Below are 57,369 nucleotides of genomic sequence, written 5' to 3' on the forward strand. Positions count from 1 at the left end.
TTATGTAGTTATGCTACAAAGAAAAATTCCAACGCGGTTAGCACGATATTTAGCCCGCTAGAATGATTAGCTATTTAAGTGAATTGGTATTATCTACACTCAAGGTAGAGTATAGAAGTAGGGGCGAGTTATGACGCACAATTCTTCGCCACAACATCAAGGTGAGCGCAGGGGGGAAAATAATGGCTATCAGGGCGCCAAGATAAGAGCCCAGGGGGCGCGTTATGGTGCGCAAACCTTGCTGATCAGCGCTGGTGTATTACTTGTGCTGGTGGCGGTGATCAAGTTTCGCCCCGGAGAGGTCTTGCTGGCGGAGATCTTTATTCTCAGCGCCTCCTTAGTCGGCGTGCTGGTGGGCTTTTTGAAATTACGTGAGCCCTTTTACAGCATTTATCTCGATAAGGATAAGCTCAGTTATAACCATAAATACGGTTGCTGGCAGTTGGCTGTGAGTAATCTGGCCCGGGTCGGGGTGGTACAGGTACACCGCCAGGGCGAGGTGTTAGATCTTAATGTGATAGGCATTTGCCTGCGTGATGAAGACAAATTCTTACAGCGATTGTCGCCGCGCCTGGCCGGGCGTTTGCTGGTAGAGCAGCGCCACTTTTTGATGCAGGCGATCAAGGCTTATTGCCAGGATGGCAAGGAATGTCCACCGCACTGGCTGGTGGAAGACACCGACTATGTGAGCGAGGCTGGCTGCAAATATACTGGGTTATTGGCCATGTTTGCGAATAGGATGAACAACCTAAAGCTATTGACCGGATACCATCTCCTGCTGCCAGCGGCGGCATTAGACCGGGATATCTGGACCTTCAGTTATATGTTACACCGTTGGCAACAAGACCCGGAGCTTACCGTGTCCCGGTTGCGGCAGGAGCTGTCTGCAGCCAGTGGTAGTGACTAGAAGGGGAGCTGGTTGTTAACGGTGAGGCCCATGCCAACATCAGGATACCTCAGCAACCTCTCCTGGTAATACATGCTTACACTTTTATGTTGCACAATTCTTGTTCAATATCGCTAAGTTAGATAGCCTAAGGCCATCAACTAGATAGGGATTGGGCGATGAGTGTACGTAAATACCTTTGGCTATGGGCCTTGCCGCTGGCACTGATTTGTTATGCCATAGGCGCCGAAAAAGGAGTGTTGGCCTTATTGATCGTCGGCGCATTTTTAGAAGGCGCATTTTGGTTAGGCCTGTTTAAACGCACCAAGAAAAAGCAAAACAAGTCTTAATGCACACTGTTTGGGGTAAAGTCGTCTAACTTGGCCTGAATCGTTCTTTGTAGCTCGGGGACCAGCGGGTCGAGCCGGCGATTAACCACATGATTAAGGCGAAACCGCCGCAACGGCAAAATATTAAAGTCATTCGCGTATTGCTGGCCATCACCAAACACAGTAGAAAATATCGCATATTCAAATTCATAGCGTTTTAACAATTCGGGCGTACGCCTGAGCTTTTCGTTAAACATCAGCTTGGCCTTGATATCAAAGTTGGTCAGGGACTCTAAGGCTCCCCGAGTCACCAGTATTTTGTTGCTCGGCTTACTCAAGGCCGCCAAATTACAAGGGACCGCCTTGTCACACAACAAAATGTGCTCTCCAAGTGCCAGCGTGGGCTCAACCACACGCACATTCTTAAACCTGGCCATGTTGGCCGCTACTCGCACTACATCAAGATCACTCAGTCCGGCATTGAGCAGTACCAAACCACGGCGAGCCGGAACCGCCTCCAGTTTTAAACTGATGCCAAGCTCGGCGTAGATCTGTTCAATAAAATGGATAAAGGGCTCAACGCCTGGGGTATTGATATAGGTGCCAACCAGATGAGTTGGCCGGGTAAAGGCGGTATTGCTATGCAGGTGACGCTGGAGCAGGTCATCCAAGAAGTCCTTGCGAGCGCGATTGGTGTCGTTTTGTTTAAGTGCCAACACCAGGGGGATATCGGCAAACTGGGTGACCATTTTGAGTTTTTTTGCCCGTTTGCTTGGCGAGAAGTGACCTACAACTTCCGGGCTTGCCAGGATTAAATCGACGCTGCCCCTGTTGAGCATATTCACCAATTCCCGCTCCGAGCTGGCGTAGTGCAGGGTTTCTCCGTAGGCGTCGAGTACATTTTGTATGTTGGTGGGATACACATAGCTGGCAACTACCCCCACCTTATATTGCTCAAACAGGTGGATAAGGTTGCGATAATCCAGGTCGTTGTCGCTTTTACCGAGTATGCCAAGGTGAGAAAAGCCAAGCGGTGCAGAAGCGATAAAACCGCTGCGTACCTCAGAGGGCCAGGCCGGGAAATAGCCGACGTATTCGCCTGCAGCCGCCCTTAGCTGGGCCTGCTCCCAGGGCAGATAATCAACTTCGATGGCAATATCATGAGGCGCCAGCAGGTCGCGCAGTGAGGCAATGGCATCGCCGCCATTGTCCATATGCTCGCTGGCATAGGGAGGCCATTCCAGCGAGGCAATCTTCCAGGTTGATGTGGCGGTAAATCCAGTTAGAGGCAGGGCGACAAGAAGTGCGACTCAAGCCCAGTGTAAGACACGTTTTAACATAGCTGCCACTCCTTCCAAAAGCGTGAAGATGATTGGCCATGGCGGTGCTGACAATACCCAATGTAAGGGTCGTGTCCACACCCTTATTATCTATTGCATTAAGTATAACAGTTGTGCCGGAAGTCACCGTTTTTCTATCCAGGTTAGTGAGTTTCCCTTGAGCAACCTTGTTTAAATCAATATACAGTATTTTATACAGTATTTTGTGGCCTTATAATTTCATATCTGCGAAGATAGGCAAAACAATCTTCTTCTCTTATGGTCATGAAGAAATTTATCCATATCGATATGGATTGCTTTTATGCTGCAGTGGAAATGCGCGATAACCCTAAGCTTGCCACAGTGCCTTTGGCTATTGGTGGCAAGAGTCGTCGTGGGGTGCTGTCCACCGCCAATTATATCGCCCGCCAATACGGGGTGCGTTCGGCCATGTCCAACTATCATGCCAAGCAGCTTTGCCCTGAGCTGGTAATAGTGCCCGGGCGCATGCAGGTGTACAAAGAGGTGTCGCAGCAGATTCGCACGATTTTTCGCCGTTATACCGAGCTGATTGAGCCCCTGTCGTTGGACGAGGCTTATCTCGATGTCACCGACGCTCAGGCTTGCCAGGGCAGTGCCACCTTGATTGCCGAACGAATCAGGCGGGAAATTCAGGCCGAAACCGGGCTGACGGCATCTGCGGGCATAGCACCCATCAAGTTTATTGCCAAAATTGCCAGCGACGAAAACAAACCCAATGGCCAATGTGTGATCACCCCGGATCAGGTGCCGGCGTTTTTAGCGGCGCTAGACCTTAAAAAAATCCCCGGAGTGGGCAAGGTCACCATAGAAAAACTGCACGCCCAGGGGTTGTTTAAAGGTCAGGATGTGCTGGATAAGGGCATGACCTGGATGCAGCAACACCTGGGGAATTTCGGTGCTTCCTTATATCAAAAATGCGCCGGTCAGGTCATCGGCGCAGTGAGCACCGAGCGGGTGCGTAAATCCCTCAGCGTGGAACACACTTACGAATACAACAAAACAACCTTGGCCCAGTGCCAGCAAGCCCTGCCTGCCTTGCTCGAAGAACTCATCATGCGATTGGACAGGCAGCAGCTACACCAGCGCATCAATAAACTTTCGGTTAAGGTGAAGTTCGCCGACTTTCATGTCACCACGGCGGATCAGAGCGGTCGCAGCCTGAGTCTCGAGGTATTCAATGCCTTGCTGGCCAAGGCCTATGAAAGGGGCGTAACGCCAGAGGTGAGGCTGCTGGGATTAGGCGTGGGCATAGACAGCGAGCAAGCCGATGTGCAGCAGCTGAGCATCTTAGACTAAAGCACCAGTGAATTTTTACACTATGCTGATAAGGTGAATCTGGGCTTTTGCGTAAACGCGCTCGTGCGTTGCAATACTTAATGACTACAAAAACAAAGAGAGAAGACTATGCAATCGGTTGTTATTGTCTTGCTTGGCATCGTCGGCATGTTATTTGGCTGGCTGGTGTATTCCAAGTTTATCGCTGAAAAAATATTTCGCATGGATGACAGGTTTGTAACGCCAGCTCACGAGCTAGAGGACGGTGTAGATTATGTGCCCACCAACAAGGTGGTGCTTTGGGGGCACCATTTTACCTCGGTAGCCGGGGCGGCGCCCATAGTGGGTCCGGCCATCGCCGTGTACTGGGGTTGGGTGCCGGCGGTGCTCTGGGTGGTATTTGGTACCATCTTCTTCGCCGGGGTACATGATATGGGCGCCCTGTGGGCCAGTGCCCGCCATAAGGGTAAGTCCATGGGCGCGCTGTCGGAGTCGGTGATCGGTAAGCGTACCCGCTCATTATTTATGATAGTGGTGTTCCTGGTGCTGCTGATGGTGAATGCGGTATTTGGAGTGGTGATCGCCAACTCTTTTGTGGCACAACCTAACGCTGTGTTCCCGGCCTGGTCGGCCATAGTTGTGGCGCTGATCATAGGTCAGCTGCTGCACCGTAAGGTGCCGCTTATTCCCCTGTGCGCCATAGGTGTGGGGGTGCTTTATGCCACCATCTATATGGGCAGCTCTATGCCACTGGCGCTGCCTACGGAAATGTTTGGTCTGGCCGATAAGGCCAACTGGATCATCATTCTCTTTATCTATGCCGCCATTGCTTCTTTGCTGCCGGTGTGGGTGTTGCTGCAACCGCGCGACTTTATCAACGGCATGCAATTGCTGGTAGGTCTGGTGCTGCTTTACGGTGCGGTGTTTGTTTCCATGCCGGATATCACGGCGCCGGCCTTTAACACCCAAACCGCGGTCGATACCCCGAGTATTATTCCGTTGTTATTTGTAACCATAGCCTGTGGTGCCGTGTCTGGCTTCCACGGCATCGTCTCCTCGGGAACCAGCTCTAAACAACTGGATAAGGAAACCGATGGTCGCTTTGTTGGTTATCTCGGCGCCGTGGGCGAGGGCTGTTTGGCGCTGATCACCTTAGTTGCGGTCAGTGGCGTAGCCTTGGCGGTGTCGCCCGAGGAATGGCATGAGATCTACAGTCACCTCGGGGCTGGCAGCGTGAACGCCTTTATTACCGGCGGTGCCAATCTAATCGAAAGCGGCTGGGGTATCTCCACCGAGGTGGCCTCGACCCTGTTGGCTGTGATGGTGGTGCTCTTTGCCGGTACCACCATGGACTCTGGGGTGCGTCTGCAACGCTACATTATTCAGGAGTGGGGCGAAATTTATAACCTTGGTCTGCTGAAAAACGGCATTATTGCCACCTTGGTCGCCGTGGCTTGCTGTTTGCTGCTGGCCTTTGGCGCCGGTGGTTCATCGGGCAGCGGTGGCATGATCATCTGGCCCTTGTTTGGTTCAACCAACCAGATCCTTGCCAGCCTTACTCTGTTGGTGATTTCTGTGATGCTGATCAAGGCGGGACGCCCAGCCATTTATACCCTGATCCCCATGGTCTTCGTACTCACCATGGCCTTCTTTGCCGGCTTGATTAAACTGGTCGAATACTATGAGCAGGGCAACTGGCTGCTGGTCAGCCTGGATGCCATAGTGCTGGTGGTCAGTGTGCTGGTTATGCTTGAAGCCTGGTCGGTCATAGTCACCCACAGGCGCGATGAACGGGCAAATAAAGCCTCGTCGTAAGCTAAGCTTGCCAAGCTCCTTTACAGGCCGAGCTGCTAAGCCTTGCACTCGGTAGTAAAGGGGCGCTAAATCACCGATAATAAAGGTCCTTTGTTTAAATTTAGGACCTTTTTTTATGTCTTATGCCCACGCTATCGCCTGCGCCGGTCTTGATGCCGCAAACGCCCAAGGCCAGTTCGATGCGCTTATCATTATCAGTGCCAATCTGGACTCAGTACCTCAGCCTTACCTTGACCAAGTGCGTCAAAGTAGTGCCGTAGACAGCCGCATTGGTAAGCAATGTACGCTTTTGGTATCTGAAGCGGCACCGGGCCAGCGTCTTATTATTGCTCCGACCGGGCCTTTGACTCGTGACTATGATGATGTTCGCCGCGTATTTGCCGCCGCCAAGGCCGGTATTGAGCTGGCGAAGCAGGCCGGTGCCGCAAAGCCTGCCTTGTATGTGTCTGGTATCAGCGAGCTAGCTGGGTATGAGTTTGCCAGCGAAGTGGCCTTTTTGGGTGCTAATCAGGCGCTATGGCAGCCTCTTGAAGCGCGTGAGTATCACGGCGAAGCCATCTCTCCAATTCAAGCCATAGGCGTTGTTGGCGCCGATGACGAGCAGCTGAAGCAGATGAATGCCATTGCCGCCGGTCAGTATGCTGCTCGTGACCTGTGCGGTACCGAGCCTGAGCGCATGGCACCACCACGTTTTGCCGATTACTGTGTGGAGCTATTTAAAAATACTAAGGTAACCACCGAGGTGATCAGCGATATCGCCACTATAGACAAGGATTACCCGCTGCTGAGCACGGTAGCCCGCGCCTCTTACGCGGTCGAGCGCCATCATCCGCGCGTGGTGAAACTGGCCTATGTGCCCGAGGGCGACGTTGAACGTACCCTTATCTTCGTGGGTAAAGGCCTGGTGTATGACACAGGTGGTGCCGATCTGAAGGTGGGCGGTTTTATGGCCGGCATGAGCCGTGATAAGGGCGGTGCCGCATCGGTAGCCGGTTTTATGAAGGCGGTGGCCGAAGCGCAGCCTAAAGGCGTTAAGGTTATAGCTTACCTAGCCGTGGTGCGTAACTCCATCGGCTCTGATTGTTTCGTTCCCGATGAGATCATCACCGGCCGTGAAGGCGTACGTGTACGCATAGGTAACACGGATGCCGAAGGGCGTCTGGCCATGGGTGATCTGTTAAGCGAAGCCAAAGACCTGGCGAAAAACGAAGTGAATCCGGAGATTTTCACCGTGGCTACGCTAACCGGTCATGCCGCCCGTGCGGTAGGTCCTTACAGCGCCTATGTTGAAAATGGTCCGGCACGCGCCGCCAAGGTATCGCAGCAGCTGGTTGAGCATGGCGATTTATGGGCCGATTGTGCCGAGGTGTCTCGTTCGCGTCGTGAAGACTATGACTTTGTGCAGCCGCGCACTCAGGCCGACGATCTGCTTTCCAGCAACAATGCACCGTCGGCGGTTACCGCTCGTGGTCACCAGTTCCCTATGGCTTTCCTCGCCATAGTGTCGGGCTTGGATAAGCACGGCCTGGATAGCGATCAGCCATTGCCTTATGTGCATATGGATATTGCTGGCAGTGGCGTTGAAGGCGGCGACTGGCAGCATGGTAAGCCGACGGCACCGACCGTGGCAGCCCTGTTCGCACGTTATTGCCGTTAATAGCGGTTAAAAACTACTTGGCTCACAATTGCGGTGTTAAAAATTGCCTCAAAGTCCTCATTTACCAGATGTAAACTGCGGCTTTTCGGCAATTTTTGCCTAGCACTTGTTTCGCCCGTGACGTTTTTAAGATGAGGTTGTGAGTCGGTGCTGTGGGCGAGGCTTTAGCCTTGCAAGCTTGTAGGTCGGTGCTCTGCGCCGACAAAGAAAGAATGACGCTCTATTGTCGGGGTTCACTCCGACCTACAGACATAAAAAAGGCTGGGAATTCCCAGCCTTTTTACGTTTAAACTCGATTATTTTTCTTCCATGTCGAAGTGACGGTTGAAGAAGTCGGTAATGGTTTGATGCAGGTGAGTTTGCACCTTTTTACCGCGCAAGCTGTGTTTTGAGCCCGGGTAGGTCATCATTTCAAACGGCAGGGCCTTATCCTGCAACTGTTTAAACAGCTTGGTGGCATGAGTGAACAACACGTTGTCATCGGCCATACCGTGATAAATCATCAGCGGGCCTTTGAGATCATCCACATAAGGGAACACCGCGCTTTGCTCATAACCCTTGGCATTGGTTTTCGGGTGGCTCAGGTAGCGCTCCGTGTAGTGAGTGTCGTACAGGGCCCAGTCGGTCACAGGTGCACCGGAAACACCGGCCTTGAAGTAGTCACCGGCTTTAAACATGGTCATCAGCGCCATATAGCCGCCGTAGCTATGGCCATAAATACCGATACGTTCCGGGTCGACGTAATCCAGGGTACGTAAGAATTCGACGCCCTTGATCTGGTCACGCACTTCGGCCTCACCCAGGTGTTTGTAGATCACATCTTCAAAGCGTTTGCCGCGGTTATACGAGCCACGGTTATCAAGCTGGAAGACCACATAACCCTGTTGCACCATGTATTGGAAATACAGGTTCTTGCTGCGCCAGCTGTTGGTCACGCGCTGGGCATGTGGGCCGCCGTAAACATTCACCATCACAGGGTGCTTTTGCTTTTTGTTCAACTTGCGTGGCTTGAACAGACGATAGTGCATAATTTGCCCATCTTCCGCCTCAATGGTGCCGTATTCCGGCTCCACCAGGTCGCTCAGATAAGGCGTAAGCGGGTGCGTCTTGTTTAGCTCGTTTTGCTCCAGCCAGGTAATAAAGTCGCCATTGGCTTTGCGCAGCGCCACATAAGGAGGGCGATTCACCGCAGAAGCGCTGTCGATAAAGGTTTGCTGATCGTCTGCCATCACCACATTGTGGTATTCACCGCTTTCGGTGATCCGGCTGATCTCGCCTTGCTCAAACAGCGGCGTGCTGTAGAGGTGGCTTTCAAGTGGGGTGTCTTTGCGACCGGCAAAGTAAATCAGGCCCTTTTTCTCGTCGATGCCTTTAATGGCTTCAACAATCCACTCACCCGAAGTGATCTGGCGTACCAAGGTGCCATCGTTTTTGTACAGATACAGGTGCTTAAAGCCGTCGCGCTCCGAGGCCCAGACAAAGTGTTGCTTGTCTTTTAAGAACTTAAGGTCGAAGTGCAGGTTGATCCAGGTCTCGCTGGTTTCTTTTAGCGCTACTTTTTGTGTTTTCGTTTCGCTGTTATAAAAACGCAGTTCCAGGTTGTGCTGAGCACGGTCTTGCCACTGATAGGCCAGGGTCTTGCTGTCTTTTAACCAGTCGGCACGGGCAATATAGATGTCTTTTTCTTCACCCAGGTCAACCCAGTCGATTTGCTGGTCGTTAAGGCTGACAACACCCAGCTCAATTTCAACATTGTCGGTGCCGGTAAAGGGGTAGCGCTGATTGAACAGCTTTACTTCTTCGGCATAGATTTCGTTGCGGATCGCCTCGGCAACTGGCGTTTCATCGATGCGGGTAAAGGCAATCTTGCTTTCATCACCGGCCCACCAGTAGCCTGTCATGCGGCTCATTTCTTCCTGCGCCACAAACTCGGCCATGCCGTTTTTGATTACGCCGCCGCCGTCCTTGGTTAGCTGGACTTCTTTGCCACTGTCCAGTGCCAGAGCATATAGGTTTTGCTCACGAATAAAGGACACATAATTGCCCTTGGGTGAGAAGCGGGCATCGGTTTCAAAGGCTTCGGTATCGGTCAGCTTACGGCTTTTGCCTGTGGCCAACTGGTAGTAGTAAAGATCGCCATTGAGCGGGAATAACAGCGCCTGGCCGTCTTTCGACCAGGTGTATTCTAAAATACCGCGGCCAAAAATACGCTGGCGCTCACGGCGCGCCTTTTCTTCATCGGACAGGGTTTCCGGGCCGGAGAACAGCGCCTGGGAATCAACTAACAGGCGATTGCTGTTGTCTTTGAGGTTGTATTCCCATAAATCGTAGCGGTTGTAGTCGTCTTTTTTGCCCTGCAAATAGGTCACGCGGCTGCCATCGGGAGAAAACTTTAATTGCACTGGCGCCGTGCCGGCAAGGTTAGGGTCGTCGAAGATACGCTCCAGGCTAAGCTCTTTGGCGCTGGCGGCACTGCACGCCAAGCCACTGGCTAGCGCCAGAGATAAGTATTTGGTTGTTTTAGACACGGGTAAACCTTATTGTTGTAATCCTATGCCCGATGGTACTCATGCACCCTGGGCAGCGCAACTTATTGCCACCAAACGCAGCCGATGGCTATATCAAGAGGAGTAGATATGTTTTCTTTGGCGCCCGAATTACAAAAAGACTGTATTGAACTGGCCGACTGGCCTTTGTGTAAGCTGTTGCTGATGAATGACAGTCAGTATCCCTGGTTTATCCTGGTGCCGCGCAAAGAAGGGGTGACGGAGATCATCGACCTAACGGAGCAGGAGCAGCTTATGCTGATGCAGGAGTCGGCGCGGTTGAGTCAGTTGCTAAAGTCGGTGTTTAACCCGGACAAACTCAATATAGCGGCGCTGGGCAACATGGTGCCACAGTTGCATATTCATCATATTGCCCGTTATCGCGGTGATATCGCCTGGCCTAAGCCGGTGTGGGGACTGCATCCGAGTCAGCCATACAGCGAACAGCAAATTGCCGAGCTAAAGCAGGCCTTGCAACTGCCTTAAAACGAAAAACGGCATCCAATGGATGCCGTATCAAGGGATAGAGTTACTTCACGTCGCCGAGCTTCTCGGCCTGCTCCTTACAGCGGTTATACATTTCCTGGCACTGTGCCACACAAACCTGATTGGTCATGCTTTCATCTATGCTGCTGTTATTACAGCTGTTCTCACATTGGAAGTTTTGTTGCGCACATTGATTGAGCTCAGGGTTGTTAACACCGTTTTGACAGCCACCCAGTACCAGCATTAGTGCGCCCGCAAAAGCCGCAGAAGTTATCGCTTTGTTCATCCTATCACCTTGTTTATTCTTCTATTCTACTTGCAGTCTAGCGGCAAATTGTCGATAAGTCTTACTTTACCAACAAAAGCGGCGGCTAAAATAACCAGCTCACCGTCCTGCTGCTCGGCGCGACGCAAGGTATTGCGCTCGGCAATATTGAAGTAATCAACAACCAGGCCTGTGCCAGCGATACGCTCCTTGGCGCGCTGCTCCAGATCGGCAAAGTCTTTAATGCCGTCCTCGATCTGCTCCTTGACCCAGTTCAGGGTTGAAAACAGTACTGTAGCCTGCTGCTTTTGCTCGTCGCTCAGATAACCATTACGCGAGCTTAGGGCCAGGCCGCTGACGTCACGCTTGGTTGGTACACCCACCACTTCCACGGGCATGGAAAGGTCGCGCACCATGGTTTTGATCACTTGCAACTGTTGAAAGTCTTTCTCGCCAAAACAGGCAAAATCCGGTTGTACCAGGTTAAACAACTTGGTCACCACTGTGGCTACACCGCGGAAGTGGCCTGGGCGCGAACCGCCACAGTAACCCATGGATACTTCGGGGACATCGACATAGCTTTGGCTGCCCAAGCCATTGGGGTAGATGGTCTCTACCGTGGGCGTAAACAGATAGTCGGCACCGCGCTCGCTAAGGCCCTGTTGGTCTTGCTGTAGGGTACGCGGATAGGCATCCAGGTCTTCATTGGCACCAAATTGCATGGGGTTAACAAAGATGCTGACCACCACCTTGTCGGCCAGGGTCTTGGCTTTATCGACCAAGGAAAAATGGCCTTCATGAAGGTTGCCCATGGTCGGTACAAAGGCGACGCTTAGCCCCGCCTGGCGCCAGGCCTTTACCTGACTACGAAGAGAACGGATTTCGCTGGTTGTTTGCATGCACTAATTTCGCTTAATTGAACTCGTGGTCAGGCCCTGGGAAGGCGCCACTTTTTACATCGTCACAATACTTCTTCACCGCCGCCGGCATATTGCCGGTTTCCGCCAGGAAGTTTTTTGAGAACTTGGGGATATAACCGGCAGAAATACCCACAAGATCATGCATTACTAAAATCTGACCATCCGTGTCTTTACCTGCACCTATGCCGATAGTCGGAATGCTGACCGCTTCGGTAATGGCTTTGGCAAGTACGCTGGGAATACACTCAAGTACCAGCAGCTGAGCGCCTGCGGCTTCGAGAGCCCGGGCGTCGGCAATCATTTTATCGGCCTGCTCTTTATCGCGCCCCTGAATTTTAAAGCCGCCAAAAACATGCACTGACTGCGGCGTTAAGCCGAGGTGACCACAAACAGGCACACCTTGTTGAGTCAGGGCGCGAATGCTGTCGTGCAGCCACTGACCGCCTTCGAGTTTTACCATGTTGGCACCGGCACGCATTAGCGCGGCAGCGTTGGCACAGCTCTGCTCGACATTGTTGTAGGTCATAAAGGGCATGTCGGCAATAACGAAAAGCTCTCGGCTGCCGGCGCGCACGCACTTGGTGTGATAGGCAATATCATCAATGCTGACCGCCAGAGTGTCATCGCCGCCTTGCAGTACCATGCCCAGAGAGTCGCCTACCAGCACGGCATCAACGCCATTGTCGGCAAACAGCTTGGCAAAACTGGCGTCATAGGCGGTTAAAGAAGTGATTTTTTCACCGGCTTGCTTCTTTTTGAGCAAGGTGGATACAGAGATCTTCGCCATTAGCTTTCCTTATTGGAGTTGTTCTAGGCCATTGCGAGGCACTTGTGTTGTCAGGCTGCGTACCGAGCTGCCATCGGGCAACTCGAGTTCCGGCGCCAGTTCACACAGGGGGTAGAGTACAAATTCACGTACCTTCATGCCGTAATGGGGCACGGTTAAACGTTCATCGTCTATGCTTTGGTCGCCGAACAGCAGTATATCTATGTCCAGGGTGCGTGGCCCCCAGCGCTCGGCCTTACGAACGCGGCCGAGGTTTAATTCAATGGCCTGAGTGGCGTCGAGCAGTTCATGCGGGGCGAGCTCACATTGCAGCTCCATCACCGCATTCACATAATCGGGCTGGTCTTGCGGGCCCATGGGCTTGCTGGCATAAAATGCCGAGCAGCGGTGCGCCCGGGTGCCGGGCAGCTGCGTTAAGGCATCGACCGCCTGTTGCAACTGCGTGATGGGATCGTTGAGATTGGCTCCCAGCCCCAGGTACACGGTGTGATAACTCATGATGACTCGCCCGCGGCCTTATCGCCTTTGCGCTTTGAGCCGCCACTGCGACGTCGACGGGGGCGACCGCTGCCTCGGGTGGTGCCACCGAGTGACTTGACCATCATCTTCTGGCCGTTCACGTCGGCGTTCAGGTAGGCGGTCCACCAGTCACAGAGTTCTTTTAAGTCGTCCTGACCGCTGTCGACCAACAAGAGCATAAAGTCATAGGCGGCCTTAAAGCGCGGCTGCTGGCTTAAGCGATAGGCACGTTGGCCGCCACGCTTATCAAAGCGATGTTGAATATGCCAGATATCGCGGGCACCCAGGGTAAAGCGTTTTGGCACCGCAACCTGTTGGGCGCTTTCGCTTAATACCTGATTCATGGCCGCCGCCAAGGCATCGAAATGAGGCAGTTGTTCACGCTGCATCAGTTCCTGACAACGTTGCAGCAGCGGGAACCATAACAGGGCGGCAAAGATAAACGCCGGGGTGACCTTCTTATCATTATTGATGCGCGCATCGGTATTGATAAACATCTGGGTAATAAAGCGTTCTTGCATCGAGTCCGGATTGGCATCAAGGATCTTATCCAAAGCCGGGAACAGATGTTTAAACAAACCAAATTCACGCAGGGCCTTAAAGTTGGCCTCGGCCTTGCCGCTCAAAAACAGCTTTAAGCATTCTTCGAACAAACGTGCCGGCGGAATATTGGAAAGCAAGTCCGCCAGTTCCTTGATTGGCTTGGCCGTGGCTGGGGAAATAGACATATCCAGCTTGGTCGCAAAGCGGATGGCGCGCAGCATACGCACTGGGTCTTCGCGGTAGCGGGTTTCCGGATCACCAATTAGCTCAATGCGACGATTTTTAATGGCTTTAACGCCATTGGCATAATCGTAAATGCAAAAATCTTTAATCGAGTAATAGAGCGCATTAATGGTGAAGTCGCGGCGTTCTGCGTCTTCATCTATGGTGCCATAAACATTGTCGCGCAATAACTGACCATGTTCCGAGGCGTGGCTGATATTGTTTTTACCGCCGCCGTCCCCACCGTGGTGGCCACGCATGGTGGCTACTTCGATAACTTCGCGACCAAAAACGATATGAGCCAGACGAAAACGACGGCCGATTAAGCGACAGTTGCGGAACAGTTTTTTGACCTGCTCCGGAGTGGCATTAGTGACCACGTCGAAGTCTTTCGGTTGTAGGCCTAACAGGAGATCGCGCACACAGCCACCAACCAGATACGCCTCATAACCGCCGTCTTTTAGGCGGTACAACACCTTCAGGGCGTTGGGGCTAAACTGGCTACGGGAAATTCCGTGCTCACTTCGAGGAATGATCACCGGCTCGTTTAAGGTGGTGATTTGCCCATGCTCGGCATCACTTGCGTCTTTAGCTGACAACACCTGCCGGCATAGCTGAAACAGTTTAGAAATGATAATCGCTCTCCTAGGCTACAGTTATGGCGATTGTGAAAGTGGCTTATAATATACCAGCACGGCAGAAAAATTAAGCGAGCGCGGATAAAAATCGCAGCGCCAAGCCCATGGCACTGGTTATAGCTGCTGAATTAGGGTCTTGCCGTTGGCATCTTCGCTGACTTGGACTTCCAGAGCGCGGCGCAAGGCCTGGCGTTGATATGCTTGATGCGCCCAATCAAGAATATCGGCAACCGGGTAGCTGAGCAATTCCGGTGGCGGCGCAAAGCCAAGAAAGTGCAGCGCATCTACCAAGGCGGGTTGCGGGTTCTGCTTGTCTATGGCCGGGGCGTAGTTTTGTTTTGACAGTTTAAAGCCCGGGCTGGCCACCGCCAGTGGCAGATGCAGATACTCTGGCGCTTTGTGCCCTAACTGCTGAAACAAGCCGATTTGTCGGGCCGTGGGAATAAGCAGGTCGGCGCCGCGCACCACATGGGTTATGCCCTGGTCGATATCATCGATGACCACCACGAGTTGATAGGCGAACAAGCCATCGCGGCGTTTAATTATGTAGTCTTCTTCGGCCTCAGCGGCGGCAATATCAACCCGACCTTGCAGTGCATCCAGATAATGATACATGGGCTGCTCTTGCTTGAGGCGCAGCGCCAGGTGCTCACCACTTAATGCTAAGTTGCGGCAATGGCCGTTATAGATGCCACCCAAGGCTTTAATTTCTTTGCGAGTGCATTGGCACGCATAGACCAGGCCTTGTTGTGTCAGCTGCTCGCTTACCTCGGCATAACGTTTTAATCGTTGGCTTTGCCAGATCACTTCGCCATGCCAGTGCAGGCCATAGGCTTCTAAGGTGTGGAGAATATCGCTGTCGGCGCCGGGGCGCACACGGGGGGTGTCTATATCTTCAATACGAACCAGCCACTGTCCTTGATGCGCGTGTGCGTCAAGGTAGCTGCCGAGGGCGGCAACCAATGAACCAAAATGCAGTGGGCCTGAAGGGGAAGGGGCAAAGCGGCCGACATAGGCTGTGGCGCCCTGATCCCCATCCAAATGGGTCATGGTGTATTAACCGCGACCCGATTGTTTCTCTTTGATTTCCGCCAATGCTTTACAGTCAACACACAGGTCGGCCGTAGGGCGTGCTTCAAGACGGCGGATACCGATTTCGATACCGCACGATTCACAATAACCAAAATCGTCTTCGTCGATCAGGTTTAGGGTTTTTTCGATTTTCTTAATCAGTTTACGCTCGCGGTCACGAGTACGCAGCTCTAATGAGAACTCTTCTTCTTGGGCTGCACGGTCGACCGGATCAGGGAAGTTCGCAGCTTCATCTTGCATGTGCGTTTTAGTGCGATCAACTTCATTTCTTAGATCGTTACGCCACGTTTCCAGAATTTTGCGAAAGTGAGCACGTTGCTTTTCATTCATGTACTCTTCGCCTGGCTGTTCCTGATACGGCTCTAAACCCGCCTGAGCGATCAAACCTAATTTACGCTGCTCTGGCATAACTATCTCCTAAATCCTTAATACCAAGTCCCCGGTAAATACCGGCGGCTATAAATAGCAAAATACCACCCCCTTAGCAAACACTTTTTATTTTAGTACCTTGCCTTGGCTGCGGCTCTTGCCTTCAGGCGAGCCTTCAGCCGGGTGCTGATTTTTTAATTCGCCTTGATATTGGGCCATCTGAGTTTATTTCAAGGGTGTGTTGATGTAAAAAAAAACGTTTAGGGGAGAGGTAAAACCAGCGTTTAAATGCCCGTTGCAGCGCACTTTGCTCGGAAAACCCCAGTTTATTAGTTACCTCAAGGGCGCTGTAGCCGGACTCGAACAGTTGTAAGGCCAGGTGCTGGCGGCACTCATCAAGCAATTTGGCGTAGCTGGTATCTTGCCGGGCCAATTGTCGTTGCAGGGAGCGTGCCGGTAGGCCAAAAAGGGCGGCCAGTTGCTCTATGCGCATGATCTCCGGCAGGTGGGCATTGATATGCAATTTAACCGCATCGCTCAAACTGTAATGACTATTTAGCTGTTGTTGCGCCTGATGCAGTAAGACTTGCTCCAAGGTTTTATCCGGCTGTTTGAGTGGTCGGTTAATCAGCTCCCTGGGTATGCTGAGTGTGTTGCTGGGTGCCTCAAACTGCAGCGGACAGCGAAAGAGATTGTCGTAGATACGGCGCTCTTTGAGATCCTGAGGAGCGGCACGCATTAGCTGAATTTGCAACGGCGCCAGGGTTTCGGCATCGACCATATAGGTGCGGGCAAAACTAAGCCAGCTGGCAAAGAGTTCATCAATTACATAGTAGCAGCCGTCTTGAGTTGGTCCGAGGTCTAAAGTCAGAGTCTTGGGCTGCTGATGTAGGGTGAGACTTTGGGTGTGCCGAACCAGGGGATGAAAGCGGCGGCCATAGTCGATAACGCGGCGTAAATCCGGACTCACGCTGGCTAAATGACCCAGCACGCCCCAGCGATCGAGATCGAATTGGGCGCCAAAAGACAAGCCTATGTAGGGGCAATTTAATTGTTTATGGGCCCAGCGCATCAGCCGCTGATAGTGGTTGAGGCTAAAGGCGCTGTTGTGCGCGTGTAGTTCCTGTTCGCTACACCCAAGCTGAGTGAGACAGGCAGTACGACTTAAGCCCTTACTCTCAAGGAATAACACCAATGAGCGAAGCAATTGATAACTCACATAGGAAGCGCGCATAGGAACCCAATTTATTATTTTTTTATACTTTTAAAACTGGAGCAGGTGGCGCCCAAAGTCAATATTTGGCGTTAAACGTCAAGATTTAGTAGGGCACTTAGGGCAAGGTGGATAAGTGAGCGATGTTGAATAGAAAGTTAAGAATAACAAAAAGGACGCTTTATGAAGATGCAACTTAACCCCGTACTGGTGGCCTTGCTGACGGCGCTGACCCTCAGTGCCTGCGGCTCAGACGATAACGACGATGCACAAGTTGTCACCACCCCCGAGCCCGTACAACCCAGCCCCCAGCCCAAACCCTTGGTGTTGTTTGATGACGATGGTGTACTGGAAGCGGATATTCGTTGGACCACGTACGGGGTGCCGCATATAAAAGCGGACAATATCGAAAGTTTGGCCTTTGGCAGCGGCTATGCGTATGCCAAGGACAATGCCTGCATCATGATGGATCAAATCGTTAAGGTGCGAGGTCATCGCAGTCTTTACTTTGGTCCGGATAAGGTGCCTGGCAGTGGTGATAGCGAACATCTTATTTCCGACTTTGGATACAAGGCCCTGGGCGTCAATGACTATGCGCAGGCCCATTATATGGAACTGGACGAACAAAGCCGTGCGCATTACCAAGGGTTCGTGGCCGGTTTCAATAAATATGTGGCCGATACCGGTGTCGCCAATTTGGCGCCGGAGTGCGCAGGTCAGCCCTGGGCCGTGACTATAACTAAAGAAGACATGCTGGCCTATGCCATGGCCACGGTGCAACTGGCCAGCTCTGCTAACTTTCTCGATCTGGCCTTTTTCGCCAATCCCGGCGATGGCGACGAATATCTGCCGGTAATGACCCAGGCGGGTGTCCAGGCTCAGGCCTTTGCCAAGGAGCTCAATAGCAAAACCAGTACCTTGCAGCTGCAGAAAAAGTATGAACATTTAGGTTCTAATGGCTGGGGTCTGGGTAAGGATAAAATGGAAAACGGTAAGGGCGGCCTGCTAGCTAACCCGCACTTCCCGCACCAGGGGAACTTACGCTTTTGGCAATCACACCTCACCATTCCCGAGTCACTGAATGTCATGGGCGGCAGTTTGCAGGGCATGCCCGGGGTGATCAATATCGGCTTTAACGAGAATGTGGCCTGGACCCATACCTTCTCCACCGCGCGCCACTTTATTATTTATCAGTTGGCGCTAAGCGAGGGCGATCGCCTGACCTACACCCTGGACGGCGAACCCATGCCTATAACCAGCAAAAGCATCAGTGTCGATGTGGCGGTAGGGCCGGGCCAGTTTATCACCCTGAATAAAGAGTATTACTACTCGCATCAGGGCCTGATGATAGAGACGCCGGCGGCCTTTGGTCTGGGCTGGAGCGACAGCAATGCCTTTACCATCAAGGATGCCAACGAATTCAATATGGACGTGGTTGGCTTTTGGTCGCGCATGAACGCGGCTCATTCCCTCGATGATATGAAAAAGGCATTTCAAGAATTCGATGGTGTTTCCTTCAATAACACCATGGCCTCGGATAAAGAAGGCAATGTGTTTTATATCGATGACTCTACCGTGTTGCAGGTCGGGGATACCGCCAATCTGGCCATGCGTTTAGAACCACAACTGGTGGCGCTGCGTCAACAAACCGGTTTTGATCTGGTTCCGGGCGACACCTCCTTGTTTGAATCGAGCGGCGTGGTTGCATACGAAGATGCGCCCAAACTAGAGCGCACCGACTATGTGCAAAACTCCAACGACAGCTTTTGGCTTACCAACCCGGCCGAGCCTTTGCTGGGCTATGCGGCGCAATACGGCGAGGTACAGTACCCTCAGTCTCTGCGCACTCGTATGGGCTTAAAGTTATTGCGCGAAGGCGGTGGCGCCGATGGCAAATTCTCTCTTGCAGAGCTGGAGCAGGCGCTGCTCGGTAATGATATTTATCTTTATGATCTTGTGCTCCCGGCGCTGGTTAAGCAATGCCAGGCACAAGGCAGCGCGCCCGTCTCGGTTGGTGGTCGCGATGTTGACCTCAGTGCGGCCTGCGCCCTGTTGGCTGATTTCGATGGCAAGATGAACCTCGATACCAAGGGCGCGGCGCTTATCCGAGAATTTGCGCACCTGTTTGACCCGCAAGTACACCTGTTTGATAACTTTTCTGTGACCGATGCGGCCAATACACCTAACACCTTGAAGCTCGACGGTTCGGCATTGCAGGCTTTGGCCCATGCGGTCTTGAACGTGACCGACAATGGCTTTGCTCTGGATGCGACTTTGGGCGAACTGCAATTTGTCGAGAAAACCCTGGCCGGTGGTATGGGCTCGGGTGAAAAGCTGCCTTGGGCTGGGCCTATGCATGTGGAAGGGGGCTTTAATGTCTTCCGTTTTGACCGCCGGGCGCTGTCGAACTCGACGGTCATTCCCTATAAGATCTTTGACCGCTTGCCGGATGCCATTACCGGACAGCCCTTGGCTTCGGGTTTAAGTGCCGATGGTTACCCGGTTAACTATGGTTCGAGCTGGATGTTTGTGATGAACTTTACCGACAATGGTCCGGTAGCCAAGGGGTTGTTGACCATGTCGCAAAGCTCGCACTCGGACTCGGATCACTTCGACGACCAAAGTCGTTATTACTCACAGAGTGCGGCATTACGGCCGCTGTATTTCAGTGAAGGGGATATTACCAACAACCTGATAGCCGAAATGTCGCTGAGTTACGCCAAGCCCAGCGAGTAATTAAAGCAACATCAGAGGGAACCGGTACGTGCGTCGGTTCCCGCTTTCCCAACTAAAACGGTCTACCTGAGGTAAGCCGTTTTTTTAATTTCAAATAGGCCAGGGGCCTCAGGCAAAAGGCAGGGCTTGGGTTAAAACCACTTTCTCGGCGCTGATCTCCGCCTTATACGCCAGCACTTCCACACCGGCCGTCACCGCTTCTTCAAGCAATTGTGCATACTTAGGGTCGATATGTGCCGCTGCGCTCACGCCTTGGATGCCAGTGTGCAACACGGCAAACAAGAGTACCGCTCTATGGCCTTGTGCCTTCATCGCCATCAGCTCGCGTAGGTGTTTTTGCCCGCGCAGGGTTTGCGCATCGGGGAAGTAACCCTGGCCGTTTTCTTCCAGTAAGGTCACCGACTTCACTTCGATATAGCAATCGGCTTTGTTGGCATCGCGCAGCAAAATATCGATACGGCTGCTTTCATCGCCGTATTTCACTTCGCTCAGCAGCTCATCGTATCCTTGCAGCTCTGTAATCACGCCTTGTTCAATGGCTTCGATGGCCACCTTGTTGGCCACGGCGGTGTTTACGCAGATCAAGTCGCCGGCTTGATTGCTGGAGAGCTCCAAGGAATGCGCATATTTGCGTTTGGCGTTATCGCTGGTGGAGTAGTAGGCGGTTACACCGGGTTCGGCGCAGCCGGTCATCTTGCCGGTATTGGCGCAGTGCACGGTAAATTCATGGCCGTTGGGATGATGTAAATCCACTAAAAAACGCTTGTAGCGTTTTAACAGGGTGGCGGTTTGAAGAGGCGGTTGAAATAACATTAATCGTACTTCGCTTTAGAACTGCATGGCCCTAGTGTAAACTGCTGGTAATTGTAATCCCAGTCCAAGAGGACCCCTATGAGTCAACAATTTTTAGTACAACTAAGCGAGCAGGCTGCCCCAGGTCATTGGGGTGAGGCGGCAAACCTGTCTTTCAATGAGCAAGGTGCAATCGTGCACCTAAGCGAAACCGATACCCTGGTTAATGTGCAAAAGGCCGGTCGCGCCATTGCCAACCAAGGCGTAAAAGCGGTCACCTTAACCGGTGATGCCTGGTGCACAGAGAGCCAGTGGGCTTTCTATCAAGGTTTTGTGAGCCCTAAAGTACTAGATGGCGTTGAATTCGTTGATAATGAGCAAAGTGATTTAAAAGAGCTGGCGGCGCTTAAGCAGTCGGCTATTTGGATGCGTCAGATGATCAACGGCACCGCCGAAGATATCTACCCGGAAAGCCTGGCCGAGAAAGCCGGTGAGTTTATCCAGTCTTTGGCTCCTGAGCACGTAAGCTACCAGATCATCAAGGGCGAAGCGTTAAAAGAGCAACAGTGGATTGGTATCTACGAGGTAGGTCGTGGCAGTGAGCGCCCACCTGTTTTGCTTGAGCTCGACTTTAACCCAACTGGCGATGATAACGCCCCTGTGGCCTCGGCGCTTGTGGGTAAGGGTATCACCTTCGATTCCGGCGGCTATTCAATCAAGCCAAGTGAAGGCATGCTGACCATGAAGTGCGACATGGGCGGTGCAGCTACTGTGACAGCGGGTCTGGCACTGGCGATTAATCGCGGTCTGGACAAGCGTGTAAAGCTGTTCCTATGCTGCGCCGAGAACCTGATCTCGGGCCATGCCTACAAGCTGGGCGACATTCTTACCTACAAAAATGGCACCACGGTTGAAATCGTTAATACCGATGCCGAAGGTCGTTTGGTATTGGCCGACGGCCTGATGGCTGCTAGCGAAACGGGCGCCGCTACTATTATCAACGCGGCAACCCTAACCGGTGCAGCCTTGGTTGCGGTAGGTCAGGAATACAATGCGTTATTCGGTCTGGATAAAGACATGGTGCGTGACGTTGAAGGCTTTGCCAGCGAAGAATTTGAAGGCGCGTGGCCACTGCCGTTGGAGAAATTCCACCAGAACAACTGCCCGTCACCTTATGCCGACACAGCAAACAGTCGTCCGCAAAAAGGCGGTGGCTTTGGTGGCGCCTCTAACGCGGCTGGTTTCTTATCACGCTTTGTTCGTGACGAAGGTAAGGGATGGGTGCATATGGATCTGGCTGCGGCCTTCCAAAACAGCCCAACCAGCCTATGGTCTGCCGGTGCAACCACCTTGGGTATGCGTACCGTAGCTCGCACACTACAAGAAAAGTCGTAATCGACCCAGAGGTAGCGGCTCAGTGAGTCGTTACCTCACTTAAATTTACTCTCCTTGCCCTCATTGCGCATCAACAAGATGGTCAGATAGATCTTAGTCGGCAAAGACATGATCAAGCCCACCGCAATACAGACAGCGCCAATCATAAAGCTGTAAATGCCAAAATAATCACGAAACGAGTCCGTCACCAGCAAGGTATGACCGCCGATGATCAGCAGTACGCCAAAAACAATAATGACCTTGAGTAGGGTTAAGGTGGAAAGCCTGGGCATGAGTTTCTCCCTAGTCTGCTCCTACAGTTAGTTAACCAAAAAACCGGCTTTATGGGTTTGATCCAGCGCAGTAGTCGCGCCGATTGCAAAAATGTGTGTGGCCGAGCTCAGGTGCTTGCGATGGTGCAAGCAGCGCCATACACTGAGGAAAAATCCAAAACGAGATAAAAATATGGCAACCAAACCCGGAAAAATCACCTGTATAGGCCGTAACTATGTCGAGCATATCAAGGAGCTGGATAATGCCATGCCCGATGCCATGGTGATCTTCAACAAGCCGCCCTCGGTGCTTGCCGATGTGTTGCTGTCGCAGCATCAAAATGAGGCTCTGCATTATGAAGGGGAGCTGTGTTTTGTCATCAAAAACAATCGTCCGGTTGCCGTGGCCTTTGCTTTGGATCTCACCAAGCGGGCGCTGCAAGGTGAATTAAAAGCCAAGGGGTTGCCCTGGGAGCGAGCAAAAAGTTTCGATGGTGCCGTGCTGGCAAGTGACTTTGCTGCCATCGATGAGGCGGACATCGCCAGGCTGTCGTTGCGTTTGTATATCGACGGCGAACTTGTGCAGCAGGGCCAGACCAGGCAGATGTTGTATCCGGTGCAAACGGCCATTGATGAGTTGGCCAATTGGCAGCGCTTGCAAGATGGTGATTGGTTGTTAACGGGGACACCTAAAGGAGTGGGGCAGGTGCGCACGGGGCAGGTATTCGAGGGACAGGTGTTACTCGACGAGCAGGTCCTGATTACAAAACAATGGCAAGCGCTTTAGGGTCTTAGAATTCAAAAGTTTACTGTATAAATAAACAGTGTTAATCTCACGGTTAGTTTTACCTAACTGTGTGCTTGCATGGAAAAGAAAGTCCTACCGCCACGCTATTACCTGGCGCATTTTAAAGAGTTTCTCAATTATCATCAGCAACATGCCTGGCATCTGTGCGCGGATGCCGAGCGCGGCTATATCAATGAATTTCTGAGCCTGCCCGAGCATGCTCAGTGTGTGCTGGTGCGCATGTACAATCGCAAGTCCGACTTCGTTGAGCAAAGCAGCCTACATTACGAGGAAATCGACCATGTGCCGCTGGCGTTGGCGCTGCTTAAGCGTCGGCAATGGGTGCGCCATGTGCAGGAGCATGAATTTGCCGCCTGGCTTGAATCTCTCACTAAGCTGGAGCTGATCAACCTGTGCAAGGAGCTTGAGCTGCCCGGCATTGCCCTCTCCGCGAAAAAGCCGATGTGGCTGGCTTATTGCCAGCAAACCCTGTGCTTTGGTCATGTGCGTCACAGCCAGCTTTTTTTAAGCTATTTAGTGCACAGTTATAATTCGGTGCTGCACTACCTCTTGTTTGTTTTCTTTGGTCGTATCAATAGCTCGATGACACAGTTTTCATTGCGCGATCTGGGTATTCGCCGCACCAACAAGGGGGAGATTGGGGCTCGCTTTAACGAGCTCGACGAGGCTAAAAGTGCGGTTTTTTTACGGTGAGGTGCGCGCTCAGGCGAAAACCCTGGAGGAAGAACCCCAGTTGCTGGTCTTGGCGTCTGGCTTAACCCAGGCGCCGCTGGCACAGGGAGCGCTGGCGACGCGTTATCGCCATGAGTCCTTGTATGTGCTGGGTAAGAAGCTGTTGACCCTGGGGGTGTGTGATGAGCAATTAGCCTTGGATTTGCTGGCCGAGAGCGAACACCCTCAGGCGGTGGAGTTGGTGGTGCGCCAGCGCTATAAGCGCGGTGACAAAGATTGGGTCGAGGCTCGGTTGTTGGCCTTAATCGAGGATCCCAGCTGCGAGCAGGTGTTGTTTTTTGCCCAGGACTTTTATGCCCTTAAATTTCAGGGCAAGCGCACCAGCACCTTGACCGATTTATTGCGCCATGGCGAGCCTTTGGCCATAGACGAGGCCTATTCTCACCACGTAGAGCAGGGTGTCATCGATTTATATCGGCAACAGGGTAGCGAGGCGCTGCATTGCGAGAACCAATTGTGGCTTCATCTCTTTGCCCTGTGTTTTTGGGATGAGCTCTTTACCAGCGCCCAGGGCGGCGTGTGCACCGAGTTTGATGTATTTCCAAGCAGTTTGCGCGACGGGCGTTTCTATCACATGTACCGGGACAATATCGCGGCGCTGTTTGCACACTGTGATACCAAGTCCAAGCTGGTGCATCATATTACCGCCAATGCTACCCGGCATTATCAGCAGCCTAATGCCTTTATTCGCTGGCATGAAAACCTGCTTGATCCCTTGTTGCTTCTGATTGAACATGCCTCGCTGTCGGCCATTTATGCGCAATTAACCGTGATGGCCAAGGACTTCATCAATGCCAAAGACGGCTACCCGGATCTGATGGTGATAGCGCAAGGCAAGCTGCGCTTTGAAGAGATAAAGGCACCGGGCGATAGCCTGCGCCGCAATCAGCTGCTCGCCATACGTCAGTTGCAGCGAGCCGGGTTCGAGGTACAAGTGCAAAGCGTAAGCTGGCAGGTCAACCCGGAGCAGCCCTATGTGGTGGTGGATATTGAAACCACAGGTGGGCAAAAGAATAGCCACAGGGTGACCGAAGTTGCCGCGGTCAAGTTGGTGAATGGCAAGGAGGTTGCGCGCTGGCATTCACTGATCAACCCCGAGCGCCATATTCCGCGCTACATTACCGAGCTGACCGGCATAGACAATGCCATGGTGGCCGATGCCCCGACCTTTGCGCAGATTGCCCCGTTGCTGTGGCAGTTTTTACAAGGGGCCATTTTTGTCGCCCATAATGTCAATTTTGACTATGGCTTTTTACGCGCCGAGTTTGCCCGTACCGACAAAAACCTGATCCTACCTAAGCTGTGCACCGTGCGTTTGGCACGCAAGCACCTGCCGGGATATGCCTCTTATTCCCTGGGTAAGCTGTGCAAGGAGTTGGGGATTGATTTACAAGGGCATCACCGCGCTATCAATGACACCCTGGCCACGGTACAATTATTTGAATTAATACAAGAACAAAGGCAAAAATAATGGAGTTAACAAATTGGCTGGCCTTGGTGGGCATTTGTTTAATGGGGGCCATGTCTCCGGGTCCTAGTCTGGCCGTGGTTTTAAAACACTGCCTGCAAAGTGGTCGCTCCGGCGGTATTGCCTGCGCCCTAAGTCACGGTTTCGGTGTGGGTGTGTATGCGCTGCTAGCCATTTTAGGTCTGGGAACCTTGCAGCAACAGGTGCCCTTGTTGTATCAGATCCTGATCTATGCCGGCGCCCTGTATTTGTTGTATCTGGCCTTTAACAGCTGGCGCAGTGGGGCTACCAAACTTAAGATAGAAGCTGCGGGCAGCAAGCGTCGCGGTGCCATTCAAGACGGCTTTGCCATTGCCTTTTTAAACCCCAAGTTGGCGATTTTCTTTGTCGCCCTGTTTTCGCCCTTTATTCCCGCCGAGCCGATGCAATGGCAACAGCAGGCGGTGATGGTGGCAACGCCGACCGTTATCGATGCGCTCTGGTACTGTGTGGTGGCCATGCTTTGCAGTCATCCGCGTTTCTATCCCTGGCTGGAGCGCAACCAGTTAATTATTAATAAATTACTGGCCGTGGCCTTTACCTTCCTGGCGCTCACCGTGTTGCTGCGTCAATGGCTCTAAGAGTTAAAAAAGGCTTGCGTGTTGCAAGCCTTTTTTATGTCGCTAGGGGGCTTTTGTCAGCACTAGTAGGGCGCCGGATACTCCCTAAATACCGCATCGATGTGCGCCAAGGTCTCCTCGTCGAGGGTAAGCGCAAAGGCGTCAATATTTTCCTGCAGTTGGGCCATGCTGGTGGCGCCGATAATGGTCGAAGTGACGCCCTGCACCTGGTTACACCAGGCCAGCGCCAGCTGCGCCGCAGTAATCCCTTGCTGCTTGGCAATTTCCTGATAGCGAGCCACCGCTTGCTGGCCTTGCTCGGTATCGCGAAACAAGCCATTGCGCTGGGCTATGGTCCAGCGCGAGCCCGCCGGGCGCGCACCACCTAGATACTTGCCGCTAAGCATACCGCCGGCCAGTGGTGACCAGGGCAGGTAGGCTACGTCTTCATGATGGCATTGCTCGATTAAATAAGGCCAATCCTTGCCATGCACCAGGCTAAACTCGTTTTGCATCGACACCATGGCTGGCAGCGAATACTGCTTGGCGAGATCCAGATATTGGCTAAGCCCCCAGGGAGTTTCGTTGGAAAGTCCGCAATGGCGGATTTTACCGGCGCGAATACAAGTATCTAACCCCTCTAAAATGGCATGCATTTGCGCGCGCTCGGTGCTTTTGTCGACGCTCTTGATATCCACCATGCCCGGCCATTGCTTGGCGAAATGCGGTGAAGTGCGATTAGGCCAATGCAACTGGAAGAGATCGATATAATCGGTCTGCAAACGCTTAAGGGATTGGTCGACGGCTGTTATCACCGCTTCTTTGTTGATGTCGCCGCCACCGCGGACCCAGCTTAAGCCGTTGCCGGCTATCTTGGTCGCCAGCACCAGCTCCTTGCGCTTTTCCTTATGGCGAGAAAGCCAGTCGCCGATAATGATTTCGGTCTTACCATAGGTATCGGGACTCGGTGGCACGGCATACATTTCGGCGGTGTCGATAAAATTAACGCCTTGAGCAAGCGCATAATTGAGTTGCTCATCGGCATCGCTTTGAGTGTTTTGTTTGCCCCAGGTCATGGTACCAAGACAGACGCGTGATACCTTTAAGCCGCTGCGGCCGAGCTTTGCATAGTCCATGATTAGCCCTTTAGGTTTAAGTGCAGGAATGATAACAAGCTATCATTCAATGGCGCTTTTTGCATTGTTTTGAAGTCAAACATCACCAACTTTGCCTGACCTTCTGTCACTACGCATTGCTGCGCACTGGAAAACACGCTGTAGTGGGTGGTAAAGCTGCTGTTGCCTATGTCACTGATACTGACGCCGATCAGCAGGGTGTCGGGAAAGGTCACCGGGCGCTTATATTTGGCGTAATTGTCGGCCAGTACAGGGCCGACCTGCTCAGCGGCAAGGTGTTCAAGTATGCCGGCCTGATTTAAAAAATCGATACGGGCAATTTCAAAGTATTTGAAGTAGAGGGTGTTATTTACATGCTGCAGCGCATCCATATCACCCCAGGCCACCTTGATTTCGCAGGCCTTGGGAAAACGTTCTAAAAATGCATCTTGATTGGACATCTCTCGGCTCCTTAGAGTTTTTACTCGGCCTAGCATGCGTCAAGCCGGTAAAAAAAGAAAGGGGATGGCGATAAGTGGCAACATCACATGCTCGTTAGGGCAGCGGAATAAACTCCTGCTCATCGTCGGGAACCTTGGCAAAGCGCCCGTTTTGCCAGTCGTCCTTGGCCTGCTCAATGCGCTCCTTGCGACTGGAAACAAAGTTCCACTCGATAAAACGTTTGCCCAGCGGCTCACCGCCGATAAGGGCGATGCGCGAGTCTTGGCTGGCGGTGACCGTAACGCCAGCGCTTATGTCATGGGTATCGGAAAACACCGCCATGCAGTGCTCGGGGATGTCGGTGTCTTTCGCTTTTAAATGACCGCGCACTACATACAGGCCGAGCTCGGCGCATGGTGGCAGGGTTAATGATTCGCCGGGTTTAAGCACGGCTTCCAAATACAGGGTATTGGAAAAGGTGTGCACCGGCGACTCGACGCCATAGGCGCTGCCCATCATGACTCGCACGGGCACGCCATCAATATTGACCAGGGGCACGCTGCTGGCCGGGTAGTGATAGAAGGCCGGAGCCATTTCTTCTTGCTCCTTAGGCAGGGCAAGCCAGAGTTGCAGGCCGTTAAGGTTGCGTGCGTGAGCGGTTGCCTCGGGGCGCTCGCGCTCGGAGTGGACTATGCCGCTGCCGCTGACCATCAGGTTGATATCCCCCGGCTTAATGGGCTGCACACTGGCCAAAGAATCGCGATGAAGGATCTCACCTGCAAACAAATAAGTGACGGTGGCAATGCCGATATGGGGATGGGGGCGAACATTGATGCCTGGGCCAGGGGCAAAGCTGGCCGGGCCCATATGATCGAAAAAGATCCACGGACCTATCATTTTTAATTGCGCTGTTGGTAACAACCGACGCACGGAAAAACCGCCCAGATCTGTGTCCTTGGGCTTTAACACCATTTTCACCGCGCCGCAGGCGTCCATTAGCTCACAGTCATTGCGGGTGTCATTGGTTAGATTGCTCATATGGGCTCCTATTTACAGTCCGTGGTGATGATGGTTTCTACCTGGGTCATAAGTTTATGGATTGGGCATTTATCGGCAATTTGCGCCAGCTTCTGCCGCTGCGCCGCATCCAGCTCGCCGCCCAGCATAAGGTCTAGGTGCAACTGGTAGCGTCCCTGGCGCTCCTCACTGGCATCCCGGGTGATGTCCACGGCCACATCCGTTAATGGGATCCCCGATCTTTGGGCATACATAAGCAGGGTAATGGCCTTACATGCCGCCAGGGCCGAGTCGTAAATGTCGTGAGGGTCCGGCGCGCTGTCGCTCTGGGGATCGATACGGGCATCGGCAAAGAGCCGATGTGGGCCGATTTTTACTTGCTGGCGATATTGGCCGTCGGCCGTTTTAGTGAGTTTGATGCTCATGGTTTGGCTCCTGGTATGGTGATGGAAATAGCCTGGAGATCAGCGCATGGTTTTTAGCGCTTTGGCCCATTTTTCCAGCTCTTCTAACAGGGATTTGCCGGAGGCGGTATGGTGTTCATTGGCAACAAAGTGTTTATCCTCATCGAGCAGGTTCCAGGGCATTTGCACCATCACGCTTTCCATCATGGGCATCATCTTTAAGGTGGTCACTAACTGTTTGGCGACCTGGGTTGAGCGCAAGCCACCGGAGACGCCGCCATAACTGACGAAGCCACAGGGTTTGTAATTCCATTCGTTATAAACATAATCCAGAGCGTTGGTGAAGGACGAGGGTGGGCAAAAGTTGTATTCGGGCAGCACGAACACATAGGCATCGGCCCGGGCCACACTGCGCGACCAGGCCTTGGTATGTTCATGCTGGTATTCCTGCAGGCGTGGATGCTTGGGTTCGTCGTACATGGGCAGGTTAAAGGCGGCAATATCCACCAGGGAAACATCAAAGTTGCCTTGCTCCTTGGCAAACTCGTAAAACCAGTTGGCGACGGATGGGCCGACTCTGCCGGGGCGAACGCTGCAAATAATGACGTGAAGACTCAGGGCCATGGCTTTGCTCCTATCGGGGTGACAAACTATCAGTATGGTGGATGCACACGAGAATGAGGAAAAAGTTTGGCGCGCCCAGCGGCAAACGGGGGGGAAGTCTGCGCTCCCCTAGCTAAGCATGAGCTTGGCATAGAGGACTAAGGCCAACAGCAGCAAGAGCCAGTTCATCACCCGTAAAAAATGCTGGGGATTGAACTTTTGCTGAATTTTCACTCCCAGCCAATTGCCTAGCAGGGCTAATGGCACAAAGGCTAAGGCGGTGAACAGCAGGTCCAGGGTGAGCAGTCCCTGGGCACTAAAGGCCGCGAGTTTAACGCCATTCATCAGTGCAAATAGCGCTGCCGCGGTGGCCACATACTGGCGCGGGGCCAGAGCCTTGGCGGTGAAGTAAATGATCAACGGCGGTCCGCCGGCATGGACCAAGGTGCTGGCCAGTCCGGATAAGGTCGCCATAACGCGTCCGCCCCAATCGCTTGCCAAAAAGCCGTAACGTATCTTGGCAAAAAATAAGCTGCGCAGCGCAAACAGCAGGCTCAGGGTGGCGATGGCGGCGCTGAGCCAGGCGGCGGGAATAATTTGAATCAGCCACTGGGCTATCAAGACCCCGACAACCACGCCGGGGAGTAGCAGGCGGATCAGCTCGTTTTGCCATTGGCGCCAATAGCTTTTTAAGCTAAAGACATCGGCAATGATGAGAATCGGCAACATCAAGGCGATGGCATCAAGGGCGGGCATCACCAGCAGGAGTAAGGGGACGGCGAAAACACCCAGGGCGCCGGCAAATCCCGATTTGGAAATGCCGGTGAGCATCACCACTGCGGCGATAACGAGAAGCGTGGTGAGCGTCATTAGGGCAACTCAAACCAAAGCGCTTCAAGGGCGGAATCGGCATAAATAGTCACTGTTTCATCCTTCTCCGTTGCAAAGGCATCGCCGGCGTTTAAGGCCAGCTCCTGGCTGTGGGCGTGGCCGCTTACCAGGTGCAAATAACCGGTACCGGCGCTAGTCAACTTGTATTGCTCTCCCGGTTTTAGCTGCAGCCGTGAAATGCGTGCATCCTGATTTATGCTCAGGGTGCCCGGCTCCCCGGTCGGCGTCACCAGGGGCGTCATTGCACTGTGCTGATGAACTTGCATCTGCTCATAGCTGGGCGTAATGCCTCGGAATTTTGGCAGAATCCAAATTTGTAAAAAGTGCACCGGTTCGCTGTCCGAAGCGTTATATTCACTGTGCATAATGCCGCTGCCGGCACTCATACGCTGCACTTCTCCAGCAGGAACAATAAATTCATTGCCCTGGCTGTCCTTATGCTTTAAGGCTCCACTGATCACATAGGAGATAATTTCCATATCGCGATGGCCATGGGTGTCGAAGCCTTGCCCGGGCTGAACTCTGTCTTCGTTAATTACCCTGAGCGCCGAGACGCCCATATGCGCGGGGTCGTAATAATGGCCAAATGAAAAGCTATGTTGGCTTTTTAGCCAACCGAGATCAACCGTTCCGCGTTCAGTGGCTTGGCGAAAATATTTCATAAGATGTGCTCCAAACTTGAGGTGTTGAAGCCAGTCTAATATCCCGCTAAAGAGATTAAAATGAGTATAAAAAGCACATATCGTTCGTTTTAAGCGAACGCTTGTTGGGCCTGCGATTTATACCCGGCTGCGTAACTCGCCAATAAAGGTCCGTGCCGCCGGCCCCAGGTTATCGCCGTCTTTAAACAAGAGATACAGTGGATGGGTGCGCTGTGCGCCGCTACTTAACGGCAGGGGTTTTAAAGTGCCATCGGCAAGGGCAGGGGTAATGGCATGCTTGGGTAACCACGCAAAGCCCAGGCCATTGCCTATCATGTCGATGGAGGTGTTGATCTGGCTAACCGTCCAACGCTGATCGGCACCCAGCCAGCCGGCATCTTGTTTCCCCTGAAGGGCTGAGTCGCGGACAACTATTTGGCGGTGGGCTTTTAAATCTTCACGGGTCAGCGCTCGGCCCAGATGATGCAGTGCATGCTGCGGGTGTGCCACGGCGATAAAGTCGATACTGCAAAGCTGTTCGCTAAAGCCATCGCCAGAGTAGGGGGAAACAGCCAGTTCTACCTGATCGTTTTGCACTAACTCCAAAGCGCCGGTCAAAATGGACTCAAACAACTCAATGCGTAATAACGGATACTGGCTGCTGGTGGCTTCGAGCACGGCATAGAGAAGATGCTGTGGCAGGGTTTGGTCGACTGCGATGCGCAGACGCGACTCAATGCCGTCGCCCAAGGTGTGGCCTATGGCTTCGACCTTGGCCGCTTCTTCCAACAAATATTCGGCGCGTCTGAGCAGCATTTTTCCGGCGTCGGTGAGTACGGTGCGCCGCCCCTCTATATGAAAGAGCTTAACGCCGAAGGCGGCCTCAATTTTTGCGACCGCACTGTGAACGCTTGATTGGCTTTTGTGCACGCTCTGTGCGGCCTGATTAAAGCCGCCAGATTCGACGACGGCGCGAAACATCCGCCACTGTTCTAAGGTGATCCTGAGCATGAGCTAAAAAGGACGATTAATCATAGCCTAACCCTAACATGCGCTGGGTAAAAAGAAAGGTATTACCCGGCTGATAAGCGGCAAAAAGGCCCGCAGGGTGCGGGCCGTTGATTCATTTGCGGTTATTTGGCCTGACGGCGACTTAGCAGCGCATCCAGGCTGAATTTGCCCGCTCCCGAGGCCGCCAGGGCAAGGAAGCCACCGGCAATGGCGATGTTCTTATAGAACATTAAAAACTGCGTTTGGTCGTCAAGCTGAAAATGGAACAGCAGGGCGCTCACCACACTAAAGAGTGCAAAGGCCAAGGCCGTTAAGCGAGTCAGCAGGCCGGCAATAATCATGATGCCGCCAACGACCTCCAATAAAATAACCAGCGGCAGTAACATACCGGGGACACCAACCGAGGCCATGTACTGGGCCGTGGCATCGTAGAATTCGATTTTACTTAAGCCGGTAAGCACAAAGAGTGCGGTTAAACCAAAGCGCGCGAGTAGGGCACTGATGTTGGTGAGAGTCTCGTTGCTGTTAATAAGTGTGTGTAAGTTCATCTTCGTTTCCTTAATTAGGTCTCTGTGTTGCGATAAGGAAATAATAGACTCAATTTATAAGAACGAAAATTAGTAAAATTAGCGCTTACCATTCTAAAAAAACGAATGGTTGCTGGGGCGGCGTTTGCCGAAGAAGGACCAGGGCTAATCTGGGTGAGCCTAGATTAACCCTGAACGTGTGCCTGAGTTCAGGAATCCTTGTTTGCCGAGGCGCGGATACTGCCCTCGATCAGGGGGCGAATGGTGGATGCCTGAACAATAATGGAGAAGATCACCACCACGTAGGTTAAGGTCACCAACAGGGTTTTAATATCCGCGCCATTAACTACGGCCTGGCCCGCAGGAATGGAGGCCGCCATGGCCAGCGCGAGTCCGCCTCGCAAACACCCCAGGTGAGAATGCGCACCGCGTTCACGTCGTACTGGCGGAAGCGGCGAAAAGCGAGGTAGGGCAGCGATACACTGATAAAACGCGCCAGCAGGACAATGGGTATCATGAGTAAGCCAATGCTTATTTCTTCCCAGGTAAAGGGCAGAGTGACTAACAGCAGGCCAATCAAGAGGAATAAGAGCGCATTTAAGGCGCCTTCGATGGCATGCCAGAAGTTACGAACGTTGCGAACGCTGGTGTAGCGCGACATGGTCGCCGCTTTTCCTCGGGTTACATTACCAATAAAGATACCACTGACCACCATGGCCAAGGCCCCGGATATTCCGAGCAGATTCGCGGTGGCAAAGCCGGCGGTGGGAATACAGATGGTGAGCAGCAGGCGAATATTGGCTTCACGGCTTTTTATGATCAGTACATGGGAGACCAAGGCGAGTACCAGGCCAAAGGCGATGCCGCCAATTGCGTCGACCAAAAACAGGTGGGCAACCCCGGCTGCGGTCGGCGCGGTGCCCGACAAGGCCACGGCTAAAATGGTGGTAAACAGCACCAGGCCGACACCGTCATTAAACAGCGACTCGCCCTCTACCTGAATGGAAATGTTTTCCGGCGCCTTCATCTGCTTGATGATGGCCAGCACGGCGATGGGGTCGGTAGGGCTGATCAGCGCCCCAAAAAGTAAGCAGTAGATAAAGGGCACGGGCCAACCCATAAAGCCCAGTAACTGATAGCTGAGATAAGCCACGATAAAGGTAGAGACCAGGGTTGAAAACAGCACCAGGACGGCTATTTCTTTGCGTTGCTTTTTCATCACCCTAAGGTCAATTTCCAGCGCTCCGGCAAAGAGTAACACCCCCAGGACGCCATCCAGTAGAAATTGCTTAAAATCTATTTCGGCAACCAAGTTAAAGAGTTCCTGTGTGGCGTCGGTACCAAAGACCTTACCGGCAAGAATAAGTAGCATCGACATCAACAAGGACCCGGCCGTGATGGCAATGGTGGGCTGAGTTTTCACCAGAAACTGGTTACTGAAGGCGATTAATACTGCCAGGGTCGACAGCAGGCATAGTAGGTACCAGATACTCATAACGCATTGCTCGCAACTAGAGTAATAAAATAGAGGGGGTATTCTAGTTTTAAAACTAGAGGGTGTCATCTAATTTTCTTGTTTTTCATCGCTCGGTTGTGCTCAAATGTTTTTAATGTCCAGCAGGACCCAAGTCAGTAAAAGAGTCTATGACAAATTCGAATGCTAAAAGCACAGCCCCACGCACTCCCCAGCAGGAAAGGGGATTTCGCCGTGTGCAAATGTTACTAGATGCCGCCGCCAAAATAATTGAAGCGGATGGATTGGCAAACTTGACCATGCAGAACCTGGCGAAAATGGCACACACCTCTATCGGCTCCCTTTATCATTTCTTCTCCGACCGGGATGCGGTACTCAAGGCCTTGTTCGAGCGACACGAAGAGTCCATCGGTGATATTGTGCGTACCCTGGAAGAGGTGGATGATCAGCTGTGGTTAACCCTGTCTCCCTATGAGCTGGTTGATAAGTTGTTGCTGCCCTTTGCCAATTATGTGTGGCAGCACGGCGACTATTTACCGGTTGTACAAGAGGTGCGTCAGCCTCATAAAAACTCCGAATTTATCCTCTTTATGACCAAGATAGTGGCCTTGCGCAACCCTGATTTATCGCCACAAGACAGTCAATTTCTGGCGATTATGGTCCAGAACATCACCGCCGGTACCATGCAGCAAGCATTTTTGCTCGAGCCAAGCAGCGTCGAGGCAACGGTGAATGAACTGCGTTTAGTGCTGGGGAGTTATCTGGCGGAAAAGGAACGAGGTTAAACCGCTAAGCCGGGTTAATCTGTAATTGATACCGGCAGTCTGCACTGGCTCCCAATTTGAAAACAGGGAGCGCTAACAGACTCCCTGTTGTAGATGGACTTCTTTCCTCTTACTGTCAGGCAGTAATTGGCCGAGGTTTATTCAAACTAGTTTGTAAGCTAGGTCTGCGATAGATTCAGTTCTCTTGAATACTTGTTTGTCATCCCAATCATTCAAGTTATATTCACCACTCTCAACTAAAGAAACAAACTCCTTCACCAGTAGTAGCTCTGATTTTCTGTAGAAATCCAGCTTTTCTTTCGGAGCTTTGTCATCAATATCACCATTTATTTCTGAGCATAATGGGAGTAGGTTCCCAACCAAACCGACGTAATCCCGGTTATCTTTTTGTGGGCTCACATGCTCAAGTGTGTATAGATGGGCGGTTAATTCACCAGTCTTCCTCTTTTTACATTCGATACGGTCGAAAATAAACCTAATGAGATTCTTCTGTGATGCTTTCTTATTGGTAAACCACAAGTTTTGGGAAAATTTAGTTGTAAACTCAGAAACTGTAGGCATCCTATCGTCTAATTTTGCATAAACATCGTTGAGTAAACTTTTAACATCACGTTTATTTGTACATTTTCTTAACTGGATAGCCCAAGAGCTGTAATTCTGGTCCCAGCCTGATGGCTTTAGTTTACATATGGCATTGTATCTAAAGTGGAAGGTGACGATTTTGTTGAGTAACCCTATAAAATCAGACTGTGTAAAAGCTCTGCTTTTATGGCTCCTAAGATACATAGCGCTCATAATTAAGGGGCGTGGTACAGATACATCGATAATCGTCAAAGCTTTCAAGCATTGATATATCGCTTTCTGATCTTGTGTTTTCCAATCTTCAATCTGAGGTTCACAAATCTTAGTGTAATCTTTAACTCCTTCGTGAAGCTCATCCAAAAATGACTGTGCTTTGTTTTCTGGAGAGCCAGCGATTAACTTTTTGAACGCTCGGTAGAGGCCATCTTGTCCAACATATGCATTGTTTGCCAACCAAAACGTGCGAACATAATCCACGAGCGTTAGTTTCGCATTTCTTTGTTTTAGCTCCTCATCAATATCAGTCCATTGTTTTTTGGCGAAATCTAATGGGTAGGTTTCGGTGCAATACTGTAATATTTTATTTTTGATAAGGTCGATTGACGTTAGGCTAATGCCTCGAGCATTGAGAATCTCGAAAATATCGTAAGCATCCTCTTCTGTCCCTACAGAGATACGCACTACTGTTAAATAGTTAGTTAGCATTTTTTGTATTGCATCTAAGCAGCTGACGTACTCTTCTTCTGTATACTTAACACCTTTTCTTTTTTTGTTGAGTAATTCACAAGCAGCACCTCGGCCTAGTTTCCGTTTGATGTAGTTACCAGCATAAAGTAGCTTGTCATCTTCTTCGAAAACAACACTTGGTTCATGATCCTTCTCTCCTTGGAACTTAAGTGTAAAGAAGTTGTTGTCATTCGTTTTTTCTAGCTTTGCAACTCTTTTCGAGTCTTTACTTAACTTTTCCGTGGAAACATTAGTTACAATGTAGTCATTGAAAATATCATTTGCCGCATTCTCGTACCCCATCTCTCTTAGCTGTCTGGAAATAAGAGATAGAGTTATAGTAATTACACTTAAGCGCTGCTGACCGTCGATAACTTCTAAAACAGAAGATGATTCGCTTCCAGCCAAAACGATGGTTCCCAAGAAGTACTCATTAAAATTAAAATCACCAGTTGTTGGGTTGTACTCGATATTACGAGTTACATCATCCCAAAATTCATCTAGCTGCATTTTTTCCCAGCTAAACTCGCGTTGGTTACGAGGTATTACATACCTGCGCTTGACTGATAGGATTTCATTTATGCTATTTTGTACGGTATTAAAGTTCATTGTGGCTACCAACTGACATACTATGCTTTTGATATTAAAACATGGGAAATAATAAACTCATAACCTTATGATTTTTTTTAGATATATCGCATGGTTCTAAATTAGTGAATGCCAGCTTCTCCATTGTACCTATTATGTTTTTTATTACATTATTGAACAAATCGGAGTAATAGCTAAATAGTTAGTTATACCACTTGATGCGCGCGTCTAATGGTAGGCAGGAGTTTTTAATTTCTTTTCACTCGCGCCTTTTGAAGGAAGTGAATTCTTCGAGGAGTCGGGCACACCGCCATAGATGGGTGAGATAAAACACGAAACACAGCTTCGCGTTTATCGAGGTGGAAGCAGGGAGTGCTGACAGGACCCTGCTTCATGGATGAATCGTTTGCTTACTCTTATCTCATGGTAACAAACTCTTCCGAACCGGTCGGGTGTATCGCCACCACCGCATCAAAGTCGGCCTTGGTTGCGCCCATCTTCATCGCCACGGCAAAGCCCTGGATCATTTCGTCCACGGCAAACCCTATGCCGTGCAGGCCGATGATCTTCTCTTCCTTGCCCAGGCATACCAGCTTCATGGCACAAGGCTGACGGTGCTGAGTCACTGCGGTATACATGGCGGCGAAGTTTGAGGTATACACCTTGATATTGTCCTCACCGTGCTCGGCAATGGCCTGCTCTTCGCTTAGGCCTATGGTGCCGATGGGCGGGTGGCTAAAGACCACGGTAGGGACCAGGTTATAGTCCATCTTCATATCATTAGGCAGCTCATCATTAAACAGGCGCTCGGAAAGAATACGGCCGGCCTTAACCGCCACCGGCGTCAGCTCGATGCCGCCTTCGATAATATCGCCCACCGCATACACGCCTTCGGCCGTTGTGTTTTGGTATTCATCGACTTTCACATAACCAGACTCGGTCACTTCCACACCCGCCGCGGCAATATTAATGGCGTCCGTGGTTGGTGTGCGGCCAATGGCCCAGATCACCTGGTCGACATTCTGGCTGTGACCATTTTCGAAGTGTAGGGTCAGGCTGCCATCCGCTTCTTTAACCACTTCTTTCGGTGAGCACTCGGTGTGCAGGGTCGGGCCTTCTTTTTTCATTACCTCGACCAGGGTGTCAACCAGCATGCCATCAAAGGTGCGCAGCGGCGCATGGCGACGAACAAAGAGGTGAGTCTCTGTGCCCAGGCTATTTAATACACCGGCAATTTCTACGGCGATATAGCCGGCGCCCACGACGGCAACGCGTTTTGGCTGCTCGTTTAATTCAAAGAAGCCGTTAGAGTCGATGCCATGCTCGGCGCCGGGAATATTAGGAATGGTCGGGCGACCACCCACGGCCACAAGAATATGGTCGGCGCTATAGTGCTCGCCGTTCACTTCTACGGTTTTGTTATCGACAAACTTGGCAAAGCCATTGATCACGGTAACGCCATTGCTGGCCAGGTATTTGTTATAGCCCTGGTGGATGCGGCCGATATAGGCCTCGCGGCTTTCTACCAGCTTTTGCCAGTTAAAGTCTTTTAGCTCAACATCAAAGCCATAATCCGGTGCGTAGAGTTTAATGGCTTCGGCAATTTGGGCGCCGTGCCACATTACTTTTTTCGGTACGCAGCCCACGTTTACGCAGGTGCCGCCCAGATGAGTGGCTTCAATCAGGGCCACCTTAGCACCGCGCATGGCGGCACGGTTAGCCGAGGCGATACCGCCACTGCCGCCACCGATGCAAATATAATCAAAGTGTTGAGACATGTTGTTTATTCCTATGAACTTTTACTGTCATATTTGGTTTGCCATACCATAGCAGAAATGAAGGCGCTGATCTGCACTTGTATTTTGCCGTATTGCCCCAAGAATGTAGGTATTAATCGTATTATGAGACTCAGTTATGACCAACCCCTTGATTGCCCTCGAAGGCTTACCACCGTTTTCAACAATTAAGCCCGAGCATGTGCAACCAGCCGTCGAGCATGGCATCAAAGAATGTAAAGACACCATAGCCCAGGTTCTTGAAGCGCAGGATTTTACCTGGCAAGGTCTGGTGATGCCTCTGGAAGAGGCCGATGACAAACTGGGCCGCTTATTTTCACCCGTCTCCCATATGCACTCGGTGGTAAACACCCCTGAGCTGCGCGAAGCGTACGACGCGGTATTGCCGCTGTTGAGCGAATACAGCACCTTTGTGGGTCAGCATCAGGGTCTGTTCGATGCCTATACGGCACTGGCCAACAGCGATGAATACACTCGCCTAAGTAAGGCGCAAAAGAAGGTCATAGACAACGCCCTGCGTGACTTTAAACTCTCGGGCATAGCTCTGAATGACGAAGATAAAAAGCGCTATGGCGAAATCGTCAGTCGCCTGAGCGAGCTGAGCGCCAAGTTCGGCAACAATGTAATGGATGCCACCTTGGCCTGGCAAAAGCATATCACCGACGAAAGTGAGCTGGCCGGTTTGCCCGAGTCGGCAAAAGACCTGGCGGCTCATACCGCCCAAAGCAAAGAATTAGAAGGCTGGTTGTTTACCCTGGATATCCCCTCGTACCTGCCGATCATGACCCATGCGGATAACCGCGAACTACGTGAAGAAGCCTACACCGCTTTTGTTACCCGCGCCTCGGATCAGGGCCCTAACGCCGGTGAATATGACAACAGCGCTATTATGGACGAAGAGCTGAAACTACGTCATGAACTGGCGCAGTTGTTAGGCTTTGAGAATTATGCCCAAAAGTCACTGGCAACCAAGATGGCCGACTCAACGGAGCAGGTATTTGGCTTCCTTAATGACCTGGCCGCCAAGTCTAAGCCGCAGGCGCAACAAGACTTAGAGGAGCTGCGCAGCTATGCCGAGCAAACTCACGGTGTAACGGCGCTGGAAGCCTGGGATTATGCCTATTACAGCGAAAAGCTAAAGCAGGAAAAATATGCCATCAGCGACGAGCAACTGCGTCCGTACTTCCCCGAAGACAGGGTTCTGAGCGGCTTGTTTAAAACCGTTGAAAAGCTGTTTGCCATTCGTGTTGAAGAGCAAAAAGAATTTGATACCTACCATAAAGACGTACGCTTTTTCGAGATTTACGACAGCAGCGATACCCTGCGTGGTCGCTTCTACCTCGACCTCTATGCCCGTGAGCACAAACGTGGCGGCGCCTGGATGGACGACTGCATGGGCCGCAAGGTGCGTTTAGGCGGACAATTGCAAACTCCGGTGGCCTACTTAGTGTGTAACTTTAACCGTCCGGTGGGCGATAAGCCGGCGCTGTTTACCCATGACGAAGTGGTCACTCTGTTCCATGAATTTGGCCATGGTTTGCACCATATGCTGACTCAGGTCGATGCCGCCGCCGTTGCCGGCATTAACGGTGTCGCCTGGGATGCGGTGGAGCTCCCAAGTCAGTTTTTAGAGAACTGGTGTTACGAGCAGGAGGCGCTGGCCTTTATCTCGGGTCATTATGAAACTCATGAGCCTTTGCCGAAGGAGCTGTTGGATAAGCTATTGGCGGCGAAGAACTACCAGTCGGCGATGCAGATGGTGCGCCAGCTTGAGTTCTCCTTGTTTGATTTTCATATTCATGCGGACTACGACCCGAGCAAGGGCAGCGAAATTCAGGCCATTCTCGATCGCGTGCGTGAGCAGGTGTCGGTTGTTAAGGCGCCAAGCTTTAATCGTTTCCAGCATAGCTTTAGCCACATTTTTGCCGGTGGCTACAGTGCAGGTTACTACTCTTACAAATGGGCGGAAGTACTCTCGGCCGATGCCTTCTCTAAATTTGAGGAAGAGGGTATCTTTAACGCAGACACCGGCCGTGCCTTCTTAACTCATATCCTTGAGCAGGGTGGCTCGGAAGAGCCGGCGGTGTTGTTTGAGCGTTTCCGTGGCCGTGCGCCAAGCGTGGATGCCCTGCTGCGTCACAGTGGCATTGCCGCTTAAGACTTTGCCGAAAGCATTGCCAATGGCGTAGCCAAATATTTAGCCGCACTTTTCACTGTATTTAAGTGATCGGTGCGGCTAAAAATCCTGATATCATACTCCCACAACAGCCATTTCCACGGAGAAAGTCGTGCACATCTATTGCCGTATCGATACCGCGCAAGCCTATTGCGATACCCTAAGCCAGCGCTTTAAGTTGGACGAATGTCCACTCGATGAGCAATTTTACCTGCAATACGATGAGTTGGGATTGGCCTTATGCAAGCGTGACGAGCCTAAGCTCACGCCCATTCGTGTCGACTTTGTTGAAGGCGCCGCGGCTCACCGCCGTAAGTTTGGTGGCGGCAAGGGTCAGGCCATTGCCAAGGCCGTAGGCCTGAATAAGGGCGCCACGCCCCATGTGCTCGACGCCACCGCCGGACTTGGCCGAGACGCCTTTGTACTGGCTTCGCTCGGCTGCAAGGTCACCTTGTTTGAACGCCACCCCGTGGTCGCGGCCCTGCTGTATGATGGCTTGGAACGCGCCTACCTGGATGCGGAAATCGGCCCCTGGATGAAGGAGCGTATGCATCTGCATCATGGCAGCAGCCATGTGCTGTTAGAGAAGCAACCCCTTTCCGAGGGGGAAGTTGATGTGGTGTACCTCGATCCCATGTTCCCACACCGGGAAAAATCCGCTCTGGTCAAAAAGGAAATGCGGGTATTCCAATCCCTGGTGGGGGATGACGGTGATGCCGATGATCTGCTGACGCCGGCGCTGCAACTGGCGAGCAAAAGGGTGGTGGTTAAACGCCCGGATTATGCGCCGTTTTTAAACGAACGCACCCCCAGCACTCAGATCAAGACCAAGAAAAACCGTTTCGATGTGTACGTGAATGCGGCCATGAAATAACGGCTTCACAGACCCGGGAATATCCGGGTTTTGTTTTTTTCATTCTCTTGCCATAAAGACTTAATATTCCGCGTGCATTAATATTGATCTAAGAGATAAGCAGACGCGTCTCTATATTTACGCAACAGCCACCCGGTAAAGCTTGCAGCAAATTCGTCTTAGTCTGGGTTTAAAAGCGTAAGAATGGCCCAAGATATACCCTGATTCTATAACCAAAAAGGAAGTCATTATGATTGCCCAAGGTCAAAAAATTCCAGCCGCAAGCCTGACACAACTAGGCGAGCAGGGGCTGAACCATTTCACTACCGACGAGTTGTTCGCCAATAAAAAAGTGGTACTGTTTGCCGTACCCGGCGCTTTTACACCGACCTGCTCGGCGGCGCATTTGCCAGGCTTTGTTGTGCTGCGCGAAGAGTTTACTGCAAAAGGCGTTGATGAAGTCATGTGTGTGTCGGTGAACGATGCCTTTGTTATGAAGGCCTGGGGCGAGAGCCAGAATGCCGATCGTATTCGCATGTTGGCCGATGGCGATGCCAGCTTTACCAAGGCCCTGGGGCTGGATAAAGACACGGGTGACTTCGGTGGCGTGCGTTCTACACGCTATGCCATGGTGGTAGACAATGGCGTGGTTACCCAGCTGTTTGTGGAAGAAGACAAGCAGTTTGAAGTATCTAAAGCCGAGCATGTACTGACTAACCTGTAATTAGGGCTAGTTTTGCACGCATAAAAAAGGCCGCATCAAGCGGCCTTTTTGCTGGGTAGGAGAATATCCTAAGGGTTATATTGCGCGTTTAATGTCACACCAGAGAAGGTCTGGTAAGCATTAAGGCTAATATGCCAGGTACCCGCTTGTGGGTTGCTAAAGCTACAGCTTTCGTTGTTGCCGCCTTTATAAGGACGACAGTCATAGCTGCTGGCCGTAGGCTGTGCGCCAAAGCGAACAAATAGGTCGGCATCACCTGTACCACCTGAGATGTTGACATCCAAGGTGATCATGCCTGCAGGCACTTCTAATGTGTAGTGTTTCCACTGACCCGCAGATGCTGAAATATCGGAGACGGTACCGCCACCACCTGTGCCCGTGCCACCACCCGAGGTGGTTAGCTCACCCAATAGCGATGCATTGCTGTAGGCGCTGTAACCGCGCAGCATCACGTAGTAAGTGCCCGCCGTTGGGTTGTCGATGCTACAGGTTTCGTTGTTACCGTTTTGGTAAGGTCGGCAATCATAGCTTGATGTGGTTGGAGCGCTGCCCGCTTTAACATACATGTCCAGATCGCCGCTGCCGCCGCTGGTGGTGAAGGTCACGTTAGTGGCGCCCGAAGGTACCGTCATGGTGTAGCTTGTTTCAGAGCCGGCTGCGCCGCTTAAACCAGTTTCTGCTGTGCCGGGAGTCAGCTCATTGCCGCCGCTTGGTGGTGGCGTTGTACCGCCGCTTGCCTGAGCAACCGCAGCCGCCGCATCAACGATACCGGTACCACAGCTGGTACAGGTTGCGCTAAAGCCCTTGGTGGTCGACTTCAGGATGCTTTCGATTTCATCCGGTGTTGCCGTGGGTTTGGCTTGTTTGATAAGCGCAGCCACACCTGCTACGTGAGGTGCCGCCATTGAGGTGCCTTGTGAGTAGTGGTAGCTGTCGCTTGAAGGTGAAGTTGAGCCTGAGTTATGGGTAGACAAGATACCTTCAGGGTCGTTGGCAAAGCTTTGTGCGCCACCCGGAGCCGCCACGTCGATGTTTGAACCATAGTTTGAGTAATAAGCACGACCACCGTTACGGCCAACCGAGGCCACGTTGATTACGCCGCTACAGTTACCCGGGTTGTAGTTTGCCGAGTTGTCGTTGTCGTTACCGGCGGCGATAACAATCGCGGTGCCGTTGGCACGTGCCTGGTTGATGGCGTTTTGTGTAGTAGAGCTACATGAACCACTGCCACCAAGACTCATGTTGATCACATCCGCTGGATTAGCATTGGCTGGTACGCCCGATACCGAACCACCTGAGGCCCATACGATGGCATCGGCGATGTCTGATGTTAAACCACCACATTTACCCAGTACACGAACCGGCACAACTTTGGCGTCATAGGCAACACCCGTTACCCCTTCGCCATTGTTGGCAACGGCCGCTACCGTACCCGCTACGTGAGTGCCGTGCCAGCTAGAGCTGCTGGCATTATGGCTGTAACCACATTCGTTCGCAGTTACCGCATCACCTGGGTCTTTAGCATCGCTATCACGACCGCCGCCATCGTTGGCAACGAAGGTGTCAGAGATCATGTCATAACCAGGGAGGATATTGGCGTTTAAGTCGGCGTGTGGGCGGTAACCCGTATCAAGCACGGCCACGGTTACACCGGCACCGGTTGCAAAGTCCCATGCCGCTGGTGCGTTAATGCCTGCAGCCGCTTCATAGTAGTGCCACTGATCGCTGTAGCGTGGGTCGTTCGGTGTAGCGAACGGCTTTAACATCTGGTCGATTTCGATGTATTCCACTTCGCCGCTGGCAACCATGTCTTGCATGAACTGCTGTGCTTCTTGCGCCGATAATTTCTTATCAGCACGGATCACGTGGTGATTTTGCAGGGCCATTTCTCGCACATATTGAGCGCGAGCCTGGCCACGATTAGTTTTAAAGCCATCAACAAACTTCTTCGCACGGGCCTTGCCATTGCCCGGCATGGTCGCAGCACTGGTGCCTAGCTCGGCGTTGTCTTTGTACTTGATGATAAAGCGTGTGGTTAATGGCGATTGGCCTTTTAGTTTGGCCTGAGTTTGTGCCAGTGTCGCCTGTTGCGGCGCCGTCACTTCTTGAATGTCATTCGCGTAGAGGGCCGATGAGCTAAGAGCCATCGGGATAGCTAGCGCGAGGAGTGTTTTTCTAGTTGTCATAAGAGTCCCCATTTATTTTTAGTTTGTACCCAAATAGTACACTTCGAAGAGGATGGTAAATTATTTGTTAATATTATTGCAATAACTTTTGGGTATAAAAGGGGTACTGGTTGTTATATCTGGCCGTATATACGTTTAAAATTAATCTGTTAGTATCTTTATTTTTGATTTTGTTGGTTCTTTTGTATTGGTTTTTGCTGGTTGATTCTTGTTCTATTGTTGCTTTGGGTGCAATTTCAACCTGAGTTTAAACTCGGTGCCCTTGTCTGGCATTCGGCGCGTTTAATTAACCCGGGTAAATATCTTTGTCGGCCCTGGCTTGGTAGAATAGCGGCGGTTTTTCTAGGGGTGATGCTGTGATTAAAAAAGATGTGGTGATTATTGGTGCCGGTGCTGCGGGTTTAATGTGTGCAGCGCAAGCGGGTTACCGTGGCCGCGATGTAGTGGTGGTCGATATGGGCAAAAAGCCCGGCCGTAAGATCCTGATCAGCGGCGGTGGTCGTTGTAACTTTACTAACGAAAATGCCAGCCCTGAAAATTACCTCTGTGCCAACCCGCACTTCGTAAAATCCTGCTTGAGTCGCTACACCCAGCGCGACTTTATCGACCTGGTCGACCGCCACGGTCTGCAATACCACCACAAAACCCTCGGCCAATTGTTCTGTGATAACAGCGCCCAAGACATTGTCGATATTCTTATGACCGAATGTGAATGGGCGGGCGTAAGCGTGCAGTTGCGCAGCGAAGTCATCGGCGTGGAAAAAACCGAGCAAGGCTACATAGTCACAACGGGCACGCACACCTATGAATGTGAATCCCTGGTGGTGGCATCCGGTGGCCTTACCATGCCGAAACTCGGCGCCACGCCAATCGGTTATAAAATTGCCGAGCAGTTCGGGTTAAAGGTGTTGTCTACCATGGCTGCCTTGGTGCCATTTACCCTGCACCAGCATGATAAAGACCGTTTTGATGGCCTCTCGGGTATCAGCGCCGATTGCCTGGTGACAAGCGAGTGCGGTACCCAATTTCGCGAGAATATTCTCTTTACTCACCGCGGCTTATCTGGCCCGGCCATTTTGCAAATTAGCTCATTTTGGCGCGCAGGGCAGGCAGTGAGTATTAACTTACTTCCTACCCTAAACATCACCGAATGGTTAGAACAACAACGCCAGCAAAGCGCACAAAAGTCATTGAAAAATGCCTTGGCGACCATTTTACCGAAACGCTTTGTAGAAATGCTGCACGACACCAAGGCCATTCCCGATGCTAACATCAATCAGCTCACGCACGGCCAAATCGCCGCGCTACACGACTACCTGCACAACTGGCAAATCAAACCAAACGGCACCGAAGGTTATCGCACCGCAGAGGTAACTCTGGGCGGCGTAGACACCGACGAACTAAGCTCAAAAACCTTTGAAGTGAAAAAGGCCCCGGGCCTGTACTTTATCGGTGAAGTCACCGACGTCACCGGCTGGCTCGGCGGCTACAACTTCCAATACGCCTGGAGCTGCGGCTTCGCCTGTGGGCAGTATTGTTAGGCTTTCCCACAAAAGACAAGATTAATAAAAAGGGTGACCTAAGCGTCACCCTTTTTAATTCAATCCTAGCTACTTACGCCGCCTGGGTGATCCTGCCGTTTTGGCACAGCGGGTGTTGGCGCACATAGTCGAGGATGCGCTGCTCCATGGTGGTAAAGCAGGGGCCGCCATAGTAGACGATGGTTTCGTGATGGGTGCTGCTGTGGCAATTGCGTTTGCCGCTGTGGGCGAGCAGGGTTTCTACTTCGGCGAGCACATCGTTGATATCGTGCTGCTCGTAAATGGTCTCGGGCAGGGTGAGGTTATCGAAATGCAGGGCCAGCACCTCATGATTGCCGATGGCAAATTCGTCGCGGTCAATAAACAGCTTGGAGCCCTTTGGCAAACCGATCCCTTCCAGGGTGTCGATAATGGCGCGCTTGGCCTGGTCGATATCGCCGCTGACCAAGACGTCAAGCTCACAATATTCAATCTGGTTTTCTGCATTTAGCTGGGTGCCGGCACCCGTGACTTCCCCCAATTGCAGTCGCTGCAATACCTCATCCAATGGGTCTTCATAGGTGTCGCCGCGGTCTATGGGCTGACACTTATCATTAATACGAACCGTGATATATACATCCTTACTCATTGGGGACTCTCCCTGATGCGGTGTTTGATTATGAAAATGGAATGCGTATTACTCTTTGAATTTACGCGCAGTAAGCATTAATTTTTAGCAGCTATTGGCATTTAGGCAAGGTTATACCGAAGGTTCTGCCGAAGGCGTGCGAGAGGAAAGAGGGTGATGCCGTGATTGGACTTGGCTTTGACCGTCAAAGGCCCTAAAATTTGCCACCCAAAGGTTTTGCCCTAAGTAATGTGTACTCGGCTATGAATAAGCAAGCGATAGGTATTTTTGACTCCGGCGTCGGCGGCCTTGCCGTGGCCCAGGCGGTGCATCAATTGCTGCCGAGCGAAGACCTGCTTTATATCGCCGACTCTGGCTTTATGCCCTATGGCAGTAAAACGCAGGACGAAATACGCGGGCGCTGCCATGCCATAGTCGACTATATGGCGACCCAGGGCGCCAAGGCGGTGGTGGTGGCCTGTAATACCGCCACCATGGCGGCCATTGGCTCACTGCGGGCGCATTACTCCTTACCTATAGTTGGCGTCGAGCCCGGCGTGAAACCGGCATTGCAGCAAAGCAAAAGTGGCGTTATTGGCGTGCTGGCCACCCCCAGTACCATAGCGTCGCAGAGCTTTCAGCGCCTGTGCCGGCAACAGGCCGAAGACCTGGGGCGCATTGTTTTTCAACCTTGTCCCGAATTGGCGGCGACCATAGAAGCCCTGCATCTCGACGGTGATCACACGGAGGCACTATTGCGCCGTTATTGTGAGCCTCTACTGAGCCAGGGGGTGGATGTGCTGGTCTTGGGCTGCACTCATTACGCCTTTATTGCCCCCTTGCTAAGACGCATTCTGCCCTCGGGCGTTAGCCTTATCACCACGGAGCAGGCGGTGGCCTTGCAATTGCAGCGCCGTTTAGCGCCAAGCTATCAGTTAGGAACGCAGTTAGGAACGCAGTTAGGAACGCAGTTAGGAACGCAGTTAGGAACGCAGTTAGGAACGCAGCCCAGCGCAACGCCGGGTCGAGTACGTTTGCTCACCAGTGGCGACAGTCAGCGCTTTAGCGCCCAGTTACAGGTGCTGTGGCCGGGTGTTTGCACCTTGTCGCTTGGTACTTTGGGCGAGGCTTTAGCCTTGTAGGTCGATGCTTTGCGTCGACAAATTTAACCAATGTTGCTCTTTTGTCGGGCTTATCGGCAATTGCTCCTGCATTGCTCTACTACCGCCATCCCTGGCGGCAAAGCCCGACCTACAAGGGCGTTTCGGCAATAGGGTATTTTTGTCAGCCTGAAGGCTGACCTACAACTATGGCGGCAAAGCCCGACCTACAACGACATCTCAACAATGAGGCTCTTTTGTCGGGCTGGAAGCCCGACCTACAACGACTTACAAGTGTTGCTTTAACTCCTTGTTTTAAAGCCTGTTAAGTTGGTGCTCAGGCTTGCCACTTTGTTGCCATAATTGCCCTTTGTTTTTCCATTTTTGCGCCCCTTTGTTGCCACTGTGCCTTGTTTTAATAACTACCAAGCAAGGCGAGGAAGCAACCACTTCTGTTCTTGCCCCAACCCATTAAGAATTGAAGGATGACGACGATGAAAAAACACATTTTAGTAACTGCATTAGTATCAACTTTGGTAGCGGCGCCAGCGATGGCAAAAGAGCAAAAAGAGCTGGCCACGGAAACCGCCTGGGGTCTGGGCGCCGGTGCCACGGTAGGGGCCATTGTTGGCGGCCCAATCGGTGCCTTTGCCGGAGCCTTTATCGGCGGCATTATCGGCGAAAAGGAAGCGGCGCACAGCACCATCAAGTCACAGCAAGTGCAGCTGAGCCAATACCAGGACACGGAGCAACAGTTGCACAGTACTTTGCAGCAAAACCGCGCGCTGACTGCGCAAATCAACGCCCTGGAAGATGAGCAAAATCGTTTAGAGCAAGCCCGTATCGACAACCTTTTAGCCATGACGGTGCAGTTTCGCTCCGGCTCGGCGCACATCGAACCCCACTTTGCCGAGCAGCTGGATCACCTTGCGCAGATCCTTAAGCGCAAGCCGGACTTAAACCTTAACCTTAATGGCTATGCCGATGTGCAAGGGGATGAGCAAGCGAATCTAGACCTGTCTCAGCGCCGTGCCGATGCGGTGCAGCAATACCTGGTAAAGCAAGGCGTGGCCGCCACTCAGCTGTTCGCCGAAGGGCGAGGTGAGCAGAAAATTGTCGCCAATGGTAACGAATATGAAACGAACTTCTTTGATCGTCGCGTAACCTTGACGGCCCGCGGTGCGCAGCAAAACCGCATGGCGAAAAACTAAGCCACCGCAACCCGAGGACCAAATTATGTTGAGTTGTCCTAACAAAGTGCTCACAGCCCTCGCTGTGAGCCTTTTATCCCTAATTTTCTTTACCCCCGCCAATGCCAGTGCCTTCTCCGAAGGCCAGGCACAACTGCAATTTAGCGATGTTCAGGGAACGAATGTGGCGCCCGGCGTCCTTTTGAGCACCCGAGCGTCCATGCAGATCACCGGGTTGATCAACCAGGTGCAGGTGACTCAGGTGTTTGTAAACCGCCACCCCTTTGCGGTCAACGCCCAGTACCTGTTTCCACTGCCAAGCGAAAGCGCGGTGCATGCCATGACCATGAAGGTCGGCGAACGCACCATAGTGGGTAAAATTGCCGAGCAGCAGCAGGCCGAGCGTCAATATCGCGCCGCCCAGCGCGCCGGTAAACGGGCGGCCTTGGTAAAGCAGCAGCGCGCCAATATGTTTTCCTCGCGGGTTGCCAATCTTGGCCCAGGCGAGCGGGTGGAAATCACCCTGAGTTATCAGGAAATGATCCGTTTTCGCGATGCCGAGCTTAGCGTGCGCCTGCCGATGACCTTTACACCGCGCTATCATCCTCGTAGTTATGCCCTGGAAGAATTACGAGCCACTGCAAACGTCACCAATAATGGCGCGCAGGGCTGGCTGGCGCCTAAATTTGTTGAGCAACTCGCGCAGCAGCAAGACTTTATCGACGGCTCGCGCGAGCCTTTGTTGCAGCTGGATATAGAAATAGATTTTGGTTTGCAGCTGGAGCAGATCCGCACGCCTCACTACCTGGCTCAGGTGAGTAATCCGGACTTTGGCCGTTACCGGGTGCAATTACGTGACGATGCCATGAATCGCGATTTTGTGCTGCGTGCCAAGGTGTCGCCGAGTCAGCAGGCGCAGGCGGCCTTCTTTCGACAAACGGCGCAAAGCGGCGACTATGGACTGCTGATGCTGTTGCCGCCAAGCGATCAGTTTAGCGCTCAACAGCGTATTGCCCGTGAGCTTATTTTTGTGATCGACAGCTCCGGCTCCATGCACGGCAGCTCCATGGATGCGGCCAAGCAGGCGCTTTTTTATGCCCTTGATAACCTGGATGAAAACGACAGTTTTAACATTGTCGACTTCGATAGCAGTGCGCGCTTATTCCGCCCTCAGGCGGTGGCGGCCAATGCCTTTAACCGCGCCGATGCTGAGCGCTTTGTCTATCAATTACAGGCCGATGGCGGTACGGAAATGGCGCAGGCGCTGGACTTGGCCCTCGATGGCAAAACGCATCCAAGCTATGTGCGTCAGGTGGTGTTTTTAACCGACGGCAGCGTCGGCAACGAGCAAGCCCTGTTTGATTTGGTGCAGAGGCAACTTGGTGATAACCGCCTCTTTACCGTGGGCATAGGCAGTGCCCCCAATGGCTACTTTATGCGTCGTGCCGCCCATGTTGGCCGCGGCAGCTATACCTTTATCAGCGATGGCAGCGAGGTAAAAACCCAGATGCAGGACCTGTTTGAACGCCTGCAAAACCCGGCGCTGCGCGATGTACGCCTAAGCGCGGCGCGCGCCAAGGAATTGTCCTATTGGCCGCAGCCGCTGCCGGATCTCTACTTTGGTGAGCCGCTGATGGTGGCGATCAAACTGGCGCCGCAGCAACAGGATATTTATATCGACGCCAACACCCAGCATGGACCGCTGCGCTTAACCATGCCCATGCATGAGGTCGGTCAAACCTACCCGCACAGCGAAGCCATTGCCCGCTTGTGGGCGCGTCAGCAAATTGCCTCGCTGTTGCTTTATAACCCGGCCGAAGCGGTGCGTCCGCAGGTGCTGGATTTGGCCCTGAAACACCAGTTGCTCAGCCCCTTTACCGCCTTTATTGCCGTCGAAGAGGTGGCCACATCGACTGTGGCACAGCATAAGGAGCAGGTGGCCAATAACGTCGCCAGCGGCCAGCGGGTGCAACGCTTTGCGCAAACCGACGGGCAATCCCAGTGGCACTTATTCTTGGGCGTATTCTTGATGTTCAGCACGGCTATGTGGCTGAGACGAGAGCGGAGACAGGCTCATGGCTAAGGGAAAGCGAGCAGCAGCCCGGGCAAGTTATTGGCGCTACGGCGCCATTGCCCTGTTCGCGTTGGGGGCGAGCTTTTTTGCTCAGGGCACCTACATGCAGAGCAAGGCCTGGTTGGCACAATGGTTGATTGAGCGGGCTTGGCAGCAAAGCCTGGCATTGCCCGGAGCCAATATTCCGCCCTGGTATTATGCCGACACCCATGTGGTGGCCAAGTTGACTGTGCCCCATTTGGCGCTGGAGCGTTTTGTGCTGGCCGGCAGCAGCGGCCGTAATCTCGCGTTTGCACCAACTCATGATGAGGCCTTTGGGCCGCTTGGAGGTGAGGGCGCCAGTGTAATTGCCGCCCATAACGACACCCACTTCGCGTTTTTACGCCATGTGCAGGTGGGTGATGAATTAAGCCTGACGCTGCGCGATGGTCGCACCCTGAGTTATCGCATCGACAGCAAACAGGTGGTGCATCAAAGCGATACTCAGGCCGCCGCAGCCAGCGGCCTGCATCTGGTGACCTGTTATCCCTTCAACTCGCCGGTAGCCGGGACCGAGTTGCGCTTGCTGGTGTCGGCCTCGCTGATATCTTCTTCGTCGAGGTCGACCACCAATGCCTGATGGCGCTGGCTTATCATCACCCCGATAAAAACCACGGCTATGCTGAGCCATTGCCACAGGGTCAGGATCTCGCTCAGCACTATGGCCGACAGCAGCAGGGTGAAGATGGGGATAAGGTTTGAGTAGGCCGCCGCGGTCAGCACGGATACCTTGCTGATGGCATAGTTATACATGCCGTAGCCGCCCAGGGTAACAAAGGTGCCCAGGTAAAGAATATGGGCAAAGGCCACCGGGTCGTGCTGCTGTGGCATTTCCACAAAGAGTAAAAAGGGCGCAAAGAAAATCGAGCCCGCCAGACCCTGCAAGGCAATAAGGGTTAGCGGTGCATAACGACTGCACAGGCGTTTTACGCTCACGGTGTAAAAGGCGGCGCAGACCATGGCCAGGAATTCCAAGGTGTTACCCAACAAGGGGTTGGGCGCCTGCTCTGAGCTTGGCGAGACCATGGTCAGCAGCACACTGCCGCCAATGCACAGGGTAAAGCCGACGATAATGGCGCGGCTAATGTGCTCTTTGAGCATAAAAAAGGCCAAGAATGCTACGATCAGCGGTAAACAGGAGACTATCACCCCAGCCTGAGACGCCGAGGTGTATTCCATGGCGTGGCCTTCGAATAAAAAGTATAAACAGGGCTCGGCCAGACTCATGCCCAGCAGGTATTTCCAGTCACCACTTTGGTATTCAAAACGTTTTACAAAGCGCCATAAACACAGACACACCGCCAGGGTGGTGAGCATGCGCAAAAAAATCACCACAGTCGGGTCATAGACTCCCACCGCATACTTTAAAGAGATAAAAGAGCTTCCCCATAAAAAGGTGGCAATGATCAGGCAAAGGCTCGCTGGCATAAGAGATAACTAGTGTGGTGAAAATGTGCGGCGATGCTAGCATAGTTGAATTAATTTAACTTGTTTAATCGCCCAAGCATGGGGTAAAAATGAACTTCTTTTAATTATCAGCAGGGCTAAACACGGTGCAAACCATAGTGATCAAATTAGGCACCAGTGTGCTTACCAATAACGGCCAGGGACTGGACAGGGCGCACATGGTGGAGTTGGTGCGCCAATGTGTGCAGCTGCAAAAGGCCGGCAACCGTATCGTGTTGGTATCCAGCGGCGCCGTGGCCGCAGGGCGTGAATTACTGGGTCGCAGCGCCGGTAATGAAACCCTGGCACAAAAACAGATGCTGGCGGCCATAGGCCAAAGCCAGTTGGTACACACCTGGCAGACGCTGTTTGCTCTTTATAATGTGCCGGTCGGGCAGTTGCTGTTAACCCGCGCCGATCTCGATGATCGTGAACGCTATCTCAATGCCCGCGATACCTTAATGGCGTTGTTAAAAGAGGGCGCGGTGCCCATTATCAATGAAAACGATGCGGTGGCGACGGCGCAGATCAAGGTGGGCGATAACGACAATCTTTCGGCCCGCGTGGCGGTGCTGGCGGATGCGGATAAACTCTTGCTGCTGACCGATCAACCCGGGCTTTTTAGCGCCGATCCGCGCACCAACCCGGATGCCGAGTTGATCCCGGAAATTCGTCATATCGATGACTCCATTAAGGCCTTGGCCGGTGGCAGTGGTACGGCGGTGGGCACCGGCGGCATGGCTACGAAAATAGAGGCGGCGAGCATTGCCCGCCATGCCGGGGTGGATGTGATCATCAGTGCCGGTCACGGCGAGGACGTGATCAGCAACTGTTTAACTCAGCAGCTGGGCACCCGCTTTGTCAGCCTGACGGCACCCAAAGACACCCGCAAACGTTGGCTGTTGGCTGGCCCCATCAGCAAGGCAGCCATTTATGTGGATGATGGCGCGGCAAAGGCGCTCAGGCAGCAAGGTGCCAGCTTGCTGATCGTTGGTATTGCCCGCTTTGCCGGCGAGTTTAGCCGCGGCGATCTGGTGCAGGTATTCGACAGTCAGGGCTGCAGTGTGGGTAAGGGCGTGGCCCGTTATCACAGTGAGGAGTTGCAGCAGCTGCTGGCGAACCCGGAGCAGTCTAAGGCGCAGGTGTTGGGCTATGATAATGGCGCCATGCTGATCCACCGTGATGACTTTGTCAGCTTTCGGGATTAGCTCTTAGCGACAGCTTACAGCAGCCGTTTTCGGTAATAACTTTCGACAGGAGCCAGGGGTGTGCACTTCCCTTGGCGCAATTTTAACCGCGTGATACACTCGCGCCTTTGATTTTGTCGTGATGAGAGTTGATATGAAAGTCATTCGCTGGTTGTTAGGCCGCATTATTTTATTCTTTAATTTTGTCTTTACCCCGCGCAGCAAAAAGCGCGACCCGCAAGCGCAGCAGCAACTGGATACGCAGACCGCCAACATGGCACTGTATCAGTTCCATGCCTGTCCGTTTTGCGTAAAGGTGCGCCGCTCTATTAAGCGCAACGGCCTGAACATTGAAACCCGCGATGCCAAAGGCGACAACGCCTACCGTCAGGAGCTGGCGGAGCAGGGTGGCAAGGTGAAAGTGCCTTGTTTGCGCATTGAAGAAGACGGTCAGGTGCAGTGGATGTACGAATCTTCGGATATCGTCGCCTATCTGGATAAGATTGCCGCTTAATTTCAAGGTTTACCTCTACCCTGGGTGCTGAAATTTCTCGCACTCAGGTGTCCTGTCGCTGCGTTTTCCTCTACGAAATTACCCGCCATTGTGCTAGCATTTGCAGCAAATTTTTAGTTGCTAATTGAAAGAGACGCTAGCATGACCCAGAGCACGACTGTTCGTACCCGTGTTGCCCCGTCACCGACCGGTGATCCGCACCTAGGCACTGCCTATATCGCCCTATTTAACTATTGTTTTGCCAAGCAGCAAGGCGGTGAGTTTGTTTTACGTATCGAAGATACGGATCAGGTGCGCAGTACACCGGAGTCGGAACAAGCCATTATGGACAGCCTGCAGTGGCTTGGTCTGCAGTGGGATCATGGTCCGGATGTAGGCGGCGAGTTCGGCCCCTATCGTCAGTCTGAGCGCTCTGATCTATATAAAAAATACGCGCACCAGCTGGTTGAAGACGGCAAGGCGTTTTACTGTTTCGCCACCGCCGAAGAGCTGGACGAAATGCGTGAGCAGCAAATGGCCGAGGGCCTGCGTCCTAAATACGATGGCCGTGGCTTGTTGCTAAGCGACGACGAAGTGAAGGCAAACCTGGAAGCGGGCAAACCCTACGTTATCCGTATGAAGATCCCTGCCGAAGGCAGCTTTAAATTTAACGACTACCTGCGCGGTGAGATTGAGATCCCATGGGAAAACGTTGATATGCAGGTGCTGTTGAAGCAAGACGGTTTCCCGACTTACTTCCTGGCCAATGTGGTGGACGACCACCATATGCAGATCAGCCACATCTTCCGTGGTGAAGAGTGGATCAACTCGGCGCCAAAACTGCTTAAGCTATACGAAGACTTTGGCTGGCAAGCGCCGGTACTGGGTCACCTGCCGCTGTTGCGTAACCCGGATAAGTCTAAGCTGTCCAAGCGTAAGAACCCGACCTCTATCAACTACTACAAAGAAATGGGCTTCTTGCCGGAAGCTGTGCTTAACTACCTGGGCCGTATGGGCTGGTCGATGCCGGACGAGCGTGAAAAGTTCACCTTGGCAGAGATGATCGAGCACTTCGATATGAAACGCGTTTCTTTGGGTGGCCCGGTATTCGATATCGAGAAGCTGAAATGGCTGAATGGTACCTGGTTACGTGAAGACTTCAGCGACGAGCAACTAATTCAGCGCTTCGTTGACTGGAAATACAATGGCGACATGCTGCGCCGCATTTTGCCGGAAGCGAAAGCCCGTATCGATACGCTTTCTGATCTGGTTGACCTGGCCGGGCACTTTGTTGCCGGTATGCCGCACTATGATCCGGCGCTGTTAACCGACGGCAAGGTAGAGGAAGGTGTGGTGCGTCAGGCATTGCAATTCTTTATCTGGGAGTTGGAAACGCTGCGCCATTGGGAAAAACCAGAAATCTTCGCTATTGCTAAAAAGGTTGCTACCTTCCACGAGCTGAAGATTAAAGACTTCCTAGAGCCTATTTTCGTGGCAATTACCGGCAAGAAGTCGTCAACTTCCGTGCTAGATGCTATGGAGATCCTGGGCTCGGATATGTCCCGTGCTCGCCTTCGTTTGGCTTTAGAGCACCTTGGTGTGTCGAAAAAGCAGGCGAAAGCGCTGGAAAAAGCCTACCGCGACTTTAACTAAGCCGAAAACTAATAAAAAAGGCTGCCTTGCTCCGCAAAGCGGCCTTTTTTGTGCCTTTTTAAAGGAAAAAGCAACAGATACGACCTCTCAGTGCGTAAATTTTGTTACACTGCCGCAGTTTTTTTGTACTCAAGTAGAGCAGCTATGTTAGAGCAGTATTATCAAGATTTTGGCACCCACGTGTGTATTACCCGTGAACAGGGCAGTCGTTTTGCCAAAGCCGTGGCCGATGATTTCAATCCACTTCACGATGTTGAAGCGAAAAAATTCTGTGTGCCAGGGGATCTGCTGTTTTCAGTGGTGCTTGATAAGTACGGAATTAATGAGCAGATGCGCTTCACCTTCGCCAACATGGTGGATGAAGGCGTTAAACTGGGAATGCCAGAGGGCAGCGACCAGTTCGATATTAAAGATGGCGAAAAATGCTATTTGAGCGTGGCTCGTGAAGGCGCTAACAGTGCCTGTAAGACCCTGACCAACGCGCTGATCAAGAACTATGTGGAATTCTCGGGTAAGGCCTTCCCACACGTGGTGATCCCGCTGATGGGTAAGCAAGGAGTAATGATTAACCCGGCGCGCCCGATGATCATCTATGAGTCCATGAGCATTCATATGGACACCCTTGATGCTCACGCTCCCGAGCTGCGCGAAGGAGAGCACGAGTTCAGCTATGAAGGCAAACGCGGCAAGATCATCCTGCGCTTTGACCTGATTGAAAATGGCGAAGTAATAGGCCGTGGTGAGAAGCACATGCTGGTCTCGGGTATTCGCGAATACTGTCAGGATACAGTGGATGAGTTGATCCGTGGCTACAATGAGAAGAAGGCAGCGCTGAAACCATCGTAACGTGTGTCGGGGCGCCGACTGAGGCGCTTTTGGCTAGGTCGAGACGCCGACTAATGCGTTTTTAAAGGGCGGATGTTTATACATCGGCCTTTTTTGTTTTTTGGGGCGCCAAATGTGCTTTTTTGTAGGTCGGTCTTTTAGGCCGACAAAGGGTAACAATGCAGCTTCAGGGATGAATTGCTTGTCGTTTCTCCACTACGTCCTTCAAATTAAGATCTTGTCGCGTTGACGACGGCAACCAAAGGGCGGTTTGCGCCAACCGCCCCTTGGAACCCCAAGGCGCCCGTGATTCGCTGATGCTTACGAACTTAGCGTTTTGTTAAACGCTCCGCTTAGTCTTTGAGGCGATTTAACAGCACATCCCTGTGCTGATAAATCTAGCTCGGCATCGCGACAAGATCTAAATTTGAAAACAGGTGTCGGCGCGAAGCACCGACCTATAAAATCTCACCGCACAGATTTGTGCATGCACTTATCAAGTAGTGCTTGCCAAAAGTCCGCGCCTTTGCGGCGCGCCAAACGCATATTGTGCTCGGGGATGCTCTCTGGTTCGTCATAGTTGGCCAGGGCCTGTTCCATGCTTTCTTCGCGGATAATATGCAAGCAGGGAGCGGGGGCGCGGTTGGTGTAATTGGCGGCGTCGTCCTCATCGGCATCGGCGAACACATACTCGGGGTGAAAGTGGGCGAGTTGATAGGTGCCTTCAAAGCCCTGGGCGACTAACAGCGCATTGGCTAAATCGATCAAATCTAAGAACTGGTCGAAGTCGCTAAAGCCCTGGGTAAAGCATACCAAGGTGGTTTCAATTTCCGGGTGATTATCCAGCTCTCGGCATTGTTCTAAGGTGTCGAGCACCGCCTCTTCGAGCTCAGTGGCCTCGCTTAGATAATAGCGAATGGCGTTGTTTTCCACTTCCTGGCGGGCAAAGGGGCAGAAGTTGTATTTGACT

The 57,369-nt window shown here is 52.3% G+C and carries 52 protein-coding genes and 1 pseudogene (1 of these 53 only partly in view); 25 read left to right on the top strand and 28 right to left on the bottom strand.

Going from position 1 to position 57,369, the window contains the following annotated elements; translation table 11 throughout:
• The first annotated feature begins 130 nt into the window (after positions 1-130).
• Positions 131-907: a DUF2982 domain-containing protein gene (locus C2M35_RS05015; protein WP_105264745.1), complete on the top strand. Its 777-nt coding sequence runs from the start codon at positions 131-133 to the stop codon at positions 905-907.
• 158 nt (positions 908-1,065) lie between these two features.
• Positions 1,066-1,236 (top strand): hypothetical protein, encoded by a 171-nt coding sequence (locus C2M35_RS15710; RefSeq protein ID WP_199774390.1) that lies wholly within the window; start codon positions 1,066-1,068, stop codon positions 1,234-1,236.
• Here C2M35_RS15710 and C2M35_RS05020 read toward each other — a convergent pair.
• Positions 1,233-2,429, bottom strand: a complete 1,197-nt coding sequence (locus tag C2M35_RS05020; protein WP_105264746.1) for a hypothetical protein — start codon at positions 2,427-2,429, stop codon at positions 1,233-1,235. The genes C2M35_RS15710 and C2M35_RS05020 overlap by 4 nt on opposite strands.
• A gap of 390 nt (positions 2,430-2,819) precedes the next feature.
• On the opposite strand from C2M35_RS05020, the gene dinB reads away from it, so the two are divergent.
• From dinB to C2M35_RS05035, 3 genes are all read left to right on the top strand, one after another.
• Positions 2,820-3,872 carry a DNA polymerase IV gene (dinB, locus tag C2M35_RS05025; protein ID WP_105213348.1) on the top strand — a complete coding sequence of 351 codons (1,053 nt, stop codon included), beginning with the start codon at positions 2,820-2,822 and terminating at the stop codon, positions 3,870-3,872.
• A 108-nt stretch (positions 3,873-3,980) separates the two neighbouring features.
• A complete protein-coding gene (locus C2M35_RS05030) occupies positions 3,981-5,666 on the top strand; it encodes a carbon starvation CstA family protein (RefSeq protein ID WP_105199505.1) in 1,686 nt (561 codons plus the stop codon).
• A 115-nt stretch (positions 5,667-5,781) separates the two neighbouring features.
• The gene (locus C2M35_RS05035; protein WP_105264747.1) at positions 5,782-7,323 is read left to right on the top strand and encodes a M17 family metallopeptidase; all 1,542 of its coding nucleotides are present in this window, start codon (positions 5,782-5,784) and stop codon (positions 7,321-7,323) included.
• 296 nt (positions 7,324-7,619) lie between these two features.
• Here the strand turns inward: C2M35_RS05035 and C2M35_RS05040 are convergent, their stop codons facing one another.
• Positions 7,620-9,851: a S9 family peptidase gene (locus C2M35_RS05040; protein ID WP_105264748.1), complete on the bottom strand. Its 2,232-nt coding sequence runs from the start codon at positions 9,849-9,851 to the stop codon at positions 7,620-7,622.
• A 108-nt stretch (positions 9,852-9,959) separates the two neighbouring features.
• Between C2M35_RS05040 and C2M35_RS05045 the strand changes: the two genes are divergently transcribed.
• Complete coding sequence (locus tag C2M35_RS05045; protein ID WP_105199508.1) at positions 9,960-10,355, top strand: HIT domain-containing protein; 396 nt, start codon at positions 9,960-9,962, stop codon at positions 10,353-10,355.
• A 43-nt stretch (positions 10,356-10,398) separates the two neighbouring features.
• Here C2M35_RS05045 and C2M35_RS05050 read toward each other — a convergent pair whose 3' ends face one another.
• The 8 genes from C2M35_RS05050 to C2M35_RS05085 form a co-directional block, all read right to left on the bottom strand.
• A complete protein-coding gene (locus tag C2M35_RS05050; RefSeq protein ID WP_105199509.1) occupies positions 10,399-10,641 on the bottom strand; it encodes a hypothetical protein in 243 nt (80 codons plus the stop codon).
• 26 nt (positions 10,642-10,667) lie between these two features.
• Positions 10,668-11,519, bottom strand: a complete 852-nt coding sequence (gene panC / locus C2M35_RS05055; protein WP_105199510.1) for a pantoate--beta-alanine ligase — start codon at positions 11,517-11,519, stop codon at positions 10,668-10,670.
• 13 nt (positions 11,520-11,532) lie between these two features.
• A complete protein-coding gene (gene panB, locus C2M35_RS05060; RefSeq protein ID WP_105264749.1) occupies positions 11,533-12,327 on the bottom strand; it encodes a 3-methyl-2-oxobutanoate hydroxymethyltransferase in 795 nt (264 codons plus the stop codon).
• Between the two features lie 9 nt (positions 12,328-12,336).
• Positions 12,337-12,825 (bottom strand): 2-amino-4-hydroxy-6-hydroxymethyldihydropteridine diphosphokinase, encoded by a 489-nt coding sequence (folK, locus tag C2M35_RS05065; RefSeq protein WP_105257982.1) that lies wholly within the window; start codon positions 12,823-12,825, stop codon positions 12,337-12,339.
• Positions 12,822-14,147, bottom strand: a complete 1,326-nt coding sequence (pcnB, locus tag C2M35_RS05070) for a polynucleotide adenylyltransferase PcnB (RefSeq protein WP_105199758.1) — start codon at positions 14,145-14,147, stop codon at positions 12,822-12,824. The genes folK and pcnB overlap by 4 nt, the downstream gene beginning before the upstream one ends.
• A gap of 216 nt (positions 14,148-14,363) precedes the next feature.
• A complete protein-coding gene (gene gluQRS / locus C2M35_RS05075; protein ID WP_105264750.1) occupies positions 14,364-15,299 on the bottom strand; it encodes a tRNA glutamyl-Q(34) synthetase GluQRS in 936 nt (311 codons plus the stop codon).
• A 6-nt stretch (positions 15,300-15,305) separates the two neighbouring features.
• Entirely contained in the window at positions 15,306-15,749 is a 444-nt protein-coding gene (dksA, locus tag C2M35_RS05080; protein WP_105199514.1) for an RNA polymerase-binding protein DksA, read from the bottom strand.
• A 136-nt stretch (positions 15,750-15,885) separates the two neighbouring features.
• Positions 15,886-16,944 (bottom strand): AraC family transcriptional regulator, encoded by a 1,059-nt coding sequence (locus C2M35_RS05085; protein WP_105199515.1) that lies wholly within the window; start codon positions 16,942-16,944, stop codon positions 15,886-15,888.
• Between the two features lie 168 nt (positions 16,945-17,112).
• Here C2M35_RS05085 and C2M35_RS05090 point away from each other — a divergent pair, with 168 nt between their 5' ends.
• Positions 17,113-19,659, top strand: coding sequence for a penicillin acylase family protein (locus tag C2M35_RS05090; RefSeq protein ID WP_105264811.1), 2,547 nt, complete (start codon positions 17,113-17,115; stop codon positions 19,657-19,659).
• Between the two features lie 108 nt (positions 19,660-19,767).
• On the opposite strand, the gene sfsA is transcribed toward C2M35_RS05090, so the two are convergent.
• Complete coding sequence (gene sfsA, locus C2M35_RS05095; RefSeq protein WP_105264751.1) at positions 19,768-20,472, bottom strand: DNA/RNA nuclease SfsA; 705 nt, start codon at positions 20,470-20,472, stop codon at positions 19,768-19,770.
• A gap of 78 nt (positions 20,473-20,550) precedes the next feature.
• On the opposite strand from sfsA, the gene pepB reads away from it, so the two are divergent.
• Complete coding sequence (gene pepB / locus C2M35_RS05100) at positions 20,551-21,846, top strand: aminopeptidase PepB (protein ID WP_105264752.1); 1,296 nt, start codon at positions 20,551-20,553, stop codon at positions 21,844-21,846.
• Between the two features lie 35 nt (positions 21,847-21,881).
• On the opposite strand, the gene C2M35_RS05105 is transcribed toward pepB, so the two are convergent.
• Positions 21,882-22,118, bottom strand: coding sequence for a hypothetical protein (locus C2M35_RS05105; RefSeq protein WP_105213341.1), 237 nt, complete (start codon positions 22,116-22,118; stop codon positions 21,882-21,884).
• A gap of 172 nt (positions 22,119-22,290) precedes the next feature.
• On the opposite strand from C2M35_RS05105, the gene C2M35_RS05110 reads away from it, so the two are divergent.
• The 4 genes from C2M35_RS05110 (at position 22,291) to C2M35_RS05125 (ending at position 25,725) form a co-directional block, all read left to right on the top strand.
• Complete coding sequence (locus C2M35_RS05110; RefSeq protein ID WP_105264753.1) at positions 22,291-22,884, top strand: fumarylacetoacetate hydrolase family protein; 594 nt, start codon at positions 22,291-22,293, stop codon at positions 22,882-22,884.
• 78 nt (positions 22,885-22,962) lie between these two features.
• Positions 22,963-23,598 carry a hypothetical protein gene (locus C2M35_RS05115; RefSeq protein WP_105264754.1) on the top strand — a complete coding sequence of 212 codons (636 nt, stop codon included), beginning with the start codon at positions 22,963-22,965 and terminating at the stop codon, positions 23,596-23,598.
• Entirely contained in the window at positions 23,579-25,108 is a 1,530-nt protein-coding gene (locus tag C2M35_RS05120) for an exonuclease domain-containing protein (protein ID WP_105264755.1), read from the top strand. The genes C2M35_RS05115 and C2M35_RS05120 overlap by 20 nt, the downstream gene beginning before the upstream one ends.
• Entirely contained in the window at positions 25,108-25,725 is a 618-nt protein-coding gene (locus C2M35_RS05125; protein ID WP_105213338.1) for a LysE family translocator, read from the top strand. Before C2M35_RS05120 ends, C2M35_RS05125 begins: the two co-directional genes overlap by 1 nt.
• 62 nt (positions 25,726-25,787) lie before the next feature.
• Here the strand turns inward: C2M35_RS05125 and C2M35_RS05130 are convergent, their stop codons facing one another.
• From C2M35_RS05130 to C2M35_RS05175, 10 genes and pseudogenes are all read right to left on the bottom strand, one after another.
• Positions 25,788-26,840 carry an aldo/keto reductase gene (locus tag C2M35_RS05130; protein ID WP_105264756.1) on the bottom strand — a complete coding sequence of 351 codons (1,053 nt, stop codon included), beginning with the start codon at positions 26,838-26,840 and terminating at the stop codon, positions 25,788-25,790.
• A 2-nt stretch (positions 26,841-26,842) separates the two neighbouring features.
• Positions 26,843-27,280, bottom strand: coding sequence for an acyl-CoA thioesterase (locus C2M35_RS05135; protein ID WP_105199521.1), 438 nt, complete (start codon positions 27,278-27,280; stop codon positions 26,843-26,845).
• Between the two features lie 94 nt (positions 27,281-27,374).
• Positions 27,375-28,298 (bottom strand): pirin family protein, encoded by a 924-nt coding sequence (locus C2M35_RS05140; RefSeq protein WP_105264757.1) that lies wholly within the window; start codon positions 28,296-28,298, stop codon positions 27,375-27,377.
• Between the two features lie 8 nt (positions 28,299-28,306).
• The gene (locus tag C2M35_RS05145; protein ID WP_105264758.1) at positions 28,307-28,702 is read right to left on the bottom strand and encodes an OsmC family protein; all 396 of its coding nucleotides are present in this window, start codon (positions 28,700-28,702) and stop codon (positions 28,307-28,309) included.
• A gap of 39 nt (positions 28,703-28,741) precedes the next feature.
• Positions 28,742-29,305: an NADPH-dependent FMN reductase gene (locus tag C2M35_RS05150; protein WP_105264759.1), complete on the bottom strand. Its 564-nt coding sequence runs from the start codon at positions 29,303-29,305 to the stop codon at positions 28,742-28,744.
• Between the two features lie 108 nt (positions 29,306-29,413).
• Positions 29,414-30,154 carry a sulfite exporter TauE/SafE family protein gene (locus tag C2M35_RS05155; protein WP_105264760.1) on the bottom strand — a complete coding sequence of 247 codons (741 nt, stop codon included), beginning with the start codon at positions 30,152-30,154 and terminating at the stop codon, positions 29,414-29,416.
• On the bottom strand, positions 30,154-30,837 hold the full coding sequence (locus C2M35_RS05160) for a pirin family protein (protein WP_105264761.1): 684 nt from the start codon (positions 30,835-30,837) through the stop codon (positions 30,154-30,156). The genes C2M35_RS05155 and C2M35_RS05160 overlap by 1 nt, the downstream gene beginning before the upstream one ends.
• 117 nt (positions 30,838-30,954) lie before the next feature.
• Positions 30,955-31,827, bottom strand: coding sequence for a LysR family transcriptional regulator (locus C2M35_RS05165; protein ID WP_105213331.1), 873 nt, complete (start codon positions 31,825-31,827; stop codon positions 30,955-30,957).
• A 122-nt stretch (positions 31,828-31,949) separates the two neighbouring features.
• Positions 31,950-32,375, bottom strand: coding sequence for a DoxX family protein (locus tag C2M35_RS05170; protein WP_105213330.1), 426 nt, complete (start codon positions 32,373-32,375; stop codon positions 31,950-31,952).
• A gap of 188 nt (positions 32,376-32,563) precedes the next feature.
• A pseudogene (locus C2M35_RS05175) lies at positions 32,564-33,849 on the bottom strand (cation:proton antiporter).
• A gap of 221 nt (positions 33,850-34,070) precedes the next feature.
• Here C2M35_RS05175 and C2M35_RS05180 point away from each other — a divergent pair.
• Positions 34,071-34,613 (top strand): TetR/AcrR family transcriptional regulator, encoded by a 543-nt coding sequence (locus tag C2M35_RS05180; RefSeq protein WP_234000028.1) that lies wholly within the window; start codon positions 34,071-34,073, stop codon positions 34,611-34,613.
• A 141-nt stretch (positions 34,614-34,754) separates the two neighbouring features.
• Here the strand turns inward: C2M35_RS05180 and C2M35_RS05185 are convergent, their stop codons facing one another.
• A complete protein-coding gene (locus C2M35_RS05185) occupies positions 34,755-36,530 on the bottom strand; it encodes a DUF262 domain-containing protein (RefSeq protein WP_105264762.1) in 1,776 nt (591 codons plus the stop codon).
• 395 nt (positions 36,531-36,925) lie between these two features.
• Positions 36,926-38,287 (bottom strand): glutathione-disulfide reductase, encoded by a 1,362-nt coding sequence (gorA, locus tag C2M35_RS05190; RefSeq protein ID WP_105264763.1) that lies wholly within the window; start codon positions 38,285-38,287, stop codon positions 36,926-36,928.
• Between the two features lie 136 nt (positions 38,288-38,423).
• Between gorA and prlC the strand changes: the two genes are divergently transcribed.
• The 3 genes from prlC (at position 38,424) to C2M35_RS05205 (ending at position 42,058) form a co-directional block, all read left to right on the top strand.
• Positions 38,424-40,463, top strand: coding sequence for an oligopeptidase A (gene prlC / locus C2M35_RS05195; protein WP_105264764.1), 2,040 nt, complete (start codon positions 38,424-38,426; stop codon positions 40,461-40,463).
• Positions 40,464-40,593: 130 nt separating this feature from the next.
• Positions 40,594-41,355, top strand: a complete 762-nt coding sequence (locus C2M35_RS05200) for a class I SAM-dependent methyltransferase (RefSeq protein WP_105199532.1) — start codon at positions 40,594-40,596, stop codon at positions 41,353-41,355.
• A gap of 229 nt (positions 41,356-41,584) precedes the next feature.
• On the top strand, positions 41,585-42,058 hold the full coding sequence (locus tag C2M35_RS05205; RefSeq protein WP_105264765.1) for a peroxiredoxin: 474 nt from the start codon (positions 41,585-41,587) through the stop codon (positions 42,056-42,058).
• A gap of 68 nt (positions 42,059-42,126) precedes the next feature.
• Here the strand turns inward: C2M35_RS05205 and C2M35_RS05210 are convergent, their stop codons facing one another.
• Positions 42,127-44,244: a S8 family peptidase gene (locus tag C2M35_RS05210; protein ID WP_199774391.1), complete on the bottom strand. Its 2,118-nt coding sequence runs from the start codon at positions 44,242-44,244 to the stop codon at positions 42,127-42,129.
• A 356-nt stretch (positions 44,245-44,600) separates the two neighbouring features.
• Here C2M35_RS05210 and C2M35_RS05215 point away from each other — a divergent pair, with 356 nt between their 5' ends.
• Positions 44,601-45,785, top strand: coding sequence for an NAD(P)/FAD-dependent oxidoreductase (locus C2M35_RS05215; RefSeq protein WP_105264767.1), 1,185 nt, complete (start codon positions 44,601-44,603; stop codon positions 45,783-45,785).
• A 73-nt stretch (positions 45,786-45,858) separates the two neighbouring features.
• On the opposite strand, the gene C2M35_RS05220 is transcribed toward C2M35_RS05215, so the two are convergent.
• Positions 45,859-46,413 carry a hypothetical protein gene (locus tag C2M35_RS05220; RefSeq protein ID WP_105188328.1) on the bottom strand — a complete coding sequence of 185 codons (555 nt, stop codon included), beginning with the start codon at positions 46,411-46,413 and terminating at the stop codon, positions 45,859-45,861.
• Positions 46,414-46,655: 242 nt separating this feature from the next.
• Between C2M35_RS05220 and murI the strand changes: the two genes are divergently transcribed.
• From murI to C2M35_RS05240, 4 genes are all read left to right on the top strand, one after another.
• Entirely contained in the window at positions 46,656-47,534 is an 879-nt protein-coding gene (gene murI, locus C2M35_RS05225) for a glutamate racemase (protein WP_158677919.1), read from the top strand.
• Positions 47,535-47,986: 452 nt separating this feature from the next.
• Positions 47,987-48,703 carry a sortase-associated OmpA-like protein PdsO gene (gene pdsO, locus C2M35_RS05230; protein WP_105264769.1) on the top strand — a complete coding sequence of 239 codons (717 nt, stop codon included), beginning with the start codon at positions 47,987-47,989 and terminating at the stop codon, positions 48,701-48,703.
• Positions 48,704-48,767: 64 nt separating this feature from the next.
• Positions 48,768-50,765, top strand: coding sequence for a marine proteobacterial sortase target protein (locus C2M35_RS05235; protein WP_234000023.1), 1,998 nt, complete (start codon positions 48,768-48,770; stop codon positions 50,763-50,765).
• A complete protein-coding gene (locus C2M35_RS05240; protein WP_105264771.1) occupies positions 50,758-51,375 on the top strand; it encodes a class GN sortase in 618 nt (205 codons plus the stop codon). Before C2M35_RS05235 ends, C2M35_RS05240 begins: the two co-directional genes overlap by 8 nt.
• Here the strand turns inward: C2M35_RS05240 and C2M35_RS05245 are convergent.
• Positions 51,279-52,223: a DMT family transporter gene (locus tag C2M35_RS05245; protein ID WP_105199540.1), complete on the bottom strand. Its 945-nt coding sequence runs from the start codon at positions 52,221-52,223 to the stop codon at positions 51,279-51,281. The genes C2M35_RS05240 and C2M35_RS05245 overlap by 97 nt on opposite strands.
• A gap of 134 nt (positions 52,224-52,357) precedes the next feature.
• On the opposite strand from C2M35_RS05245, the gene proB reads away from it, so the two are divergent.
• The 4 genes from proB (at position 52,358) to C2M35_RS05265 (ending at position 56,420) form a co-directional block, all read left to right on the top strand.
• Complete coding sequence (gene proB / locus C2M35_RS05250; protein WP_442792671.1) at positions 52,358-53,449, top strand: glutamate 5-kinase; 1,092 nt, start codon at positions 52,358-52,360, stop codon at positions 53,447-53,449.
• A gap of 133 nt (positions 53,450-53,582) precedes the next feature.
• Positions 53,583-53,942, top strand: a complete 360-nt coding sequence (locus tag C2M35_RS05255) for a glutaredoxin family protein (RefSeq protein ID WP_105199542.1) — start codon at positions 53,583-53,585, stop codon at positions 53,940-53,942.
• Between the two features lie 141 nt (positions 53,943-54,083).
• Positions 54,084-55,574 (top strand): glutamate--tRNA ligase, encoded by a 1,491-nt coding sequence (gltX, locus tag C2M35_RS05260; RefSeq protein ID WP_105264772.1) that lies wholly within the window; start codon positions 54,084-54,086, stop codon positions 55,572-55,574.
• Positions 55,575-55,718: 144 nt separating this feature from the next.
• Complete coding sequence (locus C2M35_RS05265) at positions 55,719-56,420, top strand: DUF3581 family protein (RefSeq protein ID WP_105264773.1); 702 nt, start codon at positions 55,719-55,721, stop codon at positions 56,418-56,420.
• 447 nt (positions 56,421-56,867) lie between these two features.
• Here C2M35_RS05265 and C2M35_RS05270 read toward each other — a convergent pair whose 3' ends face one another.
• Positions 56,868-57,369, bottom strand: partial view of a DUF1415 domain-containing protein gene (locus C2M35_RS05270; RefSeq protein WP_105264774.1) — the 3' portion only. It continues 47 nt past the right edge of the window; the window shows 502 of its 549 coding nt (coding positions 48-549); its start codon lies off the right edge, out of view; the stop codon is at positions 56,868-56,870.

The sequence above is a fragment of the Pseudoalteromonas sp. T1lg76 genome, from assembly GCF_002964725.1.
GTDB lineage: Bacteria > Pseudomonadota > Gammaproteobacteria > Enterobacterales > Alteromonadaceae > Pseudoalteromonas.

Excerpts from the sequence above, each read along its gene's own strand:
- C2M35_RS05115 (WP_105264754.1), top strand. The coding sequence starts at position 22,963 with ATGGAAAAGAAAGTCCTACCGCCACGCTATTACCTGGCGCATTTTAAA.
- gluQRS (WP_105264750.1), bottom strand. The coding sequence starts at position 15,299 with ATGACCCATTTGGATGGGGATCAGGGCGCCACAGCCTATGTCGGCCGC.
- C2M35_RS05160 (WP_105264761.1), bottom strand. The coding sequence starts at position 30,837 with ATGAAATATTTTCGCCAAGCCACTGAACGCGGAACGGTTGATCTCGGT.
- murI (WP_158677919.1), top strand. The coding sequence starts at position 46,656 with ATGAATAAGCAAGCGATAGGTATTTTTGACTCCGGCGTCGGCGGCCTT.
- C2M35_RS05150 (WP_105264759.1), bottom strand. The coding sequence starts at position 29,305 with ATGGCCCTGAGTCTTCACGTCATTATTTGCAGCGTTCGCCCCGGCAGA.
- C2M35_RS05015 (WP_105264745.1), top strand. The coding sequence starts at position 131 with ATGACGCACAATTCTTCGCCACAACATCAAGGTGAGCGCAGGGGGGAA.
- C2M35_RS05220 (WP_105188328.1), bottom strand. The coding sequence starts at position 46,413 with ATGAGTAAGGATGTATATATCACGGTTCGTATTAATGATAAGTGTCAG.
- pdsO (WP_105264769.1), top strand. The coding sequence starts at position 47,987 with ATGAAAAAACACATTTTAGTAACTGCATTAGTATCAACTTTGGTAGCG.
- C2M35_RS05170 (WP_105213330.1), bottom strand. The coding sequence starts at position 32,375 with ATGAACTTACACACACTTATTAACAGCAACGAGACTCTCACCAACATC.
- C2M35_RS05155 (WP_105264760.1), bottom strand. The coding sequence starts at position 30,154 with ATGACGCTCACCACGCTTCTCGTTATCGCCGCAGTGGTGATGCTCACC.
- C2M35_RS05140 (WP_105264757.1), bottom strand. The coding sequence starts at position 28,298 with ATGAGCAATCTAACCAATGACACCCGCAATGACTGTGAGCTAATGGAC.
- C2M35_RS05020 (WP_105264746.1), bottom strand. The coding sequence starts at position 2,429 with ATGGACAATGGCGGCGATGCCATTGCCTCACTGCGCGACCTGCTGGCG.
- C2M35_RS05205 (WP_105264765.1), top strand. The coding sequence starts at position 41,585 with ATGATTGCCCAAGGTCAAAAAATTCCAGCCGCAAGCCTGACACAACTA.
- gltX (WP_105264772.1), top strand. The coding sequence starts at position 54,084 with ATGACCCAGAGCACGACTGTTCGTACCCGTGTTGCCCCGTCACCGACC.
- dinB (WP_105213348.1), top strand. The coding sequence starts at position 2,820 with ATGAAGAAATTTATCCATATCGATATGGATTGCTTTTATGCTGCAGTG.
- C2M35_RS05030 (WP_105199505.1), top strand. The coding sequence starts at position 3,981 with ATGCAATCGGTTGTTATTGTCTTGCTTGGCATCGTCGGCATGTTATTT.
- C2M35_RS05125 (WP_105213338.1), top strand. The coding sequence starts at position 25,108 with ATGGAGTTAACAAATTGGCTGGCCTTGGTGGGCATTTGTTTAATGGGG.
- C2M35_RS05050 (WP_105199509.1), bottom strand. The coding sequence starts at position 10,641 with ATGAACAAAGCGATAACTTCTGCGGCTTTTGCGGGCGCACTAATGCTG.
- C2M35_RS05110 (WP_105264753.1), top strand. The coding sequence starts at position 22,291 with ATGGCAACCAAACCCGGAAAAATCACCTGTATAGGCCGTAACTATGTC.
- sfsA (WP_105264751.1), bottom strand. The coding sequence starts at position 20,472 with ATGTTATTTCAACCGCCTCTTCAAACCGCCACCCTGTTAAAACGCTAC.
- panC (WP_105199510.1), bottom strand. The coding sequence starts at position 11,519 with ATGCAAACAACCAGCGAAATCCGTTCTCTTCGTAGTCAGGTAAAGGCC.
- C2M35_RS05245 (WP_105199540.1), bottom strand. The coding sequence starts at position 52,223 with ATGCCAGCGAGCCTTTGCCTGATCATTGCCACCTTTTTATGGGGAAGC.
- pepB (WP_105264752.1), top strand. The coding sequence starts at position 20,551 with ATGAGTCAACAATTTTTAGTACAACTAAGCGAGCAGGCTGCCCCAGGT.
- gorA (WP_105264763.1), bottom strand. The coding sequence starts at position 38,287 with ATGTCTCAACACTTTGATTATATTTGCATCGGTGGCGGCAGTGGCGGT.
- C2M35_RS05255 (WP_105199542.1), top strand. The coding sequence starts at position 53,583 with ATGAAAGTCATTCGCTGGTTGTTAGGCCGCATTATTTTATTCTTTAAT.
- C2M35_RS05265 (WP_105264773.1), top strand. The coding sequence starts at position 55,719 with ATGTTAGAGCAGTATTATCAAGATTTTGGCACCCACGTGTGTATTACC.
- C2M35_RS05090 (WP_105264811.1), top strand. The coding sequence starts at position 17,113 with ATGCAACTTAACCCCGTACTGGTGGCCTTGCTGACGGCGCTGACCCTC.
- C2M35_RS05105 (WP_105213341.1), bottom strand. The coding sequence starts at position 22,118 with ATGCCCAGGCTTTCCACCTTAACCCTACTCAAGGTCATTATTGTTTTT.
- C2M35_RS15710 (WP_199774390.1), top strand. The coding sequence starts at position 1,066 with ATGAGTGTACGTAAATACCTTTGGCTATGGGCCTTGCCGCTGGCACTG.
- dksA (WP_105199514.1), bottom strand. The coding sequence starts at position 15,749 with ATGCCAGAGCAGCGTAAATTAGGTTTGATCGCTCAGGCGGGTTTAGAG.
- folK (WP_105257982.1), bottom strand. The coding sequence starts at position 12,825 with ATGAGTTATCACACCGTGTACCTGGGGCTGGGAGCCAATCTCAACGAT.
- C2M35_RS05165 (WP_105213331.1), bottom strand. The coding sequence starts at position 31,827 with ATGCTCAGGATCACCTTAGAACAGTGGCGGATGTTTCGCGCCGTCGTC.
- C2M35_RS05035 (WP_105264747.1), top strand. The coding sequence starts at position 5,782 with ATGTCTTATGCCCACGCTATCGCCTGCGCCGGTCTTGATGCCGCAAAC.
- panB (WP_105264749.1), bottom strand. The coding sequence starts at position 12,327 with ATGGCGAAGATCTCTGTATCCACCTTGCTCAAAAAGAAGCAAGCCGGT.
- C2M35_RS05240 (WP_105264771.1), top strand. The coding sequence starts at position 50,758 with ATGGCTAAGGGAAAGCGAGCAGCAGCCCGGGCAAGTTATTGGCGCTAC.
- C2M35_RS05180 (WP_234000028.1), top strand. The coding sequence starts at position 34,071 with ATGTTACTAGATGCCGCCGCCAAAATAATTGAAGCGGATGGATTGGCA.
- C2M35_RS05045 (WP_105199508.1), top strand. The coding sequence starts at position 9,960 with ATGTTTTCTTTGGCGCCCGAATTACAAAAAGACTGTATTGAACTGGCC.
- C2M35_RS05130 (WP_105264756.1), bottom strand. The coding sequence starts at position 26,840 with ATGGACTATGCAAAGCTCGGCCGCAGCGGCTTAAAGGTATCACGCGTC.
- prlC (WP_105264764.1), top strand. The coding sequence starts at position 38,424 with ATGACCAACCCCTTGATTGCCCTCGAAGGCTTACCACCGTTTTCAACA.
- C2M35_RS05185 (WP_105264762.1), bottom strand. The coding sequence starts at position 36,530 with ATGAACTTTAATACCGTACAAAATAGCATAAATGAAATCCTATCAGTC.
- C2M35_RS05085 (WP_105199515.1), bottom strand. The coding sequence starts at position 16,944 with ATGCGCGCTTCCTATGTGAGTTATCAATTGCTTCGCTCATTGGTGTTA.
- C2M35_RS05145 (WP_105264758.1), bottom strand. The coding sequence starts at position 28,702 with ATGAGCATCAAACTCACTAAAACGGCCGACGGCCAATATCGCCAGCAA.
- C2M35_RS05135 (WP_105199521.1), bottom strand. The coding sequence starts at position 27,280 with ATGTCCAATCAAGATGCATTTTTAGAACGTTTTCCCAAGGCCTGCGAA.
- C2M35_RS05210 (WP_199774391.1), bottom strand. The coding sequence starts at position 44,244 with ATGACAACTAGAAAAACACTCCTCGCGCTAGCTATCCCGATGGCTCTT.